A 57,671-nucleotide genomic window follows, 5' to 3' on the forward strand; every position below is an offset into this window, starting at 1 on the left:
TTCTAATATGCAACCCATGCTCTCGCATTAGCTCAAAAAGATAATCCCGACCGATTTTCATGCCATGTTGTTCCAAAGGCTTCTGCAACATAAAATGTAGTTTTAGCGTGCCTATTTTGTTTTGTTTCTTGCGGATATTAAGTACATGCTGTAAAACGATCTCATCTTTCAGGCCCTGGTCCTGCACCCGCCACTGATGATCGTAATAAGCATGTCTTGTCCTGCCAAACAGTCTACACAGTGACTTGATCCCAAGTTTTGGGAAGTCCTGTTTCATTTTGATGACTGCCTGGCACCAGACTTTTTTCTGATATCGATTTTAAGCTGTTCTTCAGCAATATCGATCATGGTATCCAGGGCTCTGATCTTCAAATTAGCTTCTTCCAAAGCCTTTTTCAAGGCTTTGAGTTCTAAATCTTCGGATGTATCTGCTGTTTTTTTAGCCACTTCTATAGGTTTAGAAACACTAAGTTCGGCATTTTCTTCCTTAAATTCCTTCAGCCAGCGCCGTATTACACTCGGATAGGATATGTTAAAGGCAATCTGGGCCTGCTTAACGCTCATCCCTGATTCTATAGCTCGAACCACCGAGCGCTTTTCCGCTTGGGTATAACTTTTATACTTCGACACTTTTGAGCTGTATCGATGGATCCAATCGATCAACGTACAGCTTGCCATTCCGTACTGCTGAATAAGATCCCTACGTGGAACCCCTTGTTCCACTAATTGAACAATATGTTCGATTAAGCGCTTATCAAACTTCTGTTGCTTATTGCTCCGCTCGGAATAAATAAATTCTGTTTCCATACACTGTTTTTAGTGTATAGCTCTTTTAGGAATCGACAATGTAACCCCTAGGAAGCTCCTTTGTAGCTCGGAAGTCAGAAGCAGTGAACTGCAACAATACTAAGACCTATAGTTCTCTTATCCAGATATTGCGGAAGCTAATCGGAGCACTTGGATCACCATGAGTTTGTAATTTGATAGGGGAAGGTCCGTGCGCTTGTTTGTAGGCTGGGTCGCCTATGTATTGTGTAGGACCTTTTAGCTCGAAATTGTTCTGAATCAAAACACCGTTGAACAATACGGTTACCCTTGCAGGGGTTTTCAAGCTTTTATCGTCATTGAACGTAGGTGCGATCCAGATCACATCGTAAGAATTCCATTGGCCCGGTTTGTTGGTCGGGTTTGCAAGCGGAACCGATTGCTTGTAAATACTACCAGCCTGTCCATTGGTATAGGTGTCGTTTTTATAGGAATCCAGGATCTGTAATTCATATCCCGCATCTCCTTTGCCCAGCGAAGCCAGGAATAATCCCCCGTTTCCTCTTCCTTGTCCTTTGCCTTGAATGTTTGCAGGAACCTGCCATTCCATATGAAGCTGGTAGTTGCCAAAAGATTGTTTGGTTTCGATATTGCCGCTACCTGGTCCTTTTTTTACGGTAAATACTTTATTGGCTACGGGCCACACCGCAGGCTTATCTCTATCGTTTGTCATCACCCATTTACTCAGGTCTTTGCCATCAAATAAAATTATAGCATCAGATGGTGCAGGGCTGAACACTCCGGCTGCCTGTACTATTTTAGGTACCGGGGTATATACTTCTGTTTCTTCTGGTTTCGTCTTTTCCTGGGCAATTGCCATACTTAGTGCACCAGCAACTAATATACTGGTTATAGAAATCTTCTTCGAGTTCATTGTGTTTATATAATTTAAGTCCATTATCTATTAATTTTTCGTTTAATGCCTTTTTGTTGATTTACGTATGATTAGTTCAGGTTTAAGGGTTACTATTTGGTTTTTGTGGTTTGAAACATCAGATTTTAGTTCGCTAAAATAAAGTTGAGCAATGGTTTTACCCATTAAAATACTATGCTGATCTATAGTAGTAATTGAGGGATTAGTTATCTCAGTAAATGATTCATTTGAATAACCGCAAATGCCTAGTTGTTTTGGTACCTGTATATTCATTTCAGTTGCCACTTCCAATGCTCCTAAGGCTGCAAAGTCTGAAGTTGAAGCAAATATAGCATCTGGTGGCTCAGATAGGTTCAATAGCTTTCTGGTCGCTGTGGCACCTAGCTCTTTAGTCCAGGCGTTTTCGACAATCAACTCCGGAATGATCGGGAGATCGTATTTTTTTAACGCCGCAAGGTAACCGGCTTTACGTTGACGAAAAATATTTAGATTCTGAGGACCTTCAAGCAAAGCTATTCGTTTATAACCTTCTTTTATCATATGGCAAACGGCTTCCATAGCAGCACTTTCATTATCATTAAGGACTTTCATGGTATCGAGTTCATCAGCTACACGATCAAACTGAATAAGAGGGATTCCTTGTTTTCGTATACTTTCTAAATGACCGGGATCTTCAAAATCTGCGCTAACAGAAATGATGATACAACTTACATGCTGATTTGTTAAAGTGTTTACACATTGTACTTCTCTTGCTGCGGATTCGTGAGATTGACAAATAACAAGATTATAACCCATTTCATAAGTCACTTCCTCAATCCCAGCAATTACATTAGCGAAGAAATTTTGATTTATATGCGGGACAATTACACCAATAGTTTGATTATTGCCGGTACGAAGACTAGCCGCCACACTATTTACTTTATAGTTCATCTCCTCAGCAGTTTTTAAGATAAGTTGCTTTGTTGTTGTACTAACATTAGCGCTATTATTTAAAGCCCTGGATACGGATGAGGGATTTAAATTTAGTTTTTTTGCTATGTCGTAAATAGTAACCCTTTTTGGTTGTTTCATGGTGTATTTTGTGATTAATCCTGATGAGATAACACGATGTAAATATGCAAATATTATTTTAGGCAATCGATTGCTTTTGTTAATTATTTGATTACTTTCGTTTATCAAACAACCAAATAAAATGTTATTACTCGGTATCGATTTAGGAACCTCGTCAATAAAAATCTCTGTAGTGGACTCCTCTTCAGGCGCTGTTATTGCAACTTCAAGCTACCCGCCTGTCGAGTCGGAAATCATAACACTCAAAAGCGGCTGGGCAGAGCAATCACCCGAAATGTGGTGGACCCATGTGCAGGAAGCCATCTTTCAATGCCATCAGCAGCATCAGTATAATCCCGCTGATGTTGCGGCTATCGGTATTGCTTATCAAATGCACGGGCTGGTTATTGTCGATAAAGCGCAGCGCAGCCTAAGGAACAGTATCATATGGTGTGACAGCCGTGCAATTGAAATCGGAGAAGCGGCGGGAACCGCACTTGGCGAAAATTGTTTGAAGAAACGTTTGCTCAATTCACCGGGTAATTTTACTGCAGCTAAGCTGGCCTGGGTTAAAAAGAACGAACCGGAGCAATACGCTAAAATTGATAAGGTGATGTTGCCTGGTGATTTTATTGCCATGAAATTGACCGGGGAGGTTACCACCAGTAATTCGGCCTTATCAGAAGGAATATTTTGGGATTTTGAGAAGAATGCACTTTCGGATGATGTCATGAATTATTTTGGCTTTGACCATTCGATGATCCCTCAGGTCAGACCTGTTTTTTCATCCCATGGTACATTGTTAAAACCGGTAGCAGAGCTGTTGGGTTTAAAACCCGGGATACCTGTAGCCTATAAATCAGGAGATCAGCCCAATAATGCCTTATCCCTCAATGTAACACAACCCGGAGAAGTTGCCGCAACAGCCGGAACATCAGGGGTTATCTATGGCGTTACCGATCAATTGGTTTGCGATAAGGGCTCCCGTGTAAATACCTTTGCTCATGTAAATCACAGTGCCGCCGAACAGCGGCTTGGGGTATTACTTTGCATCAATGGTACGGGTAGCATGAACAGGTGGACTAAAACCACATTTGGAAATGCCATCAGCTATGAGCAAATGAATCAAGCTGCTGCAGGTATTTCAGCGGGTAGCCAAGGTCTGCGTGTATTGCCATTTGGTAACGGTGCAGAAAGAATGCTGAACAACAAACTTGTTGGGGCTCATATTCATAACCTCGATCTTAATCAACATACCGCCTCACATGTTTACCGTGCGGTGCAGGAAGGGATTGCTTTTGCTTTTAGATACGGTCTCGACATTTTAAAGGAAAATAATATGACGCCTGAAATTATCAGAGCGGGGAGAGCCAACCTTTTTTTAAGTGAAGTATTTACGCAAAGCTTTGTAAATATCACGGGCGTGCCTGTTGAGCTATATGAAAACGATGGCAGCTACGGCGCTGCAATAGGGGCCGGACTTGGTGCCGGTATATTTGAATCTGTTGAAGAAGCTTTTGTGAATAGAAAGCCTGTGAAATTGATTGAACCCGATGGTACCCATCTGGAAGAACATTACCAGGACTGGCGTGAATTATTACTCCAGACACTGAATAAGAACCACAATTAAAAAAATAAACCTAATTTAATATAACAACAATAAGTTTAAGCTTAGACTATGACAGCATTTAACTCAGAACAGGAATTTTTTAAGGGAATTGGACAAATCAAATTTGAAGGCTTGGGGACAGATAACCCGCTGGCTTTTAGGTGGTATGATCCTGAAAGGATTGTTGCAGGAAAAACCTTAAAAGATCACCTGCGCTTTGCCGGTGCGTACTGGCATTCTTTCTGTGGCAATGGTGCCGATCCTTTTGGCGGTCCGACACACATTTTTCCATGGGATGTTAAAACCGATCCTATAGCAAGGGCAAAGGACAAGATGGATGCTGCATTCGAATTCTTAACCAAAATGAACATCCCGTATTACTGTTTTCATGATACCGATGTAGTGGATCATGGTAACGATATCAAAGAGAATGAAAGCAGGATGCAGACTATGGTGGACTATGCCAAAAGTAAGCAAGCCGAAACAGGAGTGAAGTTATTATGGGGGACGGCCAACTTGTTTTCGCACCGAAGATATATGAACGGAGCGGCTACAAATCCTGATTTCCATGTGTTAACGCATGGCGCTGCGCAGGTAAAAACTGCGCTGGATGCAACCATTGCATTGGGCGGAGAAAACTACGTATTCTGGGGCGGTCGTGAGGGCTATATGAGCTTATTGAATACCAATATGAAACGTGAGCAGGAGCATCTTGCGAAATTTTTGCATACCGCTAAGGATTATGCCCGTAAAAATGGTTTCAAAGGAACATTTTTTATTGAACCTAAACCTTGTGAACCGACCAAGCATCAGTATGATTATGACTCGGCTACAGTATTGGGCTTCCTTCAAAAATATGATTTGCTGAATGATTTTAAGTTAAATCTGGAAGTGAACCATGCAACACTAGCGGGACATACTTTTCAGCATGAGCTTCAGGTTGCTGCCGATGCTGGAATGCTGGGATCAATAGATGCCAACAGGGGTGATTATCAAAACGGATGGGATACCGACCAATTTCCAAACAACATCAATGAGATTGTTGAATCTATGCTGATCATTCTTGAAAGCGGTGGCTTGCAAGGCGGCGGCGTTAATTTTGATGCTAAGATTCGTAGAAATTCAACCGATCCTGCTGATTTGTTCCATGCGCATATAGGTGGAATGGATCTGTTTGCCCGTGCGCTGATCATTGCAGATCAGGTTTTGGAAGGTTCTGAGTACAAAAAGATAAGAACTGAAAGATATGCCTCTTTTGACAGTGGTAAAGGAAAGGCTTTCGAAGATGGAGAATTAAGTCTGGAAGACCTTCGTGAATATGCGATACAGCAGGGAGAACCGGAAAGCAGAAGTGGAAGACAGGAATATTTAGAAAACCTGATTAACAGATACATTTAATTAAATACTAAATAGCGTTTTATGAAAACACTCGGAACACTCGATTATGCCGTATTTCTGATTTATTTCCTGATTGTTGCTTTTTATGGCTGGTGGGTGTACCGTCAAAAGAATGCCCATAAAGAGAACTCTAAAGACTTCTTTCTGGCGAAGGATTCACTCACCTGGTGGGCAATAGGCGCATCGCTGATCGCTTCCAATATTTCAGCTGAGCAATTTATTGGCATGAGCGGTTCAGGTTTTAAAATGGGGCTGGCCATTGCAACTTACGAGTGGATGGCTGCGGCCACACTGCTTATTGTGGCTATCTTTTTTATCCCCGTATATCTTAAGAATAAGATATATACCATGCCGCAGTTTTTGCACCAAAGGTATAACGGTACGGTAGCCATGATCATGGCTATATTCTGGTTGCTTTTGTATGTGGTGGTTAATCTTACCTCTATTCTTTATCTCGGAGCATTAGCCATACATAGCATATCAGGTATCAATTTAACGGTGTGTATGTATATACTGGCCGTCTTTGCCATCATCATTACCCTTGGGGGGATGAAGGTAATTGGTTATACGGATGTGGTGCAGGTGTTCTTCCTGATATTGGGCGGACTTGCAACGACCTATTTGGCCTTAGACCTGGTGGCCACTCATTTTGGCTCGAGTGGGGTAATTAAGGGCTTTAATTTATTAACCACACATGCCGAAGAGCATTTCCATATGATCCTGAAGAAGGACAATGAGAATTACCTTGATTTGCCGGGACTTACTGTATTAATAGGTGGGATGTGGATTGTAAATCTAAACTATTGGGGCTGTAACCAGTACATCACCCAACGTGCGCTGGGCGCAGATCTTAAAACTGCCCGTTCAGGGATTCTTTTTGCAGCTTTTCTTAAGCTATTGATGCCCGTAATTGTCGTGTTACCTGGTATTGCCGCTTATGTACTTTATAAAGAAGGTTATGGTGATTTTAAAACCAGTATGAGTCAGGGTGGCGAAGTTGCGCCAGATACAGCCTATCCGGTACTGTTAAACTTACTTCCGACAGGTTTAAAAGGGCTGTCTTTTGCTGCGCTCACAGCAGCAGTGGTAGCTTCACTCGCCGGTAAGGCAAATAGTATTGCTACTATATTTACGCTGGATATCTACAAAAAGGTAATCAACAAATCCGCTCACGAGGACAAGCAGGTTATTATAGGAAGATATACGGTCATAATAGCCATGCTGATTGCTATTTTTATTGCGCCATTATTGGGCATAGATAAAAAGGGTGGGTTTCAGTTTATACAGGAGTATACAGGCTTTTTCTCCCCAGGTATTTTTGCCATGTTTATACTAGGGTTCTTCTGGAAAAAAACGACCTCTAATGCTGCATTGTTTGCTACTGTAGGTGGCTTTGTGCTGTCTGTCGCATTAAAGTTTATACCTTTTGTTATTGATCTTAAATTTTTGAGTGCTTCAGGTTTTTCAAAATTGGTTGAACAGAAAGATGGTGCCATGCTTTACGAAATTCCTTTTCTGGATCGTATGGGATTTGTGTTTATCATCTGTATAGCTGTAATGTACCTCATTAGCATTTTCGAAACCAAAAGAGGAGTCATTACTAAAGGGCTTGATATTGATAGTGGAATGTTTAAAACGAATAGAAGCTTTGCAGTAGGGGCGATAATTATATGTGGATTATTAATCGCTTTATATACGGTGTATTGGTAGTAAGTATCTTGATTTTAAAACGCTGACGTCTAACAAGTCAGCGTTTTTTTTGCACTTACTTTAAAAATCAGCCAGGTGGCCAATTGAAAATTGCTTATTTGCAAGATATTACTATCGAAAAAAGTAATAAAAATAGTTTGTTTAAATAAAAATATTATATATTCGTGCACGTTCACGAAGCGGAAGCTGAGCGAACGATATAAGGGAGGGGTATATTTTTTTGGTCTATTTTACGTGTGCGTTAACGTAATTGCAACTATGCTGATTATTAATGATTTAATTGTTGTTTTAAATAGGAAAAACATATGGTATCAATAAAGGTAAATTCACTTAGTTCAAGAGAGACATTAATTTCTATGTTTATTTTAGGCGGCTTATTTTTTGTATTTGGTTTTATTACCTGGATCAACGCGATTTTAATACCTTACTTCAAAATAGCCTGCGAGCTGACTAACTTTCAGTCTTACCTCGTAGCCTTTGCCTTTTATATATCCTATTTTATTATGTCTCTGCCTTCTTCTTATCTGTTGAAGAGGGTAGGGTTTAAAAAAGGAATTATGTATGGCTTATGGGTGATGGCTATTGGGGTTTTTATATTTATCCCGGCCGCACTGAGTAGAACCTACGAAGTGTTTCTGGTCGGCTTATTCACCATAGGATCTGGTTTAGCCATTCTGCAAACCGCTGCTAATCCTTACATCACCATTTTAGGACCTATTGAGAAAGCTGCAAAGCGCATTAGTTTTATGGGAATTTGCAATAAAGCAGCTGGGATTTTAGCCCCGCTCATATTTGCTTCTGTGATATTTAAGGTTGCCGATAACGAAATGTTAAAGCAATTGCCTTTAATGGGGGCGACCGAAAGGGATGTAGTTTTAGATGAGTTAATTAGAAGGGTAATTCTTCCATATGGTGTTTTGGGTACCGTGTTGGCTACGCTGGGTATATTGATACGTTTTTCTCCACTGCCGGAGATTGATACCGAGCAGGAGAATGAAGAGTTATCCATCATAAATGCAGATAAAAAAAGCCTGTTTGATTTTCCCTATTTAATACTAGGCGTTTTAGCGATATTCTTTCACGTAGGTACACAGGTGATCGCCATTGATACCATCATTGGTTATGCAAGTGTAATGGGGATGCCCATTATGGAAGCAAAAGTTTTCCCTTCCTATACTTTGTTTACGACCATTATAGGCTATGGCCTGGGCATAATCCTTATTCCAAAATACCTTTCACAAGTAAATGTGTTACGCTTTTGCACCCTTTTGGGCGCCATATTAACGCTATTAATTATTTACAGCTCCGGTACTTATACCATTTTGGGTCATTCAATTGATATCTCCATCTGGTTTATCGTGCTGTTGGGGTTAGCCAACTCATTGGTTTGGGCAGGGATCTGGCCCCTGGCTTTAAATAATCTTGGGCGCTTTACAAAGGTAGGGGCTTCCATGCTGATTATGGCACTCTGTGGAAGTGCTATTTTTCCGCTTATATATGGCCATGTAGCCGATTTATATAATGTAAGAACCGCGTACTGGATATTGTTTCCATGTTACCTCTACCTGATGTTTTATGCTTTTTACGGACATCTCATCAAACGCTGGTTACCCACATTTAAAAAGAACAGTATGCAAGATTCAGAACTGATGACTAAGGTCAACTAGCAGCATCCTAAAAATAATCTTTCAATTAAACCAAGTATAAACAAACATAAACCTAAACCAACCAAGATATGAACAGGGAAACAAACTAAAATTAGCTTAAGATGCAACTTGTCTGGGACATCTTTTATTCAATCGTTAAATGTTACATCAGGGCATTACAGCCCTGCAATTATTAAGAATTTTAACTTAAAAGAATGAAAAAACAACTATTATTAAGCAATTCTCCTTTTCTTAACTTTCTCAATGCTTTTAATCAAAAGCGCGTTTTTTTATGCGCTTCTGTTTTAATACTCTCTTCAAGTGTAAACGCAGCTTCGGAGAAGTTTGTTAAGGAAACAAAAGTTAAGCACATCGCAGTTAATTCCATATTTTCCCCTAAGGTTGTATTGATCAAAGGTATAGTAAAGGGCGAAGGTGGTGCTGCATTGTCGGGCGTCACTGTTACTGTTAAGGACAGCAAAATTGGTACCCGAACAAATGCTTCCGGTGAATTTCAAATCAATGCACCTGAAGGCGCTACCTTGATTTTTAGTTATCTGGGCTACATTTCGCAAAACATCAGTGTGGGTAGTAAAACTGTCATCAATGTAACCATGTTGATTGACGAAGGTAAATATCAAATGAACGAAGTCGTGGTAGTGGGGTATGGTACGCAAAAGCGTTCGGATATAACTGGTTCAGTAACTTCAGTGCCAAAAGAAAGATTAGCTGGTTTGCCAGTTACAAACGTGCTATCTGCCATTGAAGGTACCACAGCGGGTTTAAATGTTTCGACAACCTCATCTGTACCAGGTAGTTCTCCAACCGTATTGGTTAGAGGGGTGAACTCGATCAATGCGGCCACCGGGCCACTAACGGTTATTGATGGAGTGCCATTTAGCAATTTAGGTGGTTCTATGAATGACATTAACCCCAATGATATCGCCTCTATTGAGATTCTTAAGGATGCATCAGCGGTAGCTATTTATGGAACACGTGGTTCTAGTGGGGTAATCTTAATCACCACTAAAAGAGGAAAAACCGGAGAGCCTACTATTAGATACAGTGTTTATGGAGGACCTGAGTACCAGATCAAAAATTTGCACCCATTGAGTGGACCAGAGTATGTTGAGAAATATTTAGAATTTTCAAGGCAAAGTAATCGGACACCTAACAATCCACCAGTACCTAACCAATATGAAATTGCAAATTATAATGCCGGTACAACAGTAGATTGGTTAAAAGAAATCTCTCAATCTGGTAGCATTCAAGATCATAACCTGAGCATTTCTGGAGGTACAGAGAAGATTAAATACTTTGTGTCTGGCGCTTATCAAAAACAAAAGGGGGTATTAAAAGGCTTTCAATTTAGTCGTGCTTCTGTACGCTCTAATTTAGATGCAACGGTTACCTCATGGTTAACGGCAGGTACTTCGTTATTTTTTGCCAACAGCAACGCAGATGGGGGACAGGTAAGTTACAGCAGTGCACTTCAGATGAGCCCTTATGGACGTATACGTGAAGAAAACGGGGATTATACGATTTATCCAATGTTTGGTGAAACCCTTTTCAGAAATCCATTGTTGGGTTTAAATCAGGATGTAAACAATCGTGACAAAAACTTGAATGGTACTTTTTATGCCGAAGTTAAGCCCGCTTTTATTAAAGGATTAAAATATAGGTTTAATGGAAATTATACTTTTCAGCCTACTAAAGACGACTCTTATGCCGGCCCAAATGCAGGTAATACTTTAGGTGGAACAGCAATTCAAAAGAAAACAGACACTGAAGGTTGGTTATTAGAACACATACTTTCTTACAATAAAGATTGGAACGACCATCATCTTGATGTAACCGCATTGTATGGTGCACAAGAGAAGGAATACACGGAGCTATCTGTTAAAGGAAGCACATTTGTTAATGATGATTTATCGTTCAATAACATGGGTGCTGCAGGGACAATTGAGGCCCCTTCACTCTATTCCAGAGAAGCCATGGTTTCTCAAATGGGTCGTTTAAATTATTCTTATAAAAGTAAATATTTAATTACTGCTACAGTGAGACGGGATGGGTTTTCGGCTTTCGGAGCAGGAACAAGCAAGTATGGTACCTTTCCTTCCATTGCTTTAGGTTGGAATATTTCTAATGAGCGTTTTTTAAAAAATGTATCCCAGATTGATAACATCAAGTTAAGAGCTTCATACGGAACTTCTGGAAATCAGGCGATAAATGCATATCAAACCCTTACCACACAAGGGCTGACGAAGTACATCTACAATGGCGTAACTACTGTAGGTTTAGTGTCTAGCTCTTTAAATGCTAATGGAATATTAGGAAATGTAAATCTTAATTGGGAAAGCACTACGGGTACCAACTTAGCCGTTGATTTCTCTTTATTTAAGAGCAGGATTACGGGTACTGTAGAGGTCTATAAAACCGAAACAAAAGATGTTTTATTGAGACGTAAGTTGCCTGCCATTATTGGGTACCCAACCATCTTCGACAACTTAGGTCGTGTAGCTAACAGAGGAATAGAATTCACTTTAAATACGGTAAACCTTCAACACGACAATTTTAGCTGGTCTACAAATTTTAACTTCTCGGCCAGCAGAAACAAAATTCTTTCCTTGTATGGCGATAATTTAGATGATATAGGTAACAAGTGGTTTATTGGTAAATCATTGTATGCTATCTATGATTATACATTAGAAGGCGTTTGGCAAACTGGCGAAGATCCTTTAAATGTTGACCCGACAGCGAAGCCTGGAGATTTAAAGTTTGCTGACCTGAATGGCGACAAAAAAATTACGGAAGCGGATAAGTCTTACCTGGGTAACAGCCTGCCTAAATGGACAGGTGGTATGATCAATAATTTTAAATACAAAAATTTTGGGCTGAGTGTTTTCGTTCAAACTTCTCAGGGATCACTGATCAATAATCCATTACTAAACCTTCAGGCATATGGCGGTCGTGTAAATATACCAAGAGAACTCAGCTATTGGACACCAGAAAACAAAAACAATGAGTCGCCTTCTTTAACTTATACAAACCCACGCTTGTATGCTTTTCCTGCAAAACAAGACTATTTGAGAATAAAAGACATCACTTTAAGCTACAATTTATCTACTAAAGCTGCAGAGCAGTTAAAGTTAGGCAGTTTGTCGGTGTTTGCGAGCGGTCGTAACCTACACACTTTTACCAATTGGATTGGAACAGATCCTGAGTTAAGTGTTAATGGGGTAGAGCGACAAGCAGGACCGGCTAATGCTCCACTTGCTTACGGGGTATACCCATTAGTGACTAGCGTTGTCGTTGGTTTAAACATAACATTACGTTAATCTTTAAAAATAAAATTATGAAAAAGCTTATTCTTTTATCATTCATATTTATTGCAACAGTTGGCTTAATTTCTTGTAGTAAGAGTTTTTTAGATGAAAAATCTGACTCTAGTTATTCGCCTGCTAATAGTTTTAAAAATGTTGCTGGTTTAGAAGCCGGAATTGCAGGTCTGCAAGCATCTGTTAGGGAGCAATATACCATGCAGGTTACACAGTCGCTACTTTGTATTTTTCAAGTAGGAACGGATGTAGCGATTGCTGGCCAGGAAAATCCTGAATCTATCCCTTATCATGATTATTCAAGGCTTTTGCCGGTAGATGAAGCTGCCAGATCCTACTGGACCTGGGCATATAAAGTGATTACCAACACCAATCAAATCCTGAGAGGTACAGCAGATCCTTCGGCCGTTTTAACGGATGCCCAACGTAAATTATATACTGCAGAGGCCCGCTTTTTTAGAGCTTATGCCTATAATTTCCTGGTTACCTTATGGGGAGAAGTTCCCCTGCTTGATCGCCCATACGATGAGCCTAAAACAGATTTTACCCGTGCTAGCATAGCCGACTTAAACAAATTCATCAATGATGACCTTTTATACGCTACGGCTAATTTGCCTGCTATAGATCAGGTTTCTAAACCAGGTCGTATCAGTAAAGAGGCTGCTTCGCAGCTGTTTGCAGAAGTGTACCTGAGACAGGGGAAAAATGATTTAGCAGAGGCCCAATGCCTGGCGGTTATTGCCGGTAACTTTAAGTTAGTGGATACCAGATATGGGGTTAAAAAATCTGAAGCAGGTGATCCATTCGCAGACATGTTTATTTATGGCAACCAACGCCGTCGTCAGGGAAATACCGAAGCCATTTGGGTGCAGGAATTGGAATTCAATATTCCAGGTGGTGCTACGAATTTGGATCAACACCGTAGGGTTTGGGTAGCTGGTTATGATACCAAAGCCGGAATGCTGGTTGCCGATTCATTAGGCGGACGTGGTGTGGGCCGTTTACGTTTAAGTCCTTGGGTGATAAAAAGCCTGTACACAGGGACGGGGGTTAATGATATGCGTAATTCTAAATACAATCTTCGCAGGGACTTTTACTACAATGACCCTAAAAATGTAAATTTTGGAAAAAAAGTAATCCCACTACCAGCGGATACCTTATTTAGGATTGTTCCCTATACCACAAAGTGGAATCATTTTATCGCTTCAGATCCCAATGGAGCCGGAGCTTTTAAGGATTTAATTATGATGCGTTTGGGTGAAACTTATTTGTTGCTGGCTGAAGCGCAATTCAAACAAAACAGGCCTGATGATGCTGCCATCAGTATCAATAAATTAAGAACCAGAGCCAATGCGGCTCAGGTAACAGGAGCAGATATTACGCTTGATTTTCTTTTGGACGAACGTGCAAGAGAATTGATTGGTGAGGAAAATAGAAGAATGACTTTGGTGAGAACAGGTACTTTACTGAGTAGGGTACAGCGACTAAACATTAAGGAAAATACAACTATTAAGCCTTACAATGTGCTTTTACCAATTCCCCAAACGGAGATTGACCTGAATAAGGATGCAAAATTGGGTCAGAATCTTGGCTATAATTAATACCTGAAAGAGGTTGTCCAAAAGGTACGTTCGTCAGAAAAATAGCGCGGCATTACCTTTTGGACAACCACTTTTACTCGATAAACATCTACCACATTTTAAACATACATGCTGCTTTAATGGCCGTATCAAAATCCAATGAAAAAAGTTAAAATAATTAACGGACTTATCATTACACCTTATCGCATCATTAAAAACGGTACGCTATTAATCAATGGTAATAAAATAGAATCAATAAGTGAGGTGGATATCGAAGCGCAGGATTACCATGTGATCGATGCAAAGGGAAATTATGTTTCTCCGGGCTTTATAGATATCCATATTCATGGCGGAGGTGGGCATGACTTCATGGATGCGACCGAAGAGGCTTATCTGAAAATAGCAGAAATTCATGCTACTTATGGAACTACTGCGATGGCACCAACTACACTTACCTGTTCCAAAGCAGATCTGTTAAAAGCGATAGAACTTTATAAATCGGCGGATATTAAAAATACCAGCGGAGCGCAATTTATAGGTCTGCATTTAGAAGGCCCTTATTTCGCGCTTAGTCAGAGTGGAGCGCAGGATACCAGGTACATCAGAAATCCTGATGTCGAAGAATATAAAGAGGTAATCGCCTATGGTGATGTGATTAAACGCTGGAGTGTTGCACCCGAATTGCCTGGCGCCATTGAAATGGGGAAATACCTGAAATCGCAGGGGATTATTGCTGCTGTAGCCCATACTGATGCCATTTACGAAGAAGTTTTAGAAGCCGTCGAAAATGGGTATACGCTGGCAACACATCTTTATTCTGCCATGTCTGGCGTAACCAGGCGGGATACTTACCGTTATGCAGGTGTAATTGAAAGCGCTTTTTTAATTGATGCAATGGATGTTGAGATTATTGCTGATGGCATTCATTTGCCCCCGCCCTTATTAAAACTGGTCTGTAAAATAAAAGGCCCTGATCGTATCGCATTAATTACGGATGCCATGCGTGGGGCGGGTATGCCGGAAGGCGATAGTATTCTCGGAAATAAAGATACCGGGATGAAAGTGACGATCGAAAATGGGGTAGCGATAATGGCCGACAGATCTTCTTTTGCCGGCAGTGTGGCTACGACAGACCGTTTGGTAAGAACGATGGTTCAAATGGCCGATATTCCATTGGTAGAAGCTGTTAGAATGATGTCCCGCACACCGGCTACGATCATGGGCATCGAAAATACAAAAGGAACGCTAACCGTAGGTAAAGATGCTGATGTTTTAATTTTTGATGAAAACATCAACATCAAAACCACCATCATCAATGGAAAAATAGTCTATTCCTCAGCAGATTTCACGTAAAAATTAAGAAGATTTAAATGAAAGAATTTATAAAAGACAAATTAACCGTAAAGGTTTTTGACAATAGAAACCTGATGGGCGCGGCGGTTGCTACCGCTGTTGCTGAACGGATAAACATATTATTGAACACACAACCCTTTGTTAATATCATATTTGGTGCAGCCCCTTCTCAGAATGAATTTTTTGAGGAATTGCTGAAAAAGGAAATCGATTGGTCTAGACTCAATGCTTTCCACATGGATGAATATGTAAACCTGGCTTCAGACGCTCCGCAAGGATTTGGTAATTTTATAAAAGCGCGTTTATTTGATTTAGTTCTTTTTAACACGGTAAATTATATCAATGGGAATGAAGCCGATTATGAGGCCGAGTGTTTACGGTATACCGCATTATTAAATGACTTTGAAACGGATATCGTATGCTTAGGTATTGGAGAAAATACGCATTTGGCATTTAACGATCCGCATGTAGCAGCGATTAATGATCCTTATTTAGTGAAGCGTGTGGATCTGGACCAACAATGCCGCAACCAACAGGTGAATGATGGCTGTTTTAACACGATCAATGAAGTACCCACACACGCTTTAACGCTTACCCTGCCGGCTTTACTTAAAGCATCTTATGCTTTTTGTACCGTACCTAGTGAGAAAAAGGCACAGGCAGTTTACCACACCTTAAATGAAGAAATCAGCGATAAATTTCCTTCCACGCATTTAAGAAATCACCAAAATGCAGTCTTGTTTTTGGATGATCAAAGCAGTGTAAGCATCTGATAAGAACAAAACTTGATTTTTAAACCTAATAACCAACGAAAATGAAATGTGAATTAAGTACAGAGCAGATTCAGTTTTTTCAAACTAATGGATTTATCGTAATCGAAGATTTTCTATCACCTGCAGAGCTAACGAAATGGCGGGAAGCAGTTACGGAAGCGGTAAAGGATAGGAATGGCGTGAAAATGCCTGGAAAGGAAGGGAAAGTTGGAATGGATGATGGCATTAATAAAGACGCTGAATATTTTTCTAAAGTTTTTGATCAGCTTCTGAACCTTTGGCAAACCAATGATAAAGTGAAAGAGATTATGTTGGATGAGCGTATTGGTAAAATGGCGGCACAGCTTTCGGGTGCCAGTGGAATCAGGATATGGCACGACCAGGCCTTATTTAAACGCCCTTGGGCAAACCCAACTTCCTGGCATTTAGATACCCCATTCTGGTCTTTTTCTGATAGAAGAGCTTTATCGATTTGGGTAGCCCTGGATGACGCAACCTTAGAAAATGGATGTCTATATTTTATTCCGGCATCATTTAAAGAAACAACTTTTGTAAATAAGGGAATAGGAAAAAACATGGATGGCATTTTCGAAGCTTACCCACAATTTGCACAGGTGGCTTCAGTTTCGGCCAGTATGAAAGCGGGAAGTTGCTCTTTCCATAACGGATTAACCATACATGGTGCTGGCGCCAATATGAGTAGCGGACATAGAAGAGCCATGACTTGTGCTTACATGCCTGATGGCAATACTTTTAATGGTGAACCTAACATTTTACCTGAAGTCTATTTGAATACGCTTAAAGTTGGCGATTTGCTGAATAATGATGAGCAAAACCCTCTGATTTATAAATCGTAAGCAATGGATTTAGCCCTGAAGTTTTTGTGTCCGCGTTGGGGTTTTGAAGATATTCCCTGGTCTGTTTTTTTGAAACAGGTAAAAGAAGCCAATTACGCCGGTATTGAATGGTTCCCTTTTGGAGAAACATGTGATGTACAAGAGGTATTGGATTTGCTGAAATATTATGACCTGGATTTTGCCATAGTAATGGCAGTGATTAAACCCTATACCAATTTTGAGCAATATCTGGAAGACCTTAAACAGGATTTAAACAAGTTGATGGACATCAGAGACGAATTTAAAACGCCCTTGTTTTTTAGTGCCCAAACCGGTAGAGAATTCTTTAACGATAATCAAATACAAGCTTGCCTTGACCTTTGTAATGAGTTTCAGGACCAATACCAAACGCCGGTTTATCAAGAAACACATCGGAATAAATGGTCGTATGCGGTACATAGGGTAGCGCCAATATTAGCCAAAAATCTGGATTTAAAACTAACGCTGGATGCTTCTCATTGGTTTTGCGTTTCTGAGAGTTATTTGGAAGATCAGCAAGCTGCGGTAAATAGCGCCATTGCACATGCCCGACACATTCATGCAAGGGTAGGGAGTACGCAAAGTTCGCAAGTTTGGGATCCGGCGGATGCCGAATATGGGGAAGCTTTAGCAGCTCATGTTCAGATTTGGGATAAATGGGTAGGCCAGATGAAAATGAATAAACTACCCATAACCATTACGCCTGAGTTTGGACCAGCGCCATACATGGTAAAGGGAAATAGGACTAGGTCTTTAAGAGAGGAACAGTGGCGAATAAATTTATGGATGAAAGATTTTTTACAAAAGCGGTACTGCTAAAATAGGAATTATGAAGAGGAAAACATTTTTACAGCAAAGTGCCATTTTTTCTGTTGCCAGCTTATTGATGTTAAAAAATAATGCTTTTTCTAAGTCAGTGGTAAATACGCTGATAGACGATACAGATGATGATTTATATCAGCTCTTTAAAAACCCATCCATTGGCTATAGGCCGTTTGTGCGGTGGTGGTGGAATGGAAACAAGGTGGAAAGAACTGAATTGGCCAGAGAGCTTAAACTGCTAAAAGAAGCAGGAATTGGTGGGGTAGAAATCAATCCAATTTCTTTTCCATCCAATACGGATGATATGGATATCCCGTCTGTGGATTGGTTAAGTAATGAATGGATAGACTTATTGAAGTTTACGTTAGTCGAAGCGAAAAAGCTGGATATGACCTGCGACCTTTTAGCAGGTACAGGATTTCCGTATGGTGCCGGATTTTTAGCCGACGAAGAATGTGCTCAGGTAGTGGTCGTAGCCGTGAAAAAACTGACAGGCCCTTTAAAAACTGAAATCTCACTTTTTGATATTTTTAAGGAAGCAGATCCGGCAACTTTGAGTCCTTATACTGGGCGTAAAATGGAAATTTTGGGACTAAGTATTGTTCCAGATCCTTTAACCAGCATGGATCAGGTAAAAAACATCACCAATGAAGTGGTAGATGAAGGTGTAAAAATTGACTTACCGAAAGGAAAGTTTGCCATTTATGGTTTAGTGAAAATATGTGGCTTTATGAAGGTGATACAAGGGGCGCCCGGTGGAACCGGACCTGTACTCAATCATTTTAATGAGAAAGCCGTCAAAAAATACCTCAACAAAATCAGTGGTACCATTCAAAATAGAATTGGACCACTTGCACCTGATGTCCGCTCCTTTTTTGTAGATAGTTTAGAAATGGAAGGTGCCAATTGGACGAGTGACATGATGGCCGAGTTTCAAAAAAGAAGGGGATATGATTTGTATCCATACCTGCCATTTATACTCTTCAGAACTGGTAGAATGGGAAATACGATTGACTTGAATTATGCCGTAAAGATCAGTCCGGAAATGGAGAAAATGCTGAACAGGATGAGGTATGATTTTGAATACACCAAGGCCGAGCTTTTTAGAGAAAGATTTTCTAATAGCTTTAGTCAATGGTGTGCCGAAAACAAAATAAAATCCAGAGCACAAGCCTATGGTAGAGGACATTTTCCTTTAGAGGGAACCTTTGGTATGGATATCCCTGAATGCGAAACCTGGATGAAATATGGTATAGGAGAGGAGATTTCTGATAGAGATTTCACCAAATATCCCTGGCATTTAGGTCGTGGGAATACCATGATCAATAAATATGTTTCCTCAGCGGCTCATTTGAAAGGTAAAAAACTCATTAGCTCTGAAGAACTAACCAATACAGAAATGGTATTTAATGAGTCCTTGGAGCTTTTTAAAATAGCCGGCGATCAAAGTACCATTTCAGGAGTTACACATCCGATTTTTCACGGATTTAATTACTCTCCACCAGATGCTGCTTTCCCTGGATGGATCACCTACGGTGGGTATTTTAATGAACAAAATACCATGTGGCCGTATTTTAAGCATTATACCGATTATAGAGCCAGGCAATCTGCATTATTGCAACAGGCTACTTTTTTTGCTGATATAGCGATTATGGCCCCAATTGGTGATATGTGGGGTGATTTTGGTGCGCAAATGGAACCATTCCCTTCTCGTGTAACGCCTGCTTATCAACAGTTGATTTGGGAATCTATCCATCAAAATGGAAATGCCTGTGACTATGTTTCGGAACAGGTAATTGCAGATGCGGACTTTAAAAGTGGTTGGATGACTTATGGTTCAAGAAAGTATCATACCCTTTTTTTAATTGAAGTAAAAAGTATCTTACCTCAAACGGCAAAGAAATTATATGATTTTGTGAAAGCTGGAGGCCGGATTTTCTGTATAGAAGCTTATCCGGAACAATCTTTAGGTTGGCTTAATCACGAACAAAAAGATTTAGAAGTACAGGAATGGGTTATGAAATTAAAAGCATATCCAGCTCAATTCATTTTCTTGCCAAAACCAGCAGCAAACTTTAGCGAATGGTATCAAACGGTTCAAGCGAAGTATAAGATTACACCATACGTCAAAATCGCCAATCCAAATACTTTCGTTACCCAGGTGAGGTATCAAACGAAAAACTCGGATATCTTTTTGTTTAATAATGCAAGTGCCCATCTCAGTATAGATTTAGACGCTACATTTTTACCGGAGATTACAGCGAAAAAACAAGCCTGGATTTGGGATGCGGCAAGTGGCGAGCGGTTTAAATTGGACCTGAAAGACAGAAATTTTAAAATAAAACTCTGTCCTGCCGATGCTAAAATTATTGTTTTCAATAAGGATAGAAATGGAAAAAACTGGGATCCAATTCCTGAAATAACACCCAATGCGATCAGCTTAAAGTCCGTTTGGAAAGTAGCGTTTATGCATATGGATGGAACAGTGAAAAACGAAGAAATACTTGAACTCACCGATTTAAAGGATTTACCTGATTTCACCCATTTTGCAGGTACTGTTTCGTATAAAACCAGTATAACCTTATCCAATCCTGCAAGCCTTCATTATTTAGATTTAGGAAAGGTATTCGGTATCGCCGAACTGATTGTGAATGGTGAAAATTTAGGCACTCAATGGTATGGGCGTAGGGCCTATGCGATCAGAAATCTGTTGAAAAAGGGTGCGAATAGTATTGAAATTAAAGTGACTACGGTAATGGTTAATTACATGAAATCTTTAACAGAAAATACGATCGCACAGTATTGGTCAAATAATAAAAAGAAAGAACAGCCACTTCAATCTATGGGGTTGGCTGGCCCCGTTAATTTATACTTATGATAGCTTCATAACCATTAAAAAACAAATTATATACATATGAAAACTCAAAAGAAAATAATTTTGATGCTGTTTATGCTCATGGCTTGTTCAACTGTTTTTGCCAAAGACTATAAAGCCTCATTTTTCCATATCAAATCAGATGGTTCAACGATGAACACCCGCTCTATCCAGTTTGCGATAGATTACATCAGCAAAAATGGTGGTGGCAGATTGGTTTTTTATGTGGGCAGATATTTGACAGGATCTATTTATTTAAAATCTAACGTAACGATTCAGTTAGAGGAGGGGGCAGTTTTATTGGGCTCAACCAATCCTTTTGATTATGATAGAATTGGGAATACCGCGCTTATTCATGCGAGGGACGTAGAAAATGTGGGTATTACAGGTAAAGGAATGATTGATGGACAAGGTAGGGCATTAGCCAATAACTCTATTGCTTATGCAAATGATGGACTGATTGTCGATATTTTGAAATATGATCGTACCCGTGAATCCATCCGGCCAATGGTGATTTACTTTTACAATTGCGTAAATGTGAACATCAAAGAGCTGATTATGCAAAATTCGGCCTGTTGGTTACAGACCTACGAACGATGCAAAAATTTAGTGATAGATCACATTACTGTGAATAATGTTGCTTATTGGAACAGTGATGGTATTGATGTGGTAGACTGTGATAATGTGGTGATTACCAATAATAATATTGATGCTGCGGATGATGGGATTTGTCTTAAATCGCATACTGAGGGGTTTTTCTGTCATAATATACTGATCGAAAACAACATTGTACGTACCAGCGCAAACGGTATAAAATTAGGTACAGCGGGTAAAGGTGGTTTCAGAAATATTAAAATATTGAACAATACGGTATACAACACTTACCGTTCTGCTATCGCTTTACAAAGTGTTGATGGTGGCTTTCTGGAAGACATTATAGTGGATGGCTTAAAAAGCGCCAATACGGGACATGTTATCTTTTTAAGACTGGGAGAAAGGATTCCGGGTAAAAAGTCGACCATGAAAAGAATATCCATCAAAAATGTGGTAGCGGATGTACCTTTAGGTAAAGCCGATGCCGGTTACGATTATGAGGGACCAATTGAAGATATGCCAAGAAATATTTCTCCGATTATTATCGCTGGTTTACCAGGGCAATATATTGAAGATGTAACCTTCAGCAATTTTGAAATTTCTTATCCAGGTGCTGGTAGCAAATATATGGCCTATGTCGCATTAGATAAATTAGATAGCATTCCTGAAGAGGCTGGCGGATATCCGGAGTTTTCTAAGTTTAAAGAAATCCCGGCCTGGGGTATTTATGTCAGACATGCTAAAAACATTAATTTCTCAAATCTCCTATTGAAAGCTGAGAAGAAGGATTACCGCTTACCTATTGTAATGGATGATGTGCATGGTGCAGCGTTGAAAAAAGTTACCTTTCAGCAGATCGATCAGAAAAAATTGCTGCATACGCATAAATCAACAAAGGTAAATGTTAATTAATGACCTATATTTAAGGCTACAGCTTAATCCTTCATTTGTAATGAACCAGTTTAGTAAACGTTTAATTGTTACCGCTATCATAGGGACTACTGCATGTTTTGTAAATGCTCAAAGTAAGAGCGATTTATATAAATATGTAAAACCCATTATTGGTACGCAAAAGATGGGACATACTTATCCGGGAGCTACTGTGCCCTTTGGCATGGTACAGCTAAGTCCGGATACCGATACGCTTTCTTATGAAGATAATGGGAAGTATAATAAGGATGTTTATAGATATTGTGCAGGTTATCAGTATGATGATCCAACGATAGTAGGTTTTAGTCATACGCATTATAGCGGTACAGGGCATTCGGATTTGGGGGATTTTTTAGTGATGCCAACTGTAGGTAAAGTACAACTTAACCCCGGTACCGCTACGCAACCAGAAAGTGGCTACCGTTCAAAATACAGTCATCAAAATGAGGTTGCTGAAGCCAATTATTATAAGGTGAAACTAGATGATGATGGTGTTTTGGCAGAGTTAACAACTTCTGCAAGCGTTGGTTTTCACCAGTATACCTTCCCGAAATCTAAAGAGGCAAATATTATATTGGATTTGATGCATGGGATTTATAACTACGACAATAAAAATGTCTGGACTTATGTTCGCGTAGTGAATGATTCTTTGGTAACAGGTTATAGACAAACCAATGGATGGGCAAAAAATCGTAAGGTCTATTTTGCGATGTCTTTTTCTAAGCCATTTAAGTCTTATGGTGCTAAAGATTTCACCAAAAAGGAAGTGTACAAAGGATTCTGGGCCAAATTTGATCAGACCAGGAACTTCCCGGAAATGGCGGCCAGGCAAATCAGAATGTATTTTAATTTTGATACAGAGGAAGCTGAAAAGGTAAAAATAAAATTTGCGATCTCTTCGGTAAGCAGCGACAATGCCCTGATGAATATGCAGGCCGAAATACCTGGATGGGATTTTAACCAGGTTAAACAACAAGGCCAGCAGCTCTGGAACAAAGAATTGCAGAAGATTGAAGTCAAAACAAAAAAGACGGAGGACGCCATCAATTTTTATACGGCTATGTATCATGCTTTTTTAAGTCCAACGGTTTACATGGACGTAAATAATCAGTATATGGGGTTAGACCAAAAGGTACATGAGGCCAAAGGATTTAAGAATTATACGACCTTTTCTTTATGGGATACGTACAGAACCTTACATCCTTTCTTTAACATTGTACAGCCACAGAGAAATAGCGACATGGTGAAATCTATGCTGGCACACTTTGATCAAAGTGCTTTACCGATGTTACCAGTCTGGTCTAACTCTGCAAATGATACCTGGTGCATGAGCGGTTACCATAGTGTTTCGGTAATTGCCGACGCCATCATTAAAGGCAATTTTAATGGTGACATAAATAAGGCTTTAGCAGCCTGTGTAGCTACCGCAAATCAGCGTAATTACGAAGGTATAGGAGATTATATAGATAAAGGTTATGTGCCTTCTGATAAAAACAGGACGGCGGTATCCAATACTTTAGAATACGCTTATGACGATTGGTGCATTGCACAGCTGGCAAAAAAAGCAGGCAATACTGAAGTTTACAATACCTTCATTAAACGGTCTGAAAATTGGAGAAATGTGTATGATACATCTATCGGTTTCATGAGACCACGTTTATCAGACGGGACTTTTAGAAAAAACTTTGATGTTTTAGAGACAGAAGGGCAGGGTTTTATAGAAGGTAATGCATGGAATTATAGTCTTTATGTTCCTCAAAACCCAGGTGCATTAATCCAGACTATGGGAGGTGATAAAAAATTCATTCCTCATCTTGATTCCCTGTTTACAATGGATTTGCCCGATGCCTTTTTTGCGCATACCGAGGACATCACCAGAGAAGGTATCATTGGTAATTACGTACATGGAAATGAACCCGCGCATCATGTTGCTTACCTTTATAATTATACTTCACAGCCCTGGAAAACCCAAAAGACTGTGAGAATGATTTTGGGAAAACAATATCATAACGGACCCGACGGCCTGGGAGGAAATGATGATTGCGGACAAATGAGTGCCTGGTATATCCTATCGTCACTTGGTTTTTATCCAATGGCACCAGCTTCTGATCGTTATGATCTCGGTAGTCCGGCTGTATTAAACGCAACCATTAATCTTGAAAATGGTAAGCAATTTATTGTTGAAGCAAAAAATCAATCAGATAAAAATGTTTACGTAAAGCAGGTGCTTTTAAATGGGAAAGTATTGGATCGTTTGTATATTATCCATAGTGAAATCACTGATGGCGGGCAATTAACCTTTGTTATGGCTTCGGTACCCAATAAAAAAAGCAGATAAATGAAGCTATTCCTATAAGTCAGAATGAAAAAGTTTGTTTGCAGGTTTTATGGTGTTCTTGGTTTATTTTGTCTGGCAATAAGTACTGCATACGGTCAGGATGAATTTCAGGTTATTGAATCGAGGATCGCTAAATATTTAAAAGAAGATGTTGACATCAGCCAGCTCCATCAGGAAGTCAGGAACAATGCATTATCCCTTCAATATAATGGCGGCTGGTCGGCGATTGATTATTCGTCTCAGGCCGAAACGAGCTGGGCTCCGCTCGGACATTTAAATCGGGTTAAGCAATTTGCGTTGGTATTGGCTTTAAACGAAGCAAATGAGGTTGCACAAAATAAACTGGCAGTTCAAACTATCCATGCTTTGAGGTATTGGTTACAACAAAATCCAAGAAGCAGCAATTGGTTTCAAAATGATATTGCTTCCCCCACAGCACTCGGGGAGATCATGCTGCTCTTAAAGAACCGAAATGCGCTGCCTCCAGCTTTACAGGATTCCTTGTTAAATCTGATGAATCAGGGTGATGTAGTAAGAGCAATTGGGGCCAATAAGTCGGATATTGCCATTCACATGATGTACAGGGCATGTATCAGCAGGGATAAAGCGCTAATGGATTCGGCCGTTAAGCAGGTATTTATGCCGATTTCATTAGGTAACAAAGAGGGTTTGCAATATGACTATTCCTATCGTCAGCACGGGCCACAGTTACAGATAGCTAGCTACGGTCAGGTTTTTTTATCTGGCGAATATAAGGTGGCCTCCTGGTTGTTGGGAACCACTTATGCGATCCAGCCAGAAAAGCTAAAAATTCTGGATCAGTATTTAACAGGTACTTACTTAAAAACGATCAGGGGCAGATATATTGATTTTAATACAGAAGGCCGTGGGATTGCGAGAAATGATATACTGGACAAAATTAATATTACCTCAAAAGGAGGAAAACACAGCTTGTTGGGATTGGCAAAAGAGGTGAACCCGGAAAATGCGGTTGTTTTAGAAAAGGCGGAACAACGGATTTTGCAATTGCAAGGCCCGTCTTTTGATGTCGAGCCTGCTCATATCCATTTTTATAAGGGAGACTATACCCTGCATAACCGACCGGCTTATTCATTTAATGTGAGAACGGTTTCTAAACGTACCATTAGAACCGAATATGGAAATAAGGAGAATTTAACAGGGAAGTTTTTACCTGATGGCTCTACCAATATCCAGCGCAGTGGCGCTGAGTATTTTAACATCATGCCCGTTTGGGAATGGGATAAAATTCCGGGCATTACCGGCCGGGATTATGCGGCAGACCAAAGAACAACGATTGAGTGGGGAGAAAGAGGGGTAGGGAGTTTTGTTGGCGGGGCATCTGATGGGAAATATGGAACAACAGTTTACCAATTGGATTACAATGAGGTTACTGCGAAAAAAGCATGGTTTTTCTTCGATGATGAAGTGGTATGTCTGGGCACAGATATCAATAGTTTCGCTAAAGAACCCATTGCTACAACCATCAACCAGGCCTGGCAAAAGGGACCGGTAAAGGTTTTTAATGGTGGTAAATTAATAAATGTTAATGGACGGTTTATTGCTAATGATGTTAAATGGATCTGGCATGACAGCATAGCCTATTACTTTCCAAATCAGGGTAAAATCAGCTTAACCAATGAAAAGCAGAAAGGCAGCTGGAACTTAATAAATGCCAACAGATCAAAAAGTACAGTGGAGGGAAAGGTGTTTAAGCTTTGGTTTGACCATGGGGTAGATCCTGTTAAACAGTCTTACGCCTATATCGTAAAACCGGGAATCAGTGAAAAAGAGCTGATGGGGGACAAGGGTCTGGCGATGAGCGCAATGAGAACGTTGAGCGCGATCAGTATATTAAGGAATACTCCCGAAATTCAGGCAGTTGAGCATGTGGACCTTCAGATGGTACAGGTGGTGTTCTATGAGGCGGGCAGTCTGACAACGCAAAATTTTTCTATTGCTGTTGATCAGCCTTGTGTATTATTGATCAAAGCAATAAAGACGCGAAATCCTATCCTGTACCTTTCAGATCCTACTCAGAAATTAACAGATTTACATGTTACCTTTAGCTCGGAATTCCTTAAAATTATGGAACCTGTGCCCATCAGTCTGCCACAAGGAGATCATAAAGGCGCAACGGTAAGTTTCCAGTTTAACTAATATGAAATATCTACAACAATAACCATACATAGCATCAATACGAACATGAAGAAAATAGCCGTACTTTTCATTTTAATGACTTCGATAATTTTTGATGGTTTAGCCCAGAAAAAGCCATTGGTAAATGTAGACAGCGCATTCAGATTTGCAGCCAGACAATATACCAATATGTTGGCTACGCATCCGGACTTAACCCAATTTCCACAATCCACAAGGAAAAATGGAACACCAGATAACAGGACTTCTGGTTGGTGGTGTAGTGGTTTTTTTGGAGGGTCTTTATGGTATTTGTATGAATACACAGGCGAGGCACAATGGAAAGTTTCAGCAGATAAATGGACAAAAGCGTTAGACAAGGAAAAGTATAATACCAGTACACATGATTTGGGTTTTATGCTTTATTGCCCATATGGGAATGGCTACCGTCTGACTCAAAATAAGGAATATATAGAACCGATGCTTACTGGTGCCAGTTCTCTGGCCACAAGGTTTAATCCGGCATATGGTTTAATCAAATCATGGGATAAACATGCGGATTGCGAGTACCCTGTGATCATAGACAATATGATGAACCTGGAGTTTTTATTTTGGGCTGCCAGGCAGTCGAAGGACAAAAAGCTCTATGATATCGCTGTAACTCACGCGGATAATACTTTAGCACATCATTTCAGGAAAGATTATAGTAGTTTTCATGTGATCTGCTACTTGCCGGGAACTAAAGTTTTCAGGAAAAAAACACATCAGGGTGCCGCAGATTCTTCTGCATGGGCAAGGGGACAGGCCTGGGCGGTATATGGTTACACCATGATGTACAGGGAAACAAAAGATAAAAAGTACCTTAAACAGGCGGAAGGTATTGCACAGTTCGTCATCAACCATCCAAATCTTCCGCAGGATAAAGTGCCTTACTGGGATTTTAATGCACCAGGTATTCCAAATGAGGAAAGAGATGCTTCGGCCGCAGCCGTATTTGCATCCGCATTTTTAGAGTTGAGTACTTACAGCAAAAAGAACAAAGCCTTGTATTTCTCTACTGCTGAGCAAATGCTGGCGAGTTTAGCTTCCCCGGCCTATACTGCGAATTTAAATGAGAATAATAATTTTATTTTGAAGCATTCGGTGGGGCATAAACCAGCTAATTCAGAGATCAATACCCCGATTGTTTACGCAGATTATTATTACTTAGAGGCCCTGTTGAGGTATAAAAAAATGACCGGTCAATAAAGCGGGTTAGTTCCGGTACGACTTATAGTTTTCTTTAGTGATGATATCGATCGGCATATATTGGGTTGCTTCTATGTCTGCATTTAAAACAACGTTCTGGTATAGGGCCATGATGCCTTTATAGGCTTGTTCCTGAGGTTTTTGGCAAATTAAAAAATCGATTACTTCTTTTTTCAGGAATTCGATGCTTTGAGGTAAGAAGTCGTAACCGACTAAAAAAATGTCCTCCTGATTTGTTTTTTCCAGGAACTGGGCCACAGAGAAAACCCTTGAGTTTGTTACGAAAATCGCCTTTACGTCGTTATGATCGCTGAGTACTTCAGTCAGTTTTTTTGAAACGGAAGCATAGTCCGTGTCGGGTGTAATGTCGGTTTTTATAATGCGGACCTTCTTTTTATGGTCTTTGAAATAAGCCCTGAAACCTTCTTCTTTTCTCATCAGGTGATGGTAGCTATCTATCTCTTTAGAGATGTTTACAATAAGGATTTTATCCCCCTTCCTTACCAGATAGTTAACCATATGGGCACTTAAATGACCACTTTGAAATAAATCAGGACCAATATAGCTCAGTCTGGATTCATTTGGAATATCAGAGTTGATAAAAACCTGCGGGATTTTTTTAAGATTACAAAGTTTAGAGAACGCTAATGATTCTTCAATAAAAATAGGGGCAACCAATATGCCGTCGACCGCGGTTTTAAGAATACTTTTTGTTTGTTTTACAAACGATTGCTTGTCGTTCTGATCATAAAAATATTTATCAATCACAATTCCAAACTGTTTAATCTCGGCTTCGGCCATTTCAATGCCCTTAATAGGGGCGGCCCAGTATTCAGTTTCTGTAGAAACAGCGGGGATTAAACTGGCAAAGCGCAATACTTTTTTAGATGCAAGTCTTCGTGCTAAAATATTAGGCTGATAATCCAGATCTTTCATAATGGCCAATATTTTATTTTTGGTCGTTTTTGAAACACCGGTTCTATTGTTTATCACCCTATCAACTGTACCTGTAGAAACATTCGCTCTTCTCGCTATCTCCTTTACACCGCTTTGCATATTTGTTTTCATTTGTGCATATTGAATTCTTTTGTAAAAGTATTACTACTATCCAATAATAAAAAACTAAATATAAGCTTAATTATCATGTAAAGAGGTCAGAACTGAAAAGAACAGGCCGCTTTATTTAATCAAAAAGTTGGCATCTTCCTGTATTCCTTCGCTGTCTGATTTTAACAATGTTTCATCATTTACAATTTGTATGGCTTCGCTTGCTGACGGGTAATTCCCTTTGTAAGGCTTGTTGCTGATTAAATTATATGCAGAAATTAAGGACCATCTCGGGGCATCGCTAAGGTTGGCATCCGATCGGTGTAAGGTATTGCTATGAAAAAATAAAGTATCCCCGGCTTCCATTTCTACATAAACCAGTTCCAGCCTTTTGAGCAGCTCATCTACTCTTTCCTGATTTGCACCAACTTGTTCTCCGCTAAAGCCGTGTTCTATTCTTCCGACGCGATGAGAGCCCTTAATAACCTGCAGGCAACCATTTTCTTTAGTCGACGGACTTAATGCTGTAAGTACGCTTAATAGCTGTGGATATAGGAATCCGTCTCGGTACCAATAGCCGTAATCCTGGTGCCATTCCCAGGCACCCCCAACTTTCGGCTCCTTTTGCATGAGTTTGGAATGGAAATGGGCTGATTCTCCCTCCAGCAGAAGATTGGCTCCTTCCACGATTCGTTTGGAGCGCGCTAATAAACTGTAGGCGTCATCGCCCAATGAATACCATAACGCGAGTTTGGTTCTCAGTCCATTCGCATCGCCTCTGTCGAATGATTTATTACTGATTACTTCATCATGTATGGCAATGTCATATAGCTTCTTCACCTCTTCGGGTTTTAGCATTCCTTTGATCAATACATAACCATCTTCGTTAAACAATGCCTGATCTGCGATACTTAATTTTTTATAGTCCATTTTCCTGTGTTTGATTTGTTTTTATTTCTGGAATTAAACGGGTGAGTAAGACATATCCTAGCAGATAGGTGCAGCCTACGATCATGAATATGCTGCTGTAGCCACCTGTAAGGGCCAGGATTCGTCCGGTTAATAGTGAGAGTATAATTCCTCCACTTACTGCTGAAAGTGTAGCTACGCCCATCACAGTGCCAACTTCGTCTTTTGGAATAACATCAGTAATGGTCGCGAATATATTTGCTGTCCAGCCGCAGTGCGCCGCTGCCCCTAAGCCAATCATCACTACCGCGATCCAGAGGTTGTCGGTAAAACCCACTCCGCATAGTAAGAGGGCAATTAAAGCACATACTAGTAATGCTTGTTTTCTTGAAGCATATACGCCCTTGCCACGTTTAATTAAATAGGAGGAATAAGCACCTCCAGCCAGACTGCCTATATCGGCCAATACGTACACCGTAACCAGCGGCCATCCTAATGAACCGGTACTTACCGCCTTGGTCTCGTTTAAAAATTTAGGAAGCCAGTAAAGTAAGAACCACCAGGTTGGATCTGAAATGAACCTGACCAAACAAATGGTTAATACTTCCTTTTTTAAAACTACCTGTTTCCAGCTTTTAACAGCAGGTAATTCTGTGTTTATCTGCGGAGTTTGTACCGGCGTTTTATAGGTGATAAGCCAGAAAAACACCCATATAAAACCTAAAGCGCCAGTTAAGATAAATGCCCATTGCCATCCAAATTTATAAGCAATGAATGGAATCAACAGGGGAGCTACAATGGCACCGATATTTGAGCCGGCATTAAAAAAACCGGTAGCAAATGCCCTTTGAGAAGCAGGGAATAATTCGGCCACAGTTTTAACACTGGCCGGGAAATTAACAGATTCTCCCAATCCCAAACTAAATCTGGCTACGCTAAAACCAATAGCGCCTTTTGCAAAGGCATGGGCCATCCCTGCGGCACTCCATAAGGCTACTGCAACGCCAAATATCCATTTGGTGCCAAACTTATCCAGTAATTTTCCGGTTAACACCACACCTAAGCCATAAGAAATCTGAAAGGCCGTAACAATATAACTGTATTCCACTTCGCTCCAATGATACAGTTGTTGGAGCTCAGGTGCTAAAATGCTTAAAACATGCCTGTCCAGGTAATTAATTGTGGTACTAAAGAAAAGGAGGATGCAGATTTTCCATCCGTAAGAAATTTTCATACCGCTCGATTAAAGAATGAAAATCTCATTCATGGTGCAATTATTAGATTTGGTTTAAACGAAGCTAAGACAAAAATGAAGCGGCTTTTAGCGCGAATTTTGCCTCTTATAAAACAAAATTTGCTCTGATGGTGATTTGTGGTATTATATAGTTAACTTTTGTGCAATGAAACCACTTCATCTCAAAGTTCCGGCTTACAGCAAATTTTATATTGATGCACGTAGAGAGCAGGTAAGATATTTTGCCAATCCCTGGCATTTTCATGATGAACTGGAGATCACTTTCGTGATTAATAGTGAAGGGACTAAATTTATAGGGGACCATATTTCGGAATTTAAACCTGGCGAAATCATACTACTGGGCTCTCGTTTGCCTCATTACTGGCGTAACCACAACAGCTATTATCAAAATACGGAAGAAAAAGGTGCTGAAGCGATTATCATCAGGTTTAATCAGGATTATGCAGGCAGTGAATTTCTTAGCATTCCGCCCATGAAACCCGTTTTTGATCTATTGAATGACGCGAAAAGGGGGATTTGTATTGCCGGGCATAATGAGGATTTACAACAAAAGTTAATCAGTTTTTTAACGCTTGATGAAGGACAGAAGACAATAGCCTTGACAGAAATTTTATTCAGCATCGCCACGCAGAAACCATACGATTATTTATGTAGCATAGGTTATGCGCATCAATACAAAAGTAACGACATAGAAAAAATAGATACGGTTTACAATTATGTGCTGAACAATTTTAAGTCCGATTTAAGCTTAAAGGATATTGCCCTGAGATGTAATATGAACACTGCTGCATTTTGCAGATATTTTAAGAAGAAAACAGGCAAAACTTTTAAAGATTTCATGAATGAAATCAGGTTGGGGAATGCAGCTAAATTATTATTAAAGGGGGATCTTACCATTGCTGAGGTAGCCTTTGAATCTGGTTTTAACAATCCGTCGTATTTTAACCGCTTGTTTAAGCGCATGAAGGGGACCACACCCAAAGCCTATCAGTTACAGTACTTGAATACAAATTAAACATCAGATGGAAATTAAATTTTTTATCCCCAGATGGGGAAACAGGCATTTATCATGGGCTGATTTTGCAATGAAAGCGAAGCTTGCAGGCTATGCGGGCGTAGAAGCCGGTCTGCCATCTGATGAGGATGAAAAGCTAGCCATGTTTACACAGCTAAATGACAATGGGTTGAGCTGGATTGGCCAGCACTTTGAAACCGCTACGGCAGACTTTAAGGAGCATGTTAAACAATTTGAAACGCGGCTGTATGCATTGGCATCTGCCAACCCACTTTTTATCAATTCGCAAACAGGGAAGGACTTTTTTATTTTCGAACAAAATAGTGAACTGATAGAGCTGGCAGCGCGGGTAAGTAAGGAAACAGGCTTGCGGATACTGCATGAAACACACCGCGGTAAGTTTAGTTTTTGCACTTCTAATACCGCCGGGTATTTACATAAATATCCTGATTTAAGAATAACAGCAGATTTTTCTCATTGGTGCTGTGTAGCTGAGTCTTATTTGCAGGATCAGCAGGATATCCTGGATCTGGCTATAGATCGCACGGATCATTTTCATTCCCGGGTAGGTTTTCCCGGAGGGCCGCAGGTAAATCATCCTGCAGCGCCTGAGTGGAAGGAAGCACTTGATTTTCATTGTCAATGGTGGGATGCGATAGTGCAACACCACCTGATGTTGAAGTCGGATACTTTGACTATTACCTGTGAATTTGGCCCTTATCCATACATGCCACAATTGCCATTTCATCAACATGATGTTAGCGATTTGTGGGAAGTAAACCTCTTTATGAAAAACTTTCTGGAAAAGAGATATGCTGATTTATTGAATCAATAAATGATTTTATTTATCTGGTTTTTGTAAAAGCCAATACCCCAATATCGATATGCCTCTCGGATACCAGTAGCCGATCCAGACATCATCTTTTTTAAGTAAACCGTCGTTATAGGCATAAGGGCTATTTTTGTTCCATTGGTAAATGTAAGGGGCAGAGGAATGTTTAATACCGTACCATTGTGCTGCCACAACATCGGCGACAATGGTTTTGCTAAACCAGGTCGTGCCTTCCTGGGTGGTTAATTTAATGCCGTAATCGGTGACGCTTTGTGCATAAGTTGCGGCATAGTCTTTTTTCAATACAGCTGCAAGCTGATTTAATACCGGCGATTTAGATCCGGCAAGACCAGGCAAAAATAAGCCTTCACCAATCACTACCGAACGTTGGTTCCATTTTGGAAAAGTTTCATCTAAACTTACCGGAATATAGCCGTATTTATGTTGTGCTTTTTTTAAGGTGGCGAGAATGAGACTGGCTTCCTTTTCAAAAAGAAGTGCCTGTTTATTTCTTAAACCTTCGTTATTTACAGCAACATTTATACTTTTAAAACCAGCACCATCACCATCAACCACACCTTTTTTGGTAGTTTCTACTGCGTTAACCCGTTCTTTATTGGACAAGGCTCTGAACATTTCGGCTGCTACCGCATACGCACTTAGCTGTTTGGCTCCTAAAAAGGTATTGTCTGGCGAAAGTTTAAGCGCTTCATTTGCATCATAGGTGGTCCAGCCGAAAGCCTTATCGGCTATTCCATTGCCATTGGTATCCCTATTGATCACAGATCCCAGCAAAACATCAACGGTACCCAGCATGGATTTTACAAAAGCATCATCATGGCTGATTTTCCAATAGTAATAAAGCAATAACACGAATGAGGTATTCTCTTCTACTGCCATATGTGGCCCATAGTTATAGTTTGCTGTTTCACTTACAAAGGGTAAATCACCCACATCATGATATAAGTATGGGCCATACTCTGCTGCGGTCATGCCTTGCTGGTAAGCAGGCTTATTCTGAACCGCATTGGCTGGTACAGTAAGCTCTGTCCGGGCAATATAGTTGGTCCATTGGCTTAGCTGAAGTTTTAAACGCCAGGGACAAAAGATGGCACTTATCTCAGTTTCATGAGCCACATCCACAGTACTCAGGTGTTTAAATCTGCCTTCTGAAACATAGAACCGGGCGTTATGGTTAGGATCCAGTAGAAAAAAGGTATTCGCCAGATCGGTATGAAAGGTTAAGGCTAAAACCCATTTTTCCTGAGGAGTTAAGGTACTATTCATTAAACTATCCTCAAATTTTTGGGTCAGGCGTATATTCTGCTCATAATGTTCTTTTGCATAATTTAAAACCTCAGCAATATTTTTCCAGTAAGCGGTATAGTAAAATTTGAGGCCCTGGTTTACACGTTTATCCTCAACCACAGTACCCTCGTGGTAGGTTGCATAAATTTGGTTGAATTCCTTTTTAGCTTGTTGAGGTAAGTTAAATTCATAAAATAAGCCGCCAAAGCCTTCCTCATTAAAAGTGCCTTTTGCGGGGCTTTTAATGGCTGCTAATGCCGATTTTCCGTTTAAACTGGCATTGTCTCTGAATAAAACCAACTGTTCTGTGTTGTTTGGTTTCATCGGTTCGAGGCTCATGAAGTTGAAACCTTTTACAGGTGTTTTAGCTATCGCAACTTTAAGTTTACAGTTTACCGGGGTCTGACTTTCGTTTGCTACATCGACTTGTAAATAAAATCCAGGGAAGATCTGTGTTTTTATGGCCGAACTATCCGCGAGGTCTTTTGAAGAAGTAAAGGACGAGATTAGTGTAAAATTGACTTTAATCCCCTCGGCTGTTTCTCCGCTGATCAGCATGGATGAGGGGCCAAACTTCAATTGTTGGTTTTTAAAATAGGTTGCATTTCTGGGTAGCTTTGTTGTTCTGAGACAGTAGAGTTTTCCATTAACAGTTAAACCAATCAGCAAGCCTGTTTGCTCATCCATGTCGAAACCCAGACTACCGGTTTGTATGCTTTGTTTTTCATTAAGCAATGAAAAAGTGAAGCGACTGCCGAGGCGTGAATTTAGCAGGGAGAAATTGGTGCTGTCTGTAAGTGGGGTGGAGATTAAATTTTGATCTACCTTGAAACTTTGTGCACCAGCATTTAAAGATAGGGCAAGCGACAGGGCGATGAAAAGTGTTTTTTGAAAATTCATTTTGAAATTTTAAGATTTATAAATGATTAGTTGCTTTTAAAGCTGGAGGCGGGTAAGCCCTCGTTATTGTACAGGTTGGCACCATCCGGACTGTCAGCCCAGGCATAGCGCACAGCGACAGGTTTTGTAATGGTGTCATTCCAAACTACTACCTGCTTTCCTGCTATTTTGGCTTGTGCGGCAACAAAATTCTTCCCATCGGCCGATATCTCGAACGTGTTTAATTTTCCGTCCGAGGACTTTAAACCTGTTCCGGTATGATTGAAAGAAACATAAACCTGATCACCCTGTATTTTTGCCGTTTTGTAAATTGGCCCTGAAAAAACAATGTTTTCATGGTACGCAAGTCGCTCTGCTGCCAAAGCCAGACGTTTCCCGACATCTAATTTATTCCGGGGGTGTATGTCATCTTTCTCGCCAATGTCATGAATCACAACCATGGCCGTGTGTGGTATTTTTAAAGTTTTCATTTGGGCTTCCCTCAATAAGGCCCAGTTACTAATCGTTGGTTCAACAGGCGTACGGCAGTAATTGGCAAGTTGTACATATAAAAATGGCATATCTGCCTGCTGCCAATCTTTTCGCCATCCCTCTATTAATGAGGTTAGCAAAGCTTGATACTCTTCAGGTTTGGGGATATTACTTTCCCCCTGGTACCAAACAATTCCTTTAATGCGATAATCAGCAAGTGGTTTAATCATTGCATAATAGTAGGCGGTAGGGCTATGTAGTGATAAACCGTTTCCCCTCGGTAAAAGCGCGGTCTCAATTCCAAATCTAAATTTCCAGGGCTTATCCAGGGGAATTGAACCATTTCCAAATTTGAGTTGATAGTTGTTTTTGGGATTAAAACCAATTCCGGTAGTTGGACTGATCAATCTGATGGTAATGGTGTTTTTTCCTGCTTTCAATAATCCAGGGCGGATTGCATAATTGCGTTCGGTATAGCCGCTGTTTATGGAACCTGTTTTTTCTCCATTGATGTAAGTTTCATCCTCCGTATGCATCATACCCAAGGAGATATTTGCGGCTTTCCCTGCTAAATGCTCAGGGACATCAACTACCGTTTTAAACCACATGGAACCATACTTAGGCATGGTGATTTTCTCATTTAGCTGCGCTAAATTTTGTATTTCCTCCCAATTTTCTTCCTGATGAAAAGTTGTTAAAAACCACTTTTCATTTATTCCTAGATCATCTTCTTTAATTGATTTATACCAGGCAGTTGATTTTAACAGATGTGCATTTAATATGCGGGATACTTCAGCTGTATCTTTAAGCTTTTGCGCTATTTTATCATATTCCGGTAAATGCTTTAATGATTCACTGTTCACCCAGGATTGTGCAGGTGTTCCTCCTACACTTGAATTGATGATGCCAATTGGCACCTTGTATTTTTCGTATAAGTCTTTAGCGAAAAAATAAGCTACGGCCGAAAAATCCAGCACAGTTTGTGGATTTACAGCTACCCAACCCTTATCGCTGGCTACATCCTGTACCGGCTTAAAAGCCATGTCTTTTTTAACCGTAAACTGTCTGATCAGTGGGTAATTGCTGTTTTTGATGATCTGGCCGTAATTTTCTTTGATATTTGCCCTGTTCATTACTGCTTCCATATTGGATTGCCCTGCACAAAGCCAGACGTCACCTATAAGCAGATCCTGAAGCTCAATGTTGTTGATCAGCATTTTGAACGGACCTCCGGCCTGTTGTGGCTCAATATTCACTGCCCATCTACGGTCCCTGCTAGCTTTTGTGGTGTATGTTTTATTTTTGAAGGTTAGGGAAATCTTTTCGCCAACATCGGCCCAACCCCAGATATGAATGTTTTGGTCTCTTTGTAGTACCATTCCGTTGCTAACCAATCGGGGAAGTTTAACTTCAGCTTTTGCAGCAATAGCCAACAGCAGCAGACAGATGATACAATGCATTAACTTTTTCATGAACAAAAAAATAAAGTAATTATTTACAATGTTTGCTTAAGCCAGCTATAAGAGATTGGCTAAATATGTGAATACAATAATAGTACATTCCGTATAATAATCAGTAACAAATTATGATAAAAAACATATGCGTTATCGTGCACGAATAGCGATATTTAATTTTTATATTTACTTTTAGTTGCTTTAAAACCTTTTTCTTTTTACCATGCAACAGCGTAAAAAAATAAAAAAATGATCAGTAATTTAGAACAAACTTTTAGGTGGTTTGGCCCGACAGACTCAGTTACACTGGCAGCCATCAGACAAACAGGAGCTACTGGGATTGTGACAGCTCTACACCATATTCCAGCCGGTGAAATTTGGACGGTTGATGAGATTAAGATGCGTAAGCATACCATTGAGAAAGCGGGACTTCGCTGGTCGGTGGTAGAAAGCGTAAACATTCATGAAAGTATTAAAACCGCGTCACCTGAACGTGATCATTATATTGAAAAATATATTACATCCATCAAAAATCTTGGCGATTCCGGATTAAAAACGATTTGCTACAATTTTATGCCGGTACTGGATTGGACACGTACCAACCTCGATTTTCGGTTAAGTAATAATGCATCAGCGCTGCGGTATCATTTCCTTGCTGTCGTTGCTTTCGATTTATACATATTGGAACGGGAAGATGCATTTAATGAATTTAGTCTGGCACAACAAAAGGCCGCCAAAGCGTATTTAGATGGACTGACTGCTTCAGAGAAAACTGATCTGGTAAATACGATCATGGCTGGTTTGCCGGGTACAGATGAAGTGTTTACAGTAGCTGAATTTAGGGTGGAATTGCAAAAATATGCCAATACAGATGCTGCGGCTTTAAGAGCAAATCTTACTTATTTCCTTAAAGCTATTATGCCGCATGCAGAGCATGCTGGGGTTAAAATGTGTATCCATCCGGATGATCCACCATTCCCAATCCTTGGTTTGCCCCGAGTGGTGTCAACTGAGGAGGATTTAAAATATATTCTGGACAGTTGCCCGTCGGCCAGTAATGGTTTGACTTTCTGTACAGGGTCATTAGGTGCCAGGGCAGATAATGATTTGCCCGGTATGGTTGAGCGTTTAGGGGAACATATTCATTTTCTGCATATGCGTAATGTAAAACGTGAGCTTGATGGTAGCTTTTATGAGGATGATCATTTGAGCGGTAGCACAGATATGTTTGCTGTAATGAAGAATGTGATATTAGAACAGCAAAAGAGACTGTATAGCGGACGTCAAGATATTTCCATTCCGATGCGGCCAGATCACGGTCACAAAATACTCGATGACGTAAATTATAATACCTATCCCGGCTATTCGGTAATTGGACGCCTCAAAGGATTGGCAGAATTACGCGGTCTAGAAATGGGCATCAAGCGAATGCTATTTAATTAATTTTATATAAAATTTAAACATGGTTTTAAAAAACAAGGTAATTGTAGTAACCGGTGGTACAGGTGTGCTTGGAGGAGCTTTTGTTAAGGGAATTCACAATGCCGGTGGTACGGTTTGTATTTTAGGAAGGAATTTAGAGCTGGCTGAGCAAAGAGCCGCTGAAATAAACAATGCCGGAGGAAAAGCATTGGCTTTGAAAGCTGATGTATTGATTGAAAATCAGCTTCAGGCGGCATGCGATAAAATTATAGACCAATTTGGTGAAATTCATGGTTTAGTAAATGCTGCTGGTGGGAACACTCCAGGAGGAATAGTTCAGCCTGCTGATGATGTATTTAAACTGAACATGGATGGCCTTAGGGAGGTAATGGAATTAAACTTATGGGGAACATTAATTCCTACCCAAATATTTGGCGAAGCAATAGCAAAGACAGGCGAAGGTAGCATTGTAAATATATCATCCATGGCCTCTCAAAGTGTTATTACTAAAGTGCTCGGTTATACCTTGGCTAAAACTTCAATTGATGCTTATACCAGATGGTTTGCTGTTGAAATGGCTAATCGTTATGGTGATAAGTTAAGGATGAATGCTATTGCACCCGGGTTTTTCCTTACAGAACAAAACCGACAATTACTTACAAATGAAGATGGTAGCTATACGGATCGGGGTGGTTTAGTGATAAGTAACACTCCTTTTAAGCGATTTGGAGTGCCGGAAGAGCTAATCGGGGCTTTGGTTTGGCTTTTAGGGAATGAGTCAAAATTTGTCACTGGTACAGTTATCAATGTCGATGGAGGTTTTTCTGTTTTCAGCGGCGTTTAGGTTTTTACGCTACAATGATTAGCAGAAGTAGAACCATGTGCATGATGGTATTCCTCACACTGAAATACATGGTTTAAAGTGTCGTGAGAAGGGCTTTTAGGTTTCAATAATAGAAAATAAAATCCGATAAGTCTTGAGCAGCTTAAAGCTGAAGAAAGCCTGAAAGATATTTCCCTGGTTAGACAAGGCCGATTATCTGTAATGCCATTGAGGGCTGAAGAGTTCGATAAGATCCTGGAAATGGGAAGCTAGTTCGACGAGAGCTGTTGGCTCCAGTATACCTTCAGTGTACCTCCAGTGTACCTCCAGTATACCTGTCCTATTCAAACGGAGATACTTTGTGCGTCATTCAAATTTTAGTCAGGGTTACGTTAGCCAGAACCGAAGCAACCCCGACGCAAGACCGAAGGATCCCCGAAGCAAGTGGACAGGTATACTGGAAGAAGATCTGACCTATACTGGTACTACCAAAATCCGAATACTTTCAATCTGACTTTAAACACTCAAATCATGAAGATGTATTGTACTGCCGAGGGCAAGGAAATGATAACCTTTGAGATTAAGTTCACCAGATAGTAATAAAAGGGGTTGTCCAAAACACCCCTTTCTCAAAAAACTTTGCCAATCTCATTAGGGTTTTTTCTTAAATTCACTTGGTGAACACCCGTATTTTGCTTTAAAGACAGTTGAAAAATAATTTGGCGTAGAAAAGCCTACCATATAGGTGATTTCGGCAATGGTGAAATTCTCGTTGATGAGTAGATAGCTTGCTTTTTTTAGCCTCCGGCTCAATATGTAATCCGTAATGCTGCAATCTAATAAAGCTTTTACCTTGCGGTAAAGCTGTACTCTCGATATGCCTATTGCTTTGCTGATGTCATCAACACTAAAGTTCTCGTTCCCCAAGTTCTCTTCTACTATACCTGCAAAATCATTGAGGAATTTTTTATCCAGACTTTTTGAGACTTGCATTTTCCCGGAAGAGCTAATGTCACTGGTGTAATGCGCCTTCAGTAATTCTCTTGTTTTGAGCAGATTCCTAACATTTGCCAGTAAATACTCATAGTTAAAAGGTTTTACAATATAGGCATCGGCCATGCTTTCCATACCGTTGATTTGTTGCGCTACACTTCCCTGTGCCGTGAGCAAAATGATAGGAATATGTGAGGTGCGTAAATCCGATTTCAGTTTTTCAGTTAATTCCTTTCCAGATATGCCCGGTAAAACTACATCTGATAGAATCAAATCAGGGACCTCCTGGTAAGCTGCAATGAGCCCTTCTTCGCCTGTATTGGCAGTAAATACCTCGTATTGGACGCTGAGCTTTCGGCTAAGATAGCTTCTTAGGTCCGGGTTGTCTTCAATAATCAATACCGACTGCTCCTTTAAAGGACTAAGGGCATTTGTAGTTGTTGTTTCCTCCGGCTCATCAAGGTCTGTTGTATAGATACGTGCATGCTCGTACAATTCTTTTTTATCCAGTCGTTCCTGCCTTTTTTCTTCCGGACTAAAATGCATTTCTCCGGATAATAAGCTTACCCTGAACTTTGTACCCTTTCCTTTTACACTTTCTACTACGATATTGCCATGGTGTAGGCGCATCAATTCTTTCGACAAAGAAAGGCCGAGGCCAGAACCCTTGGTTGATCCCGCCTCCGTCTGGTAAAAATGTTCAAATACATGAGTAGCCTCTTCACTGGTCATTCCCGCGCCATTGTCTTCCACTTCTACGTAAATAAATTCATCCAGTTGCTTAATCGCAACTACGATTATCCCATTAGTCCCTGTAAATTTTAAGGCGTTAGATAGTAAGTTAAATATGACCTTATCCAACATATTGGCATCAAACCAGACCATCAATTCAGGTTGTGGGGAGATAAAACGAAGGTCGATATTGTTTTTTTTGGCGTTGTGCTGAAAACTATCTGTGATCTCTTTTACAAACGCTACCAGGTTGTTTGGAGAGGCTTTGATCTTCATTTGCTCATATTCAATTTTCCTGTATTCAATCAACTGGTTAATTAGCCTCAGCAAGCGGAAAACATTTTTATGAATAAGCTTTAGGTTGGTTCCGGCAATGACTTTTATTTTTTCCTCCTTTAACAGATCCTCCAGAGGTGAAAGTATCAGGGTAAGTGGAGTACGGAATTCATGCGACATATTGGTGAAGAAATTCAGTTTGGCTTCTGTAGCCAGTTTCGCTTTCTCCGACATTTCAATCAGCTGGTTCCGCTGGCTTAATATTTCCTTGTTATTGGCTTCCAGTTTTTTGTTAATTTTTCTGTTTTCCAATAATGAATAAAAGGCAAGGCCGCCTAATACTACTGCAAGCACCAGTGTAATAATCGTTACATTCAATATCAACTGCTGATCCTTAAACAGGAGTTTTTGCTCATCTAAAAGGGTTTGCTGGCGTTCGATATCTTTTTGCTGACTGCTAATTTTGTTCCACTGCAATTTCATGAGCTCTACATTGGATGCATCAATGACCAGTGAGCCCAGTATATTGTCTTTGGAAAATGGTTCCTTATTTAAGATTTTGAAGGCGGTGCTGATTGCTTCTTTACCTCCTGTAGGGTAGAGTACACTGGCATTTAGCAAGCCATTGCCTACCATTTCAAGGCCGGCCCCTTTACCTGGCAATGCATCTATTCCGATGATTTTGACGCTGCGGTTCAGCTGTAGCTGATCAATAATTCTCCTGGCCCCAGAGGCCATTACGTCATTGTGTGCAAAAACAATATCGGCTGTTTTTAGTTCAGGTTTAATTTTCAGCAATTCAACCTCTGCATTTTCTTTCAGCCAGTCTCCATATACTTGTTTACTGATGTGAAGCCCTTCAAATTTTCTAATTCCATCTGCAAAGCCCCTTTGTCTTTCAATAGTAGGAGAGGAACCAGGCAAGCCCATGATTTCAATCACATTTCCCCTGGCTTTTAACGAAGTTCCAAGGTATTCCCCGGCCATCTTTCCAATCTGATAGTTATCGGCGCCTACATAAGCTGTATAGAGGTCAGAAGAAGTTTTCCTATCTATTACAATTACAGGAATCCCCTTTCTGTAGGCTTCTTCCACAACAGGAGTTAATGGCTGTGCTTCATTCGGAGAAATGATCAGCAGGTCTACACGCTGCTCAAGCATTTGTTTAACCTGCTCCACTTGCCTTTTGCTATTCCCGTCCGCGTCTTTGTAAATAAATCTGGTACCCGAATGCAGCGATAACTCCATTTTCATCTCTTCGAGCATGTTTTTACGCCAGAGATCGGAACCCACACATTGCGAGAAACCGATCAGATATTCCTGTTCTTTCTTTTTTTCAACGCAACCGGAGAGGCAAATACCAGCGAGTAACAGCAATAGGATGGTATTATAAAAGGAAAAGGTTCTTTTGATCACAACTTGATGAATTATATCCTTTTAGGTTTTTGTAAGGGGGTAGAATAGTAAAAGTAAAAAAAATGTAAGCTATCCCAAAATCAAGAAGTTTAATTCGTTTTACTTTGGTTGTACATCATGTATCAAAATTATACATTTCAGGTATTAAAATTGAAGATCTTGGTTTTGATTCCTTTTTTGTGTTTTTTAATGTACTTATTTTCAGTGTGTTGTGTTTTATTTGGAATTTGTATGTATTTGATACAATATTGATCATTGCTGGCTCGTCTTTCTCCTAATTTGCGTTTCGTTAACCATTATATAAACAAACGTATGAGCAAACATTCCGTCCTGGCCTGGTCCACGGTCGTAGCCCTTGGAGGCTTTTTATTTGGATTTGATACCGCAGTAATATCGGGTGCAGAAAAATCTATACAACAATACTGGAATCTTACTGCATTTGAACATGGCCTTACCATTTCTATAGCATTAATTGGAACGGTGATCGGATCCCTTATTGGTTCACAACCATCAGATCGTTTCGGTCGTAAAAACACACTTTACTTTGTTGCTGCAGCTTACTTGCTTTCTTCATTGGGAACGGCATTGGCAGATAACTGGCATGTATTTCTTGTTTTCAGGTTTTTAGGTGGACTAGGTGTTGGTATTTCATCGGTTGTGGCTCCTATTTATATATCAGAAATATCACCGGCCAATAGACGCGGACGCTTGGTTGGCTTGTTTCAGTTTAATGTGGTATTGGGCATTTTGATTTCTTACCTTTCCAATTACCTGATCAGTCAGGGGGGAGAAACTTCATGGCGCTGGATGTTAGGAGTACAGGCATTCCCTTCGTTTATATATTTAGTACTCATTAAGTTTATACCTGAAAGTCCGAGATGGTTGATCCTTAAAAAAGGAGCTACAGAACGTGCTTTGGAAATTTTACGAATCATCAATCCCTTAAATTGTGAGGAAGAATTGTTAGCTATTAAAAATTCGGGGAAGAAAGATTCAGAAAGTAAATCAACCAAAGGAAGTCTTTTTTCTTCTCAGTACAGAAAGCCGGTAATGCTGGCCATGATTTTTGCTTTTTTTAACCAGGTTTCCGGAATCAATGCCATTATTTATTATGCGCCGCGTATCTTCGAAATGGCAGGACTGGGAGCACATTCTTCTCTATTGTCGACTGTAGGCATTGGGTTGATCAATTTCATATTTACCTTAATCGCCATAAATTTTATTGATAAAGTGGGGCGCCGGGTGCTGATGCTGGTTGGCTCAGTAGGGTTAATAGCTTCCTTGTTTTTAGTGGCCTATACATTTTATGCCGAAAATTATAGTGGTTTTGCCATTCCGGCTTATATGATGCTGTTCATAGCTTTCTTTGCATTTTCTCAGGGCGCCGTGATCTGGGTATTCATTTCAGAGATATTTCCAAATTCTGTAAGGGCTAAGGGACAAACCTTAGGTAGTTCTACACATTGGGTAATGGCTGCTATAATTGCTTTTTGTTTCCCATATCTTGCCGAAACATTTGGTGGGGCAGCAATATTTACTTTTTTTGGAACAATGATGGTCTTGCAACTGCTGTTTGTTTGGCGTTGGATGCCTGAAACTAACGGGAAATCATTAGAGCAGATTGGAACCAATCTGGTTATGCATTAAATCAAAAAAATAAAAATATAACTCATGAAAAACTATTCTAACAAATCTGTGGTGTGTTTCGGTGAGGTACTTTGGGACATATTACCTAATGGAAAAAAGCCTGGTGGTGCACCTATGAATGTGGCCTACCACTTACATAAGCTTGGACTTAAGAGTTTTATGATCAGTAGCATTGGTAATGATGCTGTCGGAAATGAATTACTAGATTTCCTGAAATCTATTGATTTGCCTGTAAATTATATCCAACAGGATCCACATCATGCTACTTCAGAGGTGCATGCAAAAATTGGGGAGAATGATGAAGTAACTTATGATATTTTATTTCCTGTCGCCTGGGATTTTATACAATGGAAACCTGAGCACGAGCAATTGATTAGCCAGGCAGATGCTTTCATTTTTGGAAGTCTGGGTTCGAGAAATGAAGCATCCAGAGCTGCATTGTTAAAAATGCTCGATCATGCTAAGTTTCGTGTATTTGATGTTAACATTCGTGAACCACATTATTCAAAGGAATTTATTACGCAACTGCTGGGTAAATGTGATATGGTAAAATTAAATATTGCCGAACTGGAAATGATAGCAGGATGGTATGATCCGTTTTGTAGTACTGAATTGGAAAGGATTGATTCGCTTTTTAGCCGTTTCGGATTTCAGGAGATCATCATCACTAAGGGAGGCAGGGGTGCTACTTACTACACGGAAGCAATCAGGTATGATTATCCTGCTTACCACGTAGATGTTCAGGATACGGTAGGTAGTGGAGATTCATTTCTGGCCGCCTTTCTGGCTATGAAACTAAGCGATGAACCTTTAGAGGATATGCTGAATTATGCCGTTGCAATGGGGGCTTTTATTACCTCTAAATCTGGTGCCTGTCCGGATTATTCCAAGTTTGATCTGGAAAGATTTATCTGGAAAAGAAATATGGCTGAAAGCATATTTTAACAGTGCTTTACATTAAAATATAACCAACCAATATAAACCAACTAAACAATAATCGTATGAGCAAATATGTTCTACTTATCCTTTCTTTGTCCTGTTTTTTCCAGATTGCAAGGGCACAGAATCAAACCCTTACGGGGAAAGTGACTGATAAGAAAGGAGAATCCCTAATCGGGGTAAGTATACTGCTTAAGGGCACAAAAACAGGGACGACAACTGACGCAAATGGAAACTTTGTTTTAGGTATTTCGGGAAGTAGGCCCGTTCTGGTGGTCTCATATTTGGGTTTTTTAACCCGTGAGATTGTAATTGACCAGCGTAAAGCGATAAATGTTGTGCTCGAATCGGACAGCAAAGCATTGAATGAGGTGGTGGTTACCGGTTACCAGACTGAAAGAAAAAAGGATTTAACTGGTTCTGTTGCCATAGTTGATGTAGAGGATATGAAAAAGCAATCGGTAGCCAATCCGATGAAAGCTTTGCAGGGGCAAGTAGCCGGAATGTATATCACAGGCAACGGTGCACCCAGTTCTCCCGCTACAATCCGCATCAGAGGAATTGGAACTTTAAATAACAATGATCCGCTTTATGTCATAGATGGGGTACCAACAAAAGCAGGTCTGCACGAACTGAACTCAGCAGATATAGAATCTATGCAGGTACTAAAGGATGCATCTTCTGCAAGTATTTATGGGTCGAGGGCTGCAAACGGAGTCATCATCATTACCACAAAACACGGTAAGACAGGAGGGACACAATTAAATGTAAATGGCTATACTTCTCTGTCATCTTATGTGAATAAGGTTAAAATGCTCGACGCTGAGGGGTACGGACGTGTATTATGGCAAGCGAGTGTAAACAATAACATTGACCCAAACAGCAATGGGATTCGCTATCAGTACGATTGGAAAGTTGATCCATCAACCAACCAGCCGGTATTAAATAAAGTTTTTGTCCCTGAGTATCTGAATAGCAGCCAAACTATGAAATCGGCAAATACGAATTGGTTTGATGAGATCTCACAGCTTGGGGTAATCCAGAATTATGATATGCAGTTAGCTAACGGAACCGAAAATGGAAGCTACCTGATGTCATTGGGGTATTTTGATAACAAGGGAATTGTTAAAACTACAGGCTTCAACAGGATTTCGGCCAGATTAAATTCTGATTATAAACTGCTGAATGGAAAAATAACCATAGGTCAGAACCTGAGTCTGAACAAAACCAGGGAAGTATCAGCAGATATTATTAACTCCGCACTGCAGGCTTTACCAATTATTCCGGTGCATACCGTAGATGGGAAAGGATGGGGAGGCCCGGTTGCAGGAATGAATGACAGACAAAATCCGGTAAGGGTATTGGAAGACAACAAGCAGAATGGTTATGATTTTATGCGTTTGTTCGGTAATTTTTTTGCTGATGTTAAGCTCGTTAAGGGTTTAGTCTTCAGGTCTAATTTTGGTATTGATTATGGTAATTACACTTCTCGTAACTGGCAAAAGAAATACGAGAGCGGCTACCTGGTTAATGATGTGAACAAGGTGATCAATAACCAGACGCATAATGTGAAAACAACCTGGACCAACACGCTGAACTATAAACTGGAAAGTAAGAAGCATCGGCTGGATGTGCTTGCAGGTACAGAGTACAATATGGATAAAACCAATTCATTTATGGCTTCGAGAGAGGGTTTTGTAATTGAAGATCCTGATTATATGTTTATTGATGCCGGAACAGGCATCAAGGATAACGGTGGCAGCGGAGCTAAAAATGTGCTTTTTTCCTATCTTGCTAAGGCTAATTATGCTTACCTGGACAGGTATCTATTAAGTGCAACCCTACGTTATGATGGTTCATCCCGTTTTGGAAAAAATAACAGATTTGGTACTTTCCCCGCTTTTTCGACCGGCTGGCGCATCAGCGAAGAATCATTTATAAAAAACAAAACCAATGTGTTTGATGATTTGAAACTCCGTTTTGGATGGGGGAAAACCGGTAATCAGGAAATCAATAACAACGCAATTTATAACATTTACCTATCCAGTTATAACATTACATCGTACGACATCAATGGCAATAAAAGTGGTGTTTTGCCTTCAGGCTATTATTTGTCGCAAAATGCAAATCCTAACTTAAAGTGGGAAGCAACCCAAATGATAGATATGGGATTGGACTTCTCTTTGCTCAATCAAAAGATTTACGGTAGCATCGGCTATTATGATAAAAAGACTTCAGACATCCTGTTGTTGCCTCCTTATATCGGCGTATTGGGAGAAGGGGGGAATACCTGGGTAAATGGTGCTTCTATGCAAAATAAAGGTATTGAGGTGAGTCTTGGTCATCGGAGTCAGATTGGCAAAGATCTAAGTATTGACCTGAACGGTAATTTTGATCGGGTAAGAAATCAGGTGACCCATCTCCCGGCAGAAGTGATCAACGCCTATGGTGGTGATGGCCGCGGACAGAATATTTTAGGGAGGGCTTTCGGATCGCACTTCGGTTATATTGCCGATGGACTGTTCAGATCTCAGGGGGAAGTGGATAACCATGCGGCTCAACCCGGAAAAGGCCTTGGCCGTATACGCTATCGTGATTTGAACAATGATGGTGTCATTAATGATTACGACCGCACCTGGATTGGGGTGCCAATCCCTAAGTTTACTTATGGGTTTAATGCCGCCATCAATTATAAGAATTTCGATGTTTCTTTCCTGCTGCAGGGCATTGGCTCGGTTGACGTAAGGAATGATGCAAAATTTTTTACAGATTTCTGGAGTGCAGTTGAGTCGGCATCAAATAAAGGTGCCCGTCTGCTCAATGCATGGTCGCCCGCAAATTCCAATTCAACCATCCCTGCGGCATCGTTAACTGATGATAATTTCGAGGCCAGGTTTTCAACTTATTTTGTTGAAAACGGATCCTACCTTAAACTGAGAAATGCACAGCTTGGCTATACATTTAACAAGGCCGCCATTAACAGGTTAAAACTTAAATCGTTGAGACTGTACGTTGGGGGTGATAACCTGGCCATCTTACTGAAATCTAAATCTTTTACCGGACTGGATCCTGAGACTCCCGGATTTGGTTATCCAAATCCAATGGTGATAACCGGAGGCGTTCAAATCAAACTTTAAATAAGAAAAGTGATGAAAAGATATCTATACATAGCACTAACCTTTGCACTTATATTGGGCTCTTGCAAAAAGATGCTTGAAGTTGGGCCAAAAGGTTCATTAAATGAAGATCAGATCGCTACGCCTGAGCAGGCAGAGGGATTTGTTATAGCAGCCTATTCTCAATTGGGCAATGACGAGATAAATCGGGCATTTAGCATGTACCAGTATGGAAATATCCGTGCTGATGATGCCTATAAAGGTGGTGGGGGAATTAATGACGGCGATGTTTTCCATGCGATGGAAACTTTTGTAACCTCAAGACCCGACCAATGGAATTATGATGGAATGTGGTTTAACATTTATGTAGGTATTAGAAGAGCCAACGAGGGGCTGCGTATACTGGAAAAATTTACAGTAAATGAATACCCTTTAATCAATGTTCGTAAGGCCGAACTGCGTTTTTTACGTGGTTACTGGTACCTGATGCTGGAAAACCTCTTCAAAAACATTCCATATATAGATGAGAAGCTGTCCCCTGATGATTATAAAAATGTAAAGAACAACGAATTTAGCAGGGATGAGATTTTGGAAAAGATTGCTGCTGATTTTAAATTCGCTGCGGAAACATTGCCTCCAACACAGCCTCAGATAGGTAGAGCGAATAAGTATGCCGCTTATGCTTACCTGGCTAAAACAAGATTATTTCAGGCCTATAAACAGAATGACCGACATGAAGTGATCAGCATAGATCCTGTTAGATTGGATGAGGTAATTAAGGCGGCCGATATGGTAGCAGCTTCCAGCTACAAACTTCAACCGGATTTTGCCAGTAACTTTTTGTCGGGATCCTCAGAAAATGGGATAGAGGCCATCATGTCGGTACAATTTTCTACAGATGATGGTGCGGGCAGGGGCAGAGTTAATTTTGGAGATATGCTTACTGTACCTCAGGGGATTGGCTGCTGCGATTTTCAGAAACCTTCGCAAACGTTGATGAATGCATTTAGAACAAATGCCAACGGTGTGCCATTACTGGATAATTACAATCAGCAAAATGTTGATTTTTCGGTAAATACAGTTGATCCGAGAGTAGATCATACCATTTCCAGACCAGGTGCGCCATGGAAATATGATCCGGCCAGGGTGGTTACCACTGCCTGGAGCAGGAACATTCCTTTATACGGTACCTATAATTCAATGAAAGAGAATGTATCACCGGATTGTGATTGTTTCATTAATCTGGCCCCGTTTTTTGGAAATACAAAGGCCCGTATAATGATCAGATATGCGGATGTTATGCTCTTTAAAGCGGAAGCACTGATCGAACTTAACCGGCAAAATGAAGCGCTCCCGCTGATTAATGAGATCCGGGAAAGGGCAGCAAAAAGCACAGCGCGCCTGGTGATGGCCAATGGACAGCCAACTTCAAAATATTATGTACAGCCTTATACGCCCGGAGTGAATATTATCTGGAGCCAGGACAATGCAAGGAAAGCATTACGGTTTGAACGTAGATTGGAAATGGCATTGGAGGGTGAAAGGTTTTTTGACCTGGTAAGATGGGGAATCGCTGATCAGGTAATGAACGATTTTTTTACGGTAGAAAAACCAGGCAGGAGCATTTATCAGAATGCAAAATTCACAAAAGGAAGGGATGAGTATCTGCCTATCCCGCAAAACCAGATTTTCTGGAGTGAGAACCGTTACGTGCAGAACCTCGGGTATAACTAAATCAGCCATCTAAATTAGAAAAGAATGACCAGCTATTTAAAACTCAAAAATACTTATTGCCTGCTCATCGCTTGTGTGCTGATGTGGACAGGATGTAAGAAAGATAATAACTCCGGTTTTATGGTAAATGCTGATGTACAGCTAAGCACATTCAGCATCAATGGAGTGCCCGCCGAAATTAACCAGCAAACAGGTGAAGTTTTGGTTAATCTGCCCTTTGGAACGGATGTAACCGCGTTAACCCCATTGCTCCAATTGCCAGAAGGTGCGAATGTAACGCCTGCCTTAGGAAAGGCCATTAATTTTACCGGAGCGTTAGCTTGCCGGATTACAAACGGAAACCTTTATAAAGATTATTCAGTAAAGGTTCATATCATCCCGCCATTGATTTCTTTCAGTATTAATGGGGTTAAGGGAACTATTGATCATGAAAATAAACAGATTTCGTTGATCCTGCCCGATGGAACCAGTCTGACCAATCTTACGCCAACGCTTGAACTCCAGCCGGGAATCCAGGTTGCTCCGGCATCTGGTTTAGCACAGGATTTCTCTAAAACCATAGCTTATACCTTGAGTAAAGGCACGTTGACTGCCGTTTATCAGGTTAATGTGATCAGTAATTCGAATAGTGAATACGCTTTCATTGGCTTGGCTGCTACCAGGGCCGACATTAGCAATCCTGATGAAAAAGCAGCTGCGAATTGGTTTTTTAGTAATTACCCAACGGCCGACTATGTCTCTTTTCAGGCTATAGAAGGAGGGCAGCGTTTATCAAATTATAAAGTAATGTGGTGGCATTTTGATGATGATCAGAACTTGCCAGCTGCTACACTTAGCTCAAAAGTAACTACTGCAATTAAAGCTTACCGCACCAGCGGTGGGGGCCTGTTGCTGACAACTTATGCAACACGTTATGTAGAAGCATTGGGGTTGGTACCTGCCGGAAAAGGACCTAATAATGTTTTTGGTGACTTTGGCCCCACTGCAGGTTTTATAGAAACCAACAATCATTGGGGCATCTCTTTTAGAACCAGAGAAAACCACCCGATTTTCCAGGGACTGGAGACTTACGAGCCCGGCAAAGCCTGGTTATTGCAAAAAGGAACGTTTAGAAAAAATCACACGGCCTGGTGGTTTGTAAATGAGTGGGGCGGCTATGGAAATGGCGCAGGCTGGCGCGAACAAACCGGAGGCGTAAACCTGGCTTCAGAGAACTGGGACGATAACCTGGACGGTAGAGTTGGTATTGCTGAATGGCCATCTACTACAGGCGCAGGTAATGTGGTGATCATTGCCTTCGGGGCTTACGATTGGCATTCAGAGCCTATTGCTGGCGGAGGTTCTAACCTTTACCTCAGCAATATTCAAAAGCTAACCAAGAATAGTATCGATTACCTAAAAAAGTAAATAAGCCATTCACCATACCAAAGATTTGAAACATGATTTTTAAAAGATTTTTTATAGCAAGTGTTCTTATTATAGTGCTGCTTGCTTGTAGTAAAGAAAAAGTGTTTGGCCCTGCTGAGCCCTTTAAAGAAGAAACATTTAATATTTTTCCAAAACCTACCCTGTCGGCTAATGAAGGTGCAGGGCAACAAACTGGATGGGTTGGCGATGTAATGCCCTATTTTGCAAATGGGCAATTTGAGATCTTCTTTCTTCATGATGCCCCCGACCGCGTAAAACAAAGCAGTAGCGGTCAGCACCCCATTCATAAGTTTACTTCTAAGAACTTATTGGATTTTAGCTACGAGGGTGAAGTAATCCCCTATGGGGACAAAACTACACAGGATCATCTGATAGGAACAGGATCTGTAGTGAGGGCCGGAGAGCTGAATTACTTCTATTTTACAGGTCATAATGCTAGCAATAGCTGGTTGCAAAACAGCAATCCAGGCTGGACAAACAGCAATAGCCGTGAAGCAGTAATGTATGCCACAAGCAATAACCTGAACAATTGGACAAAGAAGCAAGGTTTTCTTTTAAAGGCTCCGCAAGGGTATTCAGCAAACGACTTTAGGGATCCCTACGTATTTTATAACACGGAATTTTCTGAATACTGGATGCTGATCAGCGCACAAAAACAGGGGAAAGGGGTTATCCTTGTATATAAAACTACTAACCCTGCAAATGACCAGTGGCTATTGCGGGGGGAATTGAATGTTGAGGGGGATTACCTGATGCTGGAATGTGCCGATATCTTTAAAATTGAAGATAAGTACTATATGTTGTTTGCTGAAGATTGGAGTGGTACTCCAGGTACGCATTACAGGGTGGCCAGTTCTACCGCTGGTCCATGGCTTAAGCCAGCCGATGGAAGAGATATGTTTGATGGCTATCAATTTTATGCAGGTCGTTCGGCATCTAATGGGACAGATCGTTTTGCTTTTGGCTGGGCACACCGTCGTAATTCCGAAAATGATAACGGTTCAAAAACCTGGGCTGGTAACTTAATCACGCACCAGATTTTTAAATTAAGTAACGGAAAGTTAGGGGTGAAAAGCCCGGCTGCGGTTAATTCTTATTTTACTAAAGAAACAGACCCTGTTGTTGAAACTCAATCTGGAATGGTAAGCAATACCGGTGGTAATTATGTCTTAACCGGCACCTCAGCAAAGGCGATGTATAAGTTTGGGGCAATAAGTGGAAGTACAAAAATTAAAGGAAGTCTTAGTCTTGGTAATCTTACCGGAACGGCAGCCATTGGCTTAAATACTAAAGCAGACAACAGTAGCTATATGATCAGATTTGAACCTGCTGCTCAACGAATCGCTGCATATAACAATGGGGAGGAGATCACCAGGGTACCATTTAAATTAGAAGCCGGGAAAAATTACAATTTTAGCATTGTTATTGACGGTTCGGTAGCGGTACTTTATGTAAATGATGAAGTAGCTTTAACCAATCGTATCTATAGCTTGCAGGGGAATGCATGGAGCCTTTCTGCGGACAATAACCAACTCAATGTTGGCGGACTTAAAATCATAAAGCACTAAGTTTTTAGCAAAGACAAATAAGAAAATATGAAGCAAATTAAATTATTATATGTAGCGATGCTACTTGTAGTCTGCCAGTTTAGTGATGGCGAGGTGCAAGCCCAAGAAAGAACTAAAGAAGCTTATCGACCTCAATTTCACTTTTCGCCCAAAAAAGGTTGGATGAATGATCCTAATGGGATGGTTTATTTAAATGGCAAATACCATCTGTTTTTTCAGCATAGCCCAAATACAACCATTTGGGGACCTATGCATTGGGGGCATGCTATTAGCACGGATCTGGTACATTGGCAGGAACAACCCATTGCACTTTATCCGGATAGTCTTGGTACTATATTTTCGGGCAGTGCCGTGGTAGATAAGAACAATACTGCAGGCTTTGGGCAAAATGCTATTGTAGCCATATTTACGCATCATAATAAAACTATTGAGGACGCAAAAACTGGTTTGCACCAGTACCAGAGTCTTGCCTATAGCAATGATGAAGGTAAAACATGGACAAAATATAAAGGGAATCCTGTTTTGCCAAATCCGGGTATCTGGGATTTTAGAGATCCGAAAGTAATGTGGCATGAAAGCAGTAATCAATGGATTATGACGCTGGCTACAAAACAGTCTATTACATTTTATGGTTCAAAGAATTTAAAGGACTGGAACAGGTTAAGTGAATTTGGTGAAGGCTTAGGTGCGCATGGGGGGGTATGGGAATGCCCTGATCTTTTTAGCTTATCAGTGAATGGCATTAAGAAGTGGGTATTGTTGGTAAGCATCAACCCTGGAGCGCCCAGCGGTGGATCAGGTACCCAATATTTTATAGGGCAGTTTGATGGGAAAACATTTACTGCGGAACATACAGATACGCGTTGGATAGATTATGGTGCTGATAATTATGCCGGCATTACCTGGTCAAACACTGGTGATAGAAAGATTTTTATCGGATGGATGAACAATTGGACTTACGCTAATTTAATCCCTGAACAAGGTTTTAGAGGCGCTGCAACAATTGCCCGTGACCTAAAATTAAAAAAAGTAGGGGATGACTTTTACCTTGCTTCTGTTCCGGTGAAGGAACTGAGTGTGATTACAGGTAAAGCAAATCAGCTCAATAGTGTAAAAGTAAATAAGAATTACGATCTGTCGGCTAAAATAGCGCCCTTTGAAGGAAAGTACCAACTTGAGCTGACTACGGCAGAAAGGGCCAGTTTTTCTTTGCATCTGAGTAACTCAAAAGGGGATGAGCTGATTATCGGATATGATAAGGTGAGTAATACTTTTTATACAGATCGGACTAAATCGGGACAGGTGAACTTTGAAAGTAGTTTTGCCAGGAAAACCATTGCTCCACGTATAGCAAAGGGGAATCAGATCTCTTTAAAATTATTGCTGGATGCGACCTCTTCAGAAGTGTTTGCAGATGAGGGTTTAGCGACATTAACGAATACTTTCTTTTCAAGTGCTCCCTTAAGTCGATTGCATATTAAATCATCGAAACCATTCATGGTTCAAAAAATTAAATATTCAGGTATGAAATAGATTTTCTGGTTAAAAAAACATTGCCAATAACAGTAATGCTATTGGCAGTGTTTTTTGAATTCATTTGCGAAAATGATCCGATTAAACTAAATCAAACTTAACTGTGGGGGTAAGCCATGAATTTAACGCAAGTAAAAATCGTATTCGGTTATAAAAGCATGGTTTACTTTTCTAATGTCTATGTCACTGATATTGTTTTTTTTGTAAAAACTCTACAGTATGCTTTAAAGAAGTCCGGTAACGCTCCGCTGTACCGTTAGAGAACTCAGAGCCCACCAATGTTTCCATTTTGTGGTTATGGTCTCTGCTGGTTGGAATAAAGCAACATTACTTTGTTAAGTACTATTGAGCTAAAAATAAAAATGTGAGTATAAATATAAAATGACTTTAGTTCGTATGCCTGGTTTTAATGGCTTTTACAAATAGCTTCGAAATGATTTGATAACCTTTATCTGAAGGATGCAGTCCATCATATGTTATGTCGATCGCATCAACGGGGTAAGGGTATTCATCTTTCAAAGGATCAAAAGATACGTTTGTAAAAGCTGGATAATTAAAGTTTTTGTAGGTTCCTGTTTCAGGATCTTTGAGACGTTTATGTTTTACTAAATGCTTTAAAGCCAGTTTTTGCTCATGAAATAAGTCAACAATTTTAAATTTTTCGTATTTACCAATTTCATTTACAGCATCTGCAAATTGAGCCAATAACTGGCCATTTTTGGGTTTATAAGAGCCCCAAGCGTTATTTCTCATGTCTTTAAGGTATACAAAATCTACACGTTGCATTGGGGTAACTAATATAATTTGGGCTTGGGGATTTAGAATACGCAGTTTGTTAATGATAATGCGATAAGATCCATAGAATGTGTCATTCCCGTTATTTTGCTCGTAGTCGGTCATTGTACCTAAAGGTCGGCCAGCCCACCAGTCGTTGGTGCCTAAAAACACAGAATAAATATCTGAATGTTGTAAATCAAGATTCTCTATTTTTTTAGCAATGCCAGCGGCCGTCCAGCCATTATGGCCCTGGTTAATGTATTTTATGTAGGGAAGCTTTGCGGTTACCATGCTCATGTATCCTTTACTGATTCTGTTGCCTGCTTCCGCTGGATGTTCGTTCATAAAGGTAATGGAATCACCTATTGCAGTCCATGTTAGTTCTTTACCACTAAATGAAGTAACCAGTAAAAATAAAGGGAGTAGGAATAACAGTCTTTTCATCTTATGGCATTTTTTTTATCAGCTTTATGGGTTGAAATTAGCATTTTTTAAACAATAAAAATTTGAAGACTTTTTATATTTCAAAAATAAGCTGTATTCTTACCGTTCAGATCATCAATCAATATTTGAGATAATATGTCTACGGCGGTTCTTGATTTTAAACAGTTGTATTTTGATTATTACGCTGCCCTTTGTTACTTCGCATTTAAGATTGTCGGAGATCAGGAGGAGGCAAAAGATATTGTGGAAGATGTTTTCTTGAAGGTACTTCACAATAAGTCGACGATATCTGAAATCGAGAACATTCGTGCCTATCTTTATACCGCCGTTAAAAACTCTTGCCTAAGCCATCTAAAAGTATCAACAAGAGTTAAAGAACGCCAGTGGCATTACAATTCCAATTTACCTTCGGAAGAACAGGATTGTGTGAATGAACTGATTCAGGCCGAGGTATTACGCGATGTTATGAAGGTCATAGATAAACTACCTGGTCATGCAGGGAAGATTATTAAAATGAGCTATTTTGAATCTTTGAAAAACGATGAGATTGCCGCACATCTCGGGATTTCTGTGCAAACAGTAAAAAATTTAAAATCGAAAGGACTGGATACTTTAAGACATTTGCTTAAGCCTGATGTTTTTGCAATGTTCTTATTCATTTACGGTCTGAAGAACGGCTAGGAATAAAATCACATTTTTATCGGTACTTTTCTAGATTGTTGTAGTTTAGTTATTAAATCAACAAACCACAAATATCTTATGATAAGATCATTAAAAACGATTGCCCTGCTGTTCATTTGTTATAGTGCTTCTGCTCAACAGGTATTGCCGCTATATCCCGATAGCATTCCGAATTGTGAGGTTAATTTGAAGGATACTGACAAACCAACGCTTACTGTTTATTTGCCTCCGGCCGACAAAGCTACTGGGACAGCGGTAATCATTTTTCCTGGTGGGGGCTATGGCACCATCGTTACACATACCGAAGGCACACCAATAGCACAGGCTTTTATAAAGGAAGGAATCGCTGCAATAGTAGTAAAATATCGCTTGCCCGATGCAGATAAAATGAGGGATAAAAGTATGGGTCCTTTAATGGATGCACAACAGGCCATGAAAATGGTGAGGTCCAAAGCATCAACCTGGAATATTGATCCTGCTAAGATCGGAATTATAGGTTTCAGTGCAGGCGGACATTTGGCCAGTAGTTTAGGTACACATTTTCAAACGTGTTACATCGCCAATAAAGAAGGGGCTAATCTTCGTCCGGATTATATGGTCCTTGTTTATCCTGTAATCAGCATGAAAGCAGATCTTACACATTCCGGATCAAGGACAAATTTGCTTGGAAAAGAACCCGCACTAGAAAAAATACAGCTATTTTCAAATGAAGAGCAGGTAACCAAAGATACTCCGCCCACTTATTTAACGCATTCGGGCGATGATAGCGTAGTAAAGGTTGATAATAGTATCGCTTTTTACAAGGCATTGCAAAAAAAAGGTGTAAATGCAGAGTTGCATTTGTTTCCAAAAGGCAACCATGGTTTCGTCTTGCAGCTTCCGGTAGATGAATGGATGCAGCCTATATTTCGCTTTATTAAAAGTCAGGGTTATTGATGGTTTATTGCAACAAAAAATAT

38 protein-coding genes and 2 pseudogenes are annotated in these 57,671 nt (G+C 40.2%); 29 read left to right on the plus strand and 11 right to left on the minus strand.

All coding sequences use genetic code 11. The annotated features are described in order from the left end of the window. From B9A18_RS25480 to B9A18_RS22695, 4 genes and pseudogenes are all read right to left on the minus strand, one after another. Positions 1-277 (minus strand): annotated as a pseudogene (locus tag B9A18_RS25480) (hypothetical protein); the annotation flags it as partial. Beyond that, entirely contained in the window at positions 274-807 is a 534-nt protein-coding gene (locus B9A18_RS22685; RefSeq protein WP_084291849.1) for a helix-turn-helix domain-containing protein, read from the minus strand. The pseudogene B9A18_RS25480 and the gene B9A18_RS22685, both read right to left, overlap by 4 nt. Before the next feature lie 106 nt (positions 808-913). Next, on the minus strand, positions 914-1,699 hold the full coding sequence (locus tag B9A18_RS22690) for a 3-keto-disaccharide hydrolase (protein ID WP_084291850.1): 786 nt from the start codon (positions 1,697-1,699) through the stop codon (positions 914-916). 42 nt (positions 1,700-1,741) lie between these two features. Continuing rightward, a complete protein-coding gene (locus B9A18_RS22695) occupies positions 1,742-2,836 on the minus strand; it encodes a LacI family DNA-binding transcriptional regulator (RefSeq protein WP_235005419.1) in 1,095 nt (364 codons plus the stop codon). A gap of 55 nt (positions 2,837-2,891) precedes the next feature. Between B9A18_RS22695 and B9A18_RS22700 the strand changes: the two genes are divergently transcribed. From B9A18_RS22700 to B9A18_RS22770, 15 genes are all read left to right on the plus strand, one after another. Beyond that, a complete protein-coding gene (locus tag B9A18_RS22700) occupies positions 2,892-4,379 on the plus strand; it encodes a xylulokinase (protein WP_084291852.1) in 1,488 nt (495 codons plus the stop codon). A 48-nt stretch (positions 4,380-4,427) separates the two neighbouring features. Next, the gene (gene xylA / locus B9A18_RS22705) at positions 4,428-5,756 is read left to right on the plus strand and encodes a xylose isomerase (protein WP_084291853.1); all 1,329 of its coding nucleotides are present in this window, start codon (positions 4,428-4,430) and stop codon (positions 5,754-5,756) included. A gap of 21 nt (positions 5,757-5,777) precedes the next feature. Then, entirely contained in the window at positions 5,778-7,466 is a 1,689-nt protein-coding gene (locus B9A18_RS22710) for a sodium/sugar symporter (protein ID WP_084291854.1), read from the plus strand. Between the two features lie 305 nt (positions 7,467-7,771). Further along, positions 7,772-9,133, plus strand: coding sequence for a sugar MFS transporter (locus tag B9A18_RS22715; protein WP_084291855.1), 1,362 nt, complete (start codon positions 7,772-7,774; stop codon positions 9,131-9,133). A gap of 194 nt (positions 9,134-9,327) precedes the next feature. Further along, complete coding sequence (locus tag B9A18_RS22720) at positions 9,328-12,450, plus strand: SusC/RagA family TonB-linked outer membrane protein (protein WP_084291856.1); 3,123 nt, start codon at positions 9,328-9,330, stop codon at positions 12,448-12,450. Positions 12,451-12,467: 17 nt separating this feature from the next. Continuing rightward, positions 12,468-14,051: a RagB/SusD family nutrient uptake outer membrane protein gene (locus tag B9A18_RS22725; RefSeq protein ID WP_084291858.1), complete on the plus strand. Its 1,584-nt coding sequence runs from the start codon at positions 12,468-12,470 to the stop codon at positions 14,049-14,051. Between the two features lie 138 nt (positions 14,052-14,189). After that, entirely contained in the window at positions 14,190-15,383 is a 1,194-nt protein-coding gene (gene nagA / locus B9A18_RS22730; RefSeq protein ID WP_084291860.1) for an N-acetylglucosamine-6-phosphate deacetylase, read from the plus strand. Positions 15,384-15,400: 17 nt separating this feature from the next. Next, on the plus strand, positions 15,401-16,156 hold the full coding sequence (locus B9A18_RS22735) for a 6-phosphogluconolactonase (RefSeq protein ID WP_084291862.1): 756 nt from the start codon (positions 15,401-15,403) through the stop codon (positions 16,154-16,156). Positions 16,157-16,197: 41 nt separating this feature from the next. Then, positions 16,198-17,013 carry a phytanoyl-CoA dioxygenase family protein gene (locus B9A18_RS22740; protein WP_084291864.1) on the plus strand — a complete coding sequence of 272 codons (816 nt, stop codon included), beginning with the start codon at positions 16,198-16,200 and terminating at the stop codon, positions 17,011-17,013. Positions 17,014-17,016: 3 nt separating this feature from the next. Then, on the plus strand, positions 17,017-17,850 hold the full coding sequence (locus tag B9A18_RS22745) for a xylose isomerase (RefSeq protein ID WP_084291866.1): 834 nt from the start codon (positions 17,017-17,019) through the stop codon (positions 17,848-17,850). Between the two features lie 10 nt (positions 17,851-17,860). Beyond that, positions 17,861-20,731, plus strand: a complete 2,871-nt coding sequence (locus tag B9A18_RS22750; RefSeq protein WP_084291868.1) for a glycosyl hydrolase — start codon at positions 17,861-17,863, stop codon at positions 20,729-20,731. A gap of 36 nt (positions 20,732-20,767) precedes the next feature. Next, a complete protein-coding gene (locus B9A18_RS22755; protein WP_084291870.1) occupies positions 20,768-22,234 on the plus strand; it encodes a glycoside hydrolase family 28 protein in 1,467 nt (488 codons plus the stop codon). A gap of 40 nt (positions 22,235-22,274) precedes the next feature. Beyond that, entirely contained in the window at positions 22,275-24,590 is a 2,316-nt protein-coding gene (locus B9A18_RS22760; RefSeq protein WP_084291972.1) for a GH92 family glycosyl hydrolase, read from the plus strand. Positions 24,591-24,614: 24 nt separating this feature from the next. Next, positions 24,615-26,768: a polysaccharide lyase family 8 super-sandwich domain-containing protein gene (locus B9A18_RS22765; protein WP_084291872.1), complete on the plus strand. Its 2,154-nt coding sequence runs from the start codon at positions 24,615-24,617 to the stop codon at positions 26,766-26,768. A 45-nt stretch (positions 26,769-26,813) separates the two neighbouring features. Further along, positions 26,814-27,992, plus strand: a complete 1,179-nt coding sequence (locus B9A18_RS22770; RefSeq protein WP_084291874.1) for a glycoside hydrolase family 88 protein — start codon at positions 26,814-26,816, stop codon at positions 27,990-27,992. Positions 27,993-27,998: 6 nt separating this feature from the next. On the opposite strand, the gene B9A18_RS22775 is transcribed toward B9A18_RS22770, so the two are convergent. From B9A18_RS22775 to B9A18_RS22785, 3 genes are all read right to left on the minus strand, one after another. Continuing rightward, on the minus strand, positions 27,999-29,060 hold the full coding sequence (locus B9A18_RS22775; RefSeq protein ID WP_084291876.1) for a LacI family DNA-binding transcriptional regulator: 1,062 nt from the start codon (positions 29,058-29,060) through the stop codon (positions 27,999-28,001). Positions 29,061-29,171: 111 nt separating this feature from the next. Then, on the minus strand, positions 29,172-29,969 hold the full coding sequence (locus tag B9A18_RS22780; protein ID WP_084291878.1) for a phytanoyl-CoA dioxygenase family protein: 798 nt from the start codon (positions 29,967-29,969) through the stop codon (positions 29,172-29,174). Further along, positions 29,959-31,182, minus strand: a complete 1,224-nt coding sequence (locus tag B9A18_RS22785) for an MFS transporter (RefSeq protein WP_084291880.1) — start codon at positions 31,180-31,182, stop codon at positions 29,959-29,961. The genes B9A18_RS22780 and B9A18_RS22785 overlap by 11 nt, the downstream gene beginning before the upstream one ends. 166 nt (positions 31,183-31,348) lie before the next feature. Here B9A18_RS22785 and B9A18_RS22790 point away from each other — a divergent pair, with 166 nt between their 5' ends. Next, positions 31,349-32,218 carry an AraC family transcriptional regulator gene (locus tag B9A18_RS22790; protein WP_084291882.1) on the plus strand — a complete coding sequence of 290 codons (870 nt, stop codon included), beginning with the start codon at positions 31,349-31,351 and terminating at the stop codon, positions 32,216-32,218. 7 nt (positions 32,219-32,225) lie between these two features. After that, a complete protein-coding gene (locus B9A18_RS22795) occupies positions 32,226-33,053 on the plus strand; it encodes a xylose isomerase (protein WP_084291884.1) in 828 nt (275 codons plus the stop codon). Positions 33,054-33,059: 6 nt separating this feature from the next. Here the strand turns inward: B9A18_RS22795 and B9A18_RS22800 are convergent, their stop codons facing one another. Continuing rightward, positions 33,060-35,258 carry a glycoside hydrolase family 52 protein gene (locus B9A18_RS22800; RefSeq protein ID WP_084291886.1) on the minus strand — a complete coding sequence of 733 codons (2,199 nt, stop codon included), beginning with the start codon at positions 35,256-35,258 and terminating at the stop codon, positions 33,060-33,062. Positions 35,259-35,284: 26 nt separating this feature from the next. Further along, positions 35,285-37,201, minus strand: coding sequence for a sialate O-acetylesterase (locus tag B9A18_RS22805; RefSeq protein WP_084291888.1), 1,917 nt, complete (start codon positions 37,199-37,201; stop codon positions 35,285-35,287). 231 nt (positions 37,202-37,432) lie between these two features. Here B9A18_RS22805 and uxuA point away from each other — a divergent pair, with 231 nt between their 5' ends. The 3 genes and pseudogenes from uxuA to B9A18_RS22820 form a co-directional block, all read left to right on the plus strand. Continuing rightward, positions 37,433-38,626, plus strand: a complete 1,194-nt coding sequence (gene uxuA, locus B9A18_RS22810; RefSeq protein ID WP_084291890.1) for a mannonate dehydratase — start codon at positions 37,433-37,435, stop codon at positions 38,624-38,626. 19 nt (positions 38,627-38,645) lie between these two features. Next, positions 38,646-39,449 (plus strand): SDR family oxidoreductase, encoded by an 804-nt coding sequence (locus B9A18_RS22815; RefSeq protein ID WP_084291892.1) that lies wholly within the window; start codon positions 38,646-38,648, stop codon positions 39,447-39,449. Positions 39,450-39,569: 120 nt separating this feature from the next. After that, positions 39,570-39,701, plus strand: a pseudogene (locus B9A18_RS22820) (EVE domain-containing protein); the annotation flags it as partial. Positions 39,702-40,079: 378 nt separating this feature from the next. On the opposite strand, the gene B9A18_RS22825 reads toward B9A18_RS22820, so the two are convergent. Then, complete coding sequence (locus B9A18_RS22825; protein WP_235005420.1) at positions 40,080-42,845, minus strand: hybrid sensor histidine kinase/response regulator transcription factor; 2,766 nt, start codon at positions 42,843-42,845, stop codon at positions 40,080-40,082. Between the two features lie 312 nt (positions 42,846-43,157). Here B9A18_RS22825 and B9A18_RS22830 point away from each other — a divergent pair, with 312 nt between their 5' ends. Genes B9A18_RS22830 through B9A18_RS22860 form a run of 7 tightly spaced genes read left to right on the plus strand, consistent with a single transcriptional unit; the run spans position 43,158 to position 54,810 of the window. After that, positions 43,158-44,492 carry a sugar porter family MFS transporter gene (locus B9A18_RS22830; RefSeq protein ID WP_084291894.1) on the plus strand — a complete coding sequence of 445 codons (1,335 nt, stop codon included), beginning with the start codon at positions 43,158-43,160 and terminating at the stop codon, positions 44,490-44,492. Between the two features lie 24 nt (positions 44,493-44,516). Next, positions 44,517-45,437, plus strand: a complete 921-nt coding sequence (locus B9A18_RS22835) for a carbohydrate kinase family protein (RefSeq protein WP_084291896.1) — start codon at positions 44,517-44,519, stop codon at positions 45,435-45,437. A gap of 56 nt (positions 45,438-45,493) precedes the next feature. Continuing rightward, entirely contained in the window at positions 45,494-48,568 is a 3,075-nt protein-coding gene (locus B9A18_RS22840) for a SusC/RagA family TonB-linked outer membrane protein (RefSeq protein ID WP_084291898.1), read from the plus strand. Between the two features lie 12 nt (positions 48,569-48,580). Continuing rightward, positions 48,581-50,281 carry a RagB/SusD family nutrient uptake outer membrane protein gene (locus tag B9A18_RS22845; RefSeq protein ID WP_084291900.1) on the plus strand — a complete coding sequence of 567 codons (1,701 nt, stop codon included), beginning with the start codon at positions 48,581-48,583 and terminating at the stop codon, positions 50,279-50,281. Between the two features lie 24 nt (positions 50,282-50,305). Next, positions 50,306-51,688 (plus strand): DUF4960 domain-containing protein, encoded by a 1,383-nt coding sequence (locus tag B9A18_RS22850; RefSeq protein WP_084291902.1) that lies wholly within the window; start codon positions 50,306-50,308, stop codon positions 51,686-51,688. Positions 51,689-51,720: 32 nt separating this feature from the next. Further along, positions 51,721-53,277, plus strand: a complete 1,557-nt coding sequence (locus tag B9A18_RS22855) for a glycoside hydrolase family 32 protein (protein WP_084291904.1) — start codon at positions 51,721-51,723, stop codon at positions 53,275-53,277. A 27-nt stretch (positions 53,278-53,304) separates the two neighbouring features. Next, positions 53,305-54,810, plus strand: coding sequence for a glycoside hydrolase family 32 protein (locus B9A18_RS22860; RefSeq protein WP_084291906.1), 1,506 nt, complete (start codon positions 53,305-53,307; stop codon positions 54,808-54,810). 387 nt (positions 54,811-55,197) lie between these two features. Here the strand turns inward: B9A18_RS22860 and B9A18_RS22865 are convergent, their stop codons facing one another. After that, positions 55,198-56,031, minus strand: a complete 834-nt coding sequence (locus tag B9A18_RS22865; RefSeq protein ID WP_084291908.1) for an SGNH/GDSL hydrolase family protein — start codon at positions 56,029-56,031, stop codon at positions 55,198-55,200. Positions 56,032-56,166: 135 nt separating this feature from the next. On the opposite strand from B9A18_RS22865, the gene B9A18_RS22870 reads away from it, so the two are divergent. Next, a complete protein-coding gene (locus tag B9A18_RS22870; RefSeq protein ID WP_084291910.1) occupies positions 56,167-56,712 on the plus strand; it encodes an RNA polymerase sigma-70 factor in 546 nt (181 codons plus the stop codon). Positions 56,713-56,790: 78 nt separating this feature from the next. Beyond that, positions 56,791-57,648, plus strand: coding sequence for an alpha/beta hydrolase (locus tag B9A18_RS22875; protein WP_084291911.1), 858 nt, complete (start codon positions 56,791-56,793; stop codon positions 57,646-57,648). Positions 57,649-57,671 lie beyond the last annotated feature (23 nt).

Source organism: Pedobacter nyackensis (genome assembly GCF_900176505.1).
In the GTDB taxonomy this organism is placed as follows: Bacteria; Bacteroidota; Bacteroidia; order Sphingobacteriales; family Sphingobacteriaceae; genus Pedobacter; species Pedobacter nyackensis.

Bases quoted from the DNA above. Each gene is read 5' to 3' on its own strand.
- B9A18_RS22685 (WP_084291849.1), bottom strand. From the start codon at position 807: ATGGAAACAGAATTTATTTATTCCGAGCGGAGCAATAAGCAACAGAAG.
- B9A18_RS22690 (WP_084291850.1), bottom strand. From the start codon at position 1,699: ATGAACTCGAAGAAGATTTCTATAACCAGTATATTAGTTGCTGGTGCA.
- B9A18_RS22700 (WP_084291852.1), top strand. From the start codon at position 2,892: ATGTTATTACTCGGTATCGATTTAGGAACCTCGTCAATAAAAATCTCT.
- xylA (WP_084291853.1), top strand. From the start codon at position 4,428: ATGACAGCATTTAACTCAGAACAGGAATTTTTTAAGGGAATTGGACAA.
- B9A18_RS22710 (WP_084291854.1), top strand. From the start codon at position 5,778: ATGAAAACACTCGGAACACTCGATTATGCCGTATTTCTGATTTATTTC.
- B9A18_RS22715 (WP_084291855.1), top strand. From the start codon at position 7,772: ATGGTATCAATAAAGGTAAATTCACTTAGTTCAAGAGAGACATTAATT.
- B9A18_RS22720 (WP_084291856.1), top strand. From the start codon at position 9,328: ATGAAAAAACAACTATTATTAAGCAATTCTCCTTTTCTTAACTTTCTC.
- B9A18_RS22725 (WP_084291858.1), top strand. From the start codon at position 12,468: ATGAAAAAGCTTATTCTTTTATCATTCATATTTATTGCAACAGTTGGC.
- nagA (WP_084291860.1), top strand. From the start codon at position 14,190: ATGAAAAAAGTTAAAATAATTAACGGACTTATCATTACACCTTATCGC.
- B9A18_RS22735 (WP_084291862.1), top strand. From the start codon at position 15,401: ATGAAAGAATTTATAAAAGACAAATTAACCGTAAAGGTTTTTGACAAT.
- B9A18_RS22740 (WP_084291864.1), top strand. From the start codon at position 16,198: ATGAAATGTGAATTAAGTACAGAGCAGATTCAGTTTTTTCAAACTAAT.
- B9A18_RS22745 (WP_084291866.1), top strand. From the start codon at position 17,017: ATGGATTTAGCCCTGAAGTTTTTGTGTCCGCGTTGGGGTTTTGAAGAT.
- B9A18_RS22750 (WP_084291868.1), top strand. From the start codon at position 17,861: ATGAAGAGGAAAACATTTTTACAGCAAAGTGCCATTTTTTCTGTTGCC.
- B9A18_RS22755 (WP_084291870.1), top strand. From the start codon at position 20,768: ATGAAAACTCAAAAGAAAATAATTTTGATGCTGTTTATGCTCATGGCT.
- B9A18_RS22760 (WP_084291972.1), top strand. From the start codon at position 22,275: ATGAACCAGTTTAGTAAACGTTTAATTGTTACCGCTATCATAGGGACT.
- B9A18_RS22765 (WP_084291872.1), top strand. From the start codon at position 24,615: ATGAAAAAGTTTGTTTGCAGGTTTTATGGTGTTCTTGGTTTATTTTGT.
- B9A18_RS22770 (WP_084291874.1), top strand. From the start codon at position 26,814: ATGAAGAAAATAGCCGTACTTTTCATTTTAATGACTTCGATAATTTTT.
- B9A18_RS22775 (WP_084291876.1), bottom strand. From the start codon at position 29,060: ATGAAAACAAATATGCAAAGCGGTGTAAAGGAGATAGCGAGAAGAGCG.
- B9A18_RS22780 (WP_084291878.1), bottom strand. From the start codon at position 29,969: ATGGACTATAAAAAATTAAGTATCGCAGATCAGGCATTGTTTAACGAA.
- B9A18_RS22785 (WP_084291880.1), bottom strand. From the start codon at position 31,182: ATGAAAATTTCTTACGGATGGAAAATCTGCATCCTCCTTTTCTTTAGT.
- B9A18_RS22790 (WP_084291882.1), top strand. From the start codon at position 31,349: ATGAAACCACTTCATCTCAAAGTTCCGGCTTACAGCAAATTTTATATT.
- B9A18_RS22795 (WP_084291884.1), top strand. From the start codon at position 32,226: ATGGAAATTAAATTTTTTATCCCCAGATGGGGAAACAGGCATTTATCA.
- B9A18_RS22800 (WP_084291886.1), bottom strand. From the start codon at position 35,258: ATGAATTTTCAAAAAACACTTTTCATCGCCCTGTCGCTTGCCCTATCT.
- B9A18_RS22805 (WP_084291888.1), bottom strand. From the start codon at position 37,201: ATGAAAAAGTTAATGCATTGTATCATCTGTCTGCTGCTGTTGGCTATT.
- uxuA (WP_084291890.1), top strand. From the start codon at position 37,433: ATGATCAGTAATTTAGAACAAACTTTTAGGTGGTTTGGCCCGACAGAC.
- B9A18_RS22815 (WP_084291892.1), top strand. From the start codon at position 38,646: ATGGTTTTAAAAAACAAGGTAATTGTAGTAACCGGTGGTACAGGTGTG.
- B9A18_RS22830 (WP_084291894.1), top strand. From the start codon at position 43,158: ATGAGCAAACATTCCGTCCTGGCCTGGTCCACGGTCGTAGCCCTTGGA.
- B9A18_RS22835 (WP_084291896.1), top strand. From the start codon at position 44,517: ATGAAAAACTATTCTAACAAATCTGTGGTGTGTTTCGGTGAGGTACTT.
- B9A18_RS22840 (WP_084291898.1), top strand. From the start codon at position 45,494: ATGAGCAAATATGTTCTACTTATCCTTTCTTTGTCCTGTTTTTTCCAG.
- B9A18_RS22845 (WP_084291900.1), top strand. From the start codon at position 48,581: ATGAAAAGATATCTATACATAGCACTAACCTTTGCACTTATATTGGGC.
- B9A18_RS22850 (WP_084291902.1), top strand. From the start codon at position 50,306: ATGACCAGCTATTTAAAACTCAAAAATACTTATTGCCTGCTCATCGCT.
- B9A18_RS22855 (WP_084291904.1), top strand. From the start codon at position 51,721: ATGATTTTTAAAAGATTTTTTATAGCAAGTGTTCTTATTATAGTGCTG.
- B9A18_RS22860 (WP_084291906.1), top strand. From the start codon at position 53,305: ATGAAGCAAATTAAATTATTATATGTAGCGATGCTACTTGTAGTCTGC.
- B9A18_RS22865 (WP_084291908.1), bottom strand. From the start codon at position 56,031: ATGAAAAGACTGTTATTCCTACTCCCTTTATTTTTACTGGTTACTTCA.
- B9A18_RS22870 (WP_084291910.1), top strand. From the start codon at position 56,167: ATGTCTACGGCGGTTCTTGATTTTAAACAGTTGTATTTTGATTATTAC.
- B9A18_RS22875 (WP_084291911.1), top strand. From the start codon at position 56,791: ATGATAAGATCATTAAAAACGATTGCCCTGCTGTTCATTTGTTATAGT.